Source organism: Mesorhizobium sp. RCC_202, assembly GCF_041355295.1.
In the GTDB taxonomy this organism is placed as follows: Bacteria; Pseudomonadota; Alphaproteobacteria; order Rhizobiales; family Rhizobiaceae; genus Mesorhizobium.
On record NZ_JBFUPO010000005.1, the window covers coordinates 230,563 to 287,305 of the forward strand.

Sequence of the window (56,743 nt, forward strand, 5' to 3'; positions counted from 1 at the left end):
AGTGGTTCACCGACCTGCCGCCACATCTCAACGACCAGCAGAACGAGATCGCGGTGCGCGTGCTCAAGGAAATCCGCGAGCGGCTGCGCTTCCTGAACGATGTCGGCCTCGACTATCTGACCTTGTCGCGCAATTCCGGCACTCTGTCGGGCGGCGAGAGCCAGCGCATCCGGCTGGCCTCGCAGATCGGTTCCGGCCTCACCGGCGTGCTCTATGTGCTGGACGAGCCGTCGATCGGCCTGCACCAGCGCGACAACGCCCGCCTGCTCGACACGCTGAAGCACCTGCGCGACATCGGCAACACGGTCATCGTCGTCGAGCATGACGAAGACGCCATCCTGCATGCCGACTATGTCGTCGATATCGGCCCCGCCGCTGGCATCCATGGCGGCCACGTCATCGCGCAAGGCACGCCGCAGCAGATCATGGCGACGCCCGCCTCCATCACCGGCAAATATCTGTCGGGCGAACTGGAAGTGGCCACACCCGGAGTGAGGCGCGAGGCCAAGAAGAACCGCCGCATCAAGGTCGTCGGCGCGCGCGGCAACAATCTGAAGAACGTCACAGCGGAAATCCCGCTCGGCACCTTCACCGCGGTCACCGGCGTCTCCGGCGGCGGCAAGTCGACCTTCCTGATCGAGACGCTGTTCAAGGCGGCCTCGCGCCGTATCATGGGCTCGCGCGAGCATCCGGCCGAGCATGATCGGATCGAGGGGCTGGAATTCCTCGACAAGGTCATCGACATCGACCAGTCGCCGATCGGCCGCACGCCGCGTTCCAACCCGGCCACCTATACCGGCGCCTTCACGCCGATCCGCGACTGGTTCGCGGGCCTGCCGGAAGCCAAGGCGCGCGGCTATCAGCCGGGCCGCTTCTCCTTCAACGTCAAGGGCGGCCGCTGCGAGGCCTGCCAGGGCGACGGCGTCATCAAGATCGAGATGCACTTCCTGCCCGACGTCTACGTCACCTGCGACGTCTGTCACGGCAAGCGCTACAACCGCGAGACGCTCGACGTTCTGTTCAAGGGCAAGTCGATCGCCGACGTTCTGGACATGACGGTCGAGGAAGGCGTCGACTTCTTCGCCGCCGTGCCTGGCGTGCGCGACAAGTTGGAGACGCTGAAGCAGGTCGGGCTCGGCTACATCCATATCGGCCAGCAGGCGACAACGCTGTCTGGCGGCGAGGCGCAGCGCATCAAACTTGCCAAGGAATTGTCGCGCAAGGCGACCGGCAAGACGCTCTACATTCTCGACGAGCCGACCACCGGCCTGCATTTCCACGACGTGGCCAAGTTGCTCGAAGTGCTGCACGAGTTGGTCGACCAGGGCAATACCGTGGTGGTCATCGAGCACAACCTCGAAGTCATCAAGACCGCCGACTGGGTGCTCGACCTCGGCCCTGAAGGCGGCGACGGCGGCGGCGAACTGGTTGCCCAGGGCACGCCGGAAGCGATCGTGCGCGAAAAGCGCAGCTATACCGGCCAGTTCCTGAAAGAGCTTCTGGAGCGGCGCCCAGGGGGTAAACGCGAAGCAGCCGAGTGATGGCGAATAACGGCCTCGTCTCCGTCGAAAGCCGTTTCAGCGTGGCCGAGACGATCGATCGGCTGGCTGAGATCGCAACTGCCGCCGGATTGCGCATTTTCGCCCGCATCGACCACGCCGCCGGCGCGCATGAGATCGGCGCTTCGCTACGACCGACCGAGCTGCTGATCTTCGGCCATCCAAAAGGCGGCACGCCGCTGATGCAGGACCAGCAACTCGCCGGTATCGACCTGCCTATCAAGGCGCTGGCCTGGGAGGATGGGCACGGCAAGGTCTGGCTGTCCTACAACGATGCCGACTGGCTGGCCGAGCGGCATGGCCTCGGCGACGCCAGCCGCGAGGCCGTTGCGGCGATTGCCGCAGGCATGCAGAAAGTTATTTCGGCAGCTGCCGGGGTGGGACAACCATGAGACCTGCCCGCCCCGACGACCTTGCCGTCATCGTTGCGCTGACTTCGGTCGCCTACGCGCCTTACATACCCCTCTTCGGCGGGCCGCCGATCCCGGTGACCGAGGACTATGCGCCGCGCATCGCGCGCGGCGAGGTCTGGCTGCTTGACGATGGTTCGGCATTGGCCGGACTGATCGTTCTCGAGCGGCACAAGGACCACGCCATGATCTTCAGCGTGGCCGTTTCGCCGGCTTTTCAGGGCAAGAAACTCGGCATCAAGCTGCTCGGCTTTGCCGACGAGCAAGCGCGGTCGTGGGGCCTGCCTGAGGTGCGGCTCTACACGAATGCGCTGATGGAGCGCAACATCGCGCTCTATTCGGCCTACGGCTATCGGGAAACGGGTCGCCGGCCCAACCCATACCGGCCAGGATGGATATTGGTCGATATGGTGAAGCCGGTCGCCAAGGCGGCCTGACCGCATTTGAAACACGGAGGAGGAAGACGATGAGCCAAGGAAAAATCCGCTCGGGCATGGGTGGCTGGACCTTCGAGCCCTGGGACACGTCCTTCTATCCGGACAAGCTCGCCAAGGCCAAGCAGCTCCACTACGCCAGCCGACAGGTGCCCAGCATCGAGGTCAACGGCACCTATTACTCGAGCTTCAAGGAGCCGACCTTCGTCAAATGGGCGGGCGATGCGCCGGCGGGCTTCGTCTTTTCGCTGAAGGGCAACCGCTTCGTCACCAACCGACGCGTGCTTAGCGAGGCTGGGGAATCCATGATGCGGTTCCTCGGCTCAGGCGTCGCCGCGCTCGGCGAAAAACTCGGCCCGATCCTGTGGCAGTTCGCGCCGACGAAGAAATTCGATCCGGATGATTTCGAAGCGTTTCTAAAACTGCTGCCGGAAAAGCAGGACGGCGTCGCGCTGCGCCACGCGCTCGAAGTGCGCAACGACAGTTTTATCGTGCCGGAATTCCCAGCGCTTGCGCGAAAATACAACGCCGCGATCGTCTATGCCGACCACGCGAAATATCCAGCGATTGCCGACGTCACCGGCGACTTCATCTACGCACGGTTGCAGACGGGCAGCGACGACAATCCCGACTGCTACACGCCGAAAGGCCTCGACGAATGGGCGGCGCGGGTCAAGACCTGGGCGCAAGGCAAGCAGCCCGCAGACCTGCCGCGCGCCGATGCCAAGATCGATGCGCCGGTCAAGCCGCGCGACGTGTTCGTCTATTTCATCACTGAGGGCAAGGTGCGCGCGCCCTTCGGCGCCATGGCGCTGATGAAACGGGTGACGGCCTAGCAAAGAGAGCAAGCGCACGGAGATCAATGCCAAGCGCTTGGCATCCTAAGTCGCCCTGGCATAAGCGGCAAAACCCTCGCATCTTCGCGGCTATCGTAACGTAATCGATACTTCCTTGCTGCACTAATGTACCTACGCCAGGTTGCAGAGACCCGGCGCCGGCAAGGACGCGTGCATGCTGCTCGACTACAACTCGCTGCTTCTGGCCGTCGGCTTCTCTGCCGCTTGCCTCAGCCTGACGTTGTTCGGAACCTGGCTGACCGCTCGTACCGACAAGTTCCTGCTGACATGGGCGATCAGCGTTATGGTGGTGGTTGGCGAGGTCTTCGTCTATGACGCCTATATCGCCAAGCCCGGACCGGCGCTTGGCGTGGCGACGCTCGCTTTGCTTCTGCTCGGCTTCTCCGTGATGCTCGGCGCCTCGCATCAGTTCAGGACCGGCCGCTCGCCATTGCCGCGCATCGTGCTCGGCGCCGGTATTTCCTTTGCCTTCACCTTGCCGCCCATGGCGCTCGGCTATGATGGGCTGGGCTTCATATCGGAGAATTTCTTCGCCGCGCTGCTTTTGTTCGGCACTGCCTATGAATATTGGCGGGGTCGGCGCGAAGCGCCTGTGCATCTTATCGGCGTGGCGCTGCTCTATTCGCTGACCGCCGCATCCTTCGTTTTGTGCTCGGCCATGCTGGTGTTGGGTGGCAAGCTTGTCCTCGGCCACGCGCCGAGCAACTGGGCGGAAGATCTGAACCTCGTCATTGTCATCGCCGCGATGACCGGCATCGGTGGGCTGTCGCTGGCGCTGAACCAGGGCCGGATCGCCCGCCATCACCAGCGCGAGGCGCAAACCGATGCGCTGACCGGACTGCTCAACCGCCGCGCGCTGTTCGACCTGCATGGCAAAACGCCTGTCGGCGCTTTCACGGCCGTCGTGGTTTTCGATCTCGACGGCTTCAAGGCGATCAACGACCAATACGGCCACGCCGCCGGCGACGAGGTGCTGAAGGTCTTTGCCGCGGAGCTGACGGCCAGCCTGCGCCCCAACGACATCGCCGCGCGCATGGGCGGCGAGGAATTCGCTCTCGTGCTGAAGCGCACCATGCCGGAGATGGTCGAGGCCACTGCCGAGCGGATCAGGGCAGCCTTGGCCGTGCGCACGATTGAAACGGAGACGGGCCAGATGAGATGCACGGTCAGCGCCGGCTTCGCTTTCGGCAGCAATGAAGGCGTAAGCTTCGACAAGGTGCTCAGCGCCGCCGACAAGGCGCTCTACGCCGCCAAGCGCGGCGGCCGCAACCGCGTGCTCGACTTCCGCCGCGCCGGCTAGTTCAAGCTAAGCTCAAGCCTTCAATGGCGTGATATCACGTCGTAGAAGGCATCGAGATCGACGTAGAAAACCTTGGTTATTTCATCCAGCAGATCATCCTCGTCAAAGCCCTGCGACATCAGGATGTTGATCGCCGTCATGATATCGACGCGCTCGGTGAGGCGCCGTTTCTGATAGTCCTCGACAAAACGCTCCATCGCCTTTTCCCCTGGCAAGATTCTTTTTGGACGCATTGACCGACAATCACTGCGGGGAAGCTAGGAGGACTGGCTTGCGTGAAACTTGCGGGCCGAGCCAGGCCTTCCCCGTTCATCTGCGACTGGTACGGAAAGCGGCCGACTCACCAAGGCCAAGAAAAGACTAGCATGCGCTATTGAGCGCGCCAGAGTTAGACAGGGTTGCGTGGAGGAAATAGTGGACTGACCGTCGTTTAGCGATCTAGGCGAAGTCGAGCGGCCGCTTTAGACTGTCAGAAACTTCCGAACATCGGCCCGGTCGAGGTCCTCGGCTGGCCCGGTATGGACGATCTGGCCGCGATCCATGATGTTGACCTCGTCGGCAAGCTCGCGGCAGAAGTCGAGATACTGCTCGACCAGGAGCACGGCGATCCCGGCCTGGTCGCGCAGATAGCGGATGGCGCGGCCGATATCCTTGATGATCGAAGGCTGGATGCCTTCGGTCGGCTCGTCGAGCACAAGCAGCTTCGGCCGCATCACCAGCGCCCTGCCGATGGCAAGCTGCTGCTGCTGGCCGCCGGAGAGATCGCCGCCGCGACGTCCAAGCATTTGCTTCAACACCGGAAACAGCTCGAAGACATGCGCCGGTATATTGCGGTCGGCGCGCTTGAGTGGTGAGAAACCGGATTCCAGGTTCTCGCGCACCGTCAGCAGCGGGAACACTTCCCTGCCCTGCGGCACGAATGCGATGCCCGACCGGGCGCGATCATACGCCGCGCTCCGGTCGAGCGCCTTCCCCTCGAAGGCAACGCTTCCGCTCGTCAGCCGGTGATGGCCGACGATCGATCTCATCAAACTGGTCTTGCCGACGCCGTTGCGGCCGAGCACGCAAGTGATCTTGCCGGCGCCGGCTTTAAGCGAAACGCCGCGCAGCGCCTGGGCGGCGCCATAGTGGAGCGTCGCGTTGGAAACTTCGAGCATGTCAGCGCCTTCTCCAGAACCGGAGAAACGACAGATCGAAGCTATGGAATTGCACGCGCCACACCATGCTCATCTCCCCAGATAGACTTCGACGACACGCTCGTCGGCCGAGACGAAATCGAGCGTGCCTTCCGACAGCACCGAACCCTCATGCAGGCAGGTGACCTTGACGCCGAGCTCGCGCACGAAATGCATGTCGTGCTCGACCACGATCACCGAATGGTCGCGCGCAATGTCCTTGAGCAGGCGCGCGGTCTCCTCGGTCTCGGCGTCGGTCATGCCGGCGACCGGCTCGTCGACGAGCAAAAGTTTTGGATCCTGGGCGAGCAGCATGCCGATCTCCAGCCATTGCTTCTGGCCATGGCTGAGATTGGCGGCGAGCTCGTCGCGCTTGTCGCCAAGCCGGATGATGCCGAGGATATCGTCGATCTGGCGCGTCTCCCCGGCGGAGCGGCGATGGAACAGCGCCGGAAAGATCGAACGCGGCCCCTTCAGCGCCAGCATCAGGTTTTCCTCGATCGTGTGGCTTTCGAAGACGGTCGGCTTCTGGAATTTGCGGCCGATGCCCATCATGGCGATCTCGGCCTCGTCATGGCGGGTCAGATCGATCTCGCCGTCGAAGAACACCTCGCCCTGGTCGGGCCGCGTCTTGCCGGTGACGATGTCCATCATCGTCGTTTTGCCGGCGCCGTTGGGGCCGATGATCGCCCGCATCTCGCCCTTGTCGAGCACCAGCGACAGATTGTTGATGGCGCGAAAACCGTCGAAGGAGACCGAGACGCCGTCGAGATAGAGGATGGTGTTCGTTTTGCTCATGGGGTCGCTCACTCCGCCGGCTGCGGTTCGGGGCCGGAGGCCGACCAGGTGCCTGGCGCGGTCGCGGCGGAGCGCACGATCTTCGGTTCTTCCGTGTCGATGCCGGCTTCGGCGGCGACCGAGGCCGCGCGCATCGCTCGGGCATTGCCGCGCCAGGAATCCCACATGCCGACGATACCCTTGGGCAGCAGCAAGGTGACGGCGACGAACAATCCGCCCAGCGCGAACAGCCAGTATTCCGGCAGCATACCGGTGAACCAGGACTTGCCGGCATTGACGAGCAGCGCGCCGATGATCGGCCCGACGATGGTGCCGCGCCCGCCGACGGCGGTCCAGATCACCACCTCGATCGAGTTGGCCGGATCGAACTCGCCGGGATTGATGATGCCGACCTGCGGCACGTAGAGCGCGCCGGCGATGCCGGCCATCACCGCCGAGACGGTGAAGGCGAACAGCTTGACGTTCTCCGCCCGCCAGCCAAGGAAGCGGGTGCGGCTCTCGGCGTCGCGCACCGCCATCAGCAGCTTGCCGTATTTGGAACCGACGATTGCCCAGGTGAGCAACACGGCGAGTGCGAGCGTCACCGCGCTCGCGGCGAAAAGCGCCGAGCGCGTCGCATCGGCCTGTACGTTGAAGCCCAGAATGTCCTTGAAATCGGTCAGGCCGTTGTTGCCGCCGAAACCCATGTCGTTGCGGAAGAAGGCGAGCAGCAGCGCATAGGTCATCGCCTGGGTGATGATCGAAAGATAGACGCCGGTGACGCGGCTGCGGAACGCGAACCAGCCAAAGATAAAGGCGAGAAGGCCGGGCACGGCCAGCACCATCAGCGCCGCGAACCAGAAATGGTCGAAACCGGTCCAGAACCAGGGCAACTCCTTGTAGTTCAGGAACACCATGAAATCGGGCAGGATCGGGTTGCCGTAGACGCCGCGCGAGCCGATCTGACGCATCAGATACATGCCCATCGCATAGCCGCCGAGCGCGAAGAAGGCGCCGTGGCCGAGCGAAAGGATGCCGCAATAGCCCCAGACAAGATCGAGCGCGAGCGCCAGCAGCGCGTAACTGAGATATTTGCCCGTCAGCGCCACCATGTAGGACGGGATGTAGAAGGCGCTGGCCGGCGACACGGCGAGATTGAGCACCGGCACGACGATGGCCGCCGCCAGCAGGATGAAGATGGTGATGGCGATGCGGCGCTCGGCGCCGAAGAAGCGCTGCGTGATCATGCTTCCACCGCCCTGCCCTTGAGCGCGAACAGGCCGCGCGGGCGTTTCTGGATGAACAGGATGATCAGCACCAGGACGACTATCTTGCCGAGCACGGCGCCGGCATAGGGTTCCAGGAACTTGTTGACGATGCCGAGCGAGAAGGCGCCGACAAGCGCGCCCCAGAGATTGCCGACACCGCCGAAGACGACGACCATGAAGCTGTCGATGATGTAGCCGCGACCGAGATTGGGCGAGACATTGTCGATCTGGCTGAGCGCCACGCCGGCAATGCCCGCAATGCCGGATCCAAGCGCGAAAGTCAGCGCATCGACCCACGGCGTCCTGATGCCCATGGAAGCAGCCATGCGGCGGTTGGCGGTGACAGCGCGCATCCGCAGCCCCCAGGACGTGCGCTTCATGACATAGAGCAGCACGCCGAACACCGAGAGCGCGAAGACCAGGATCCACAACCGGTTCCAGGTGACCGCCAGCTGGCCGACGTCGAACGAGCCCGACATCCAGGACGGATTGCCGACCTCCTGGTTGGTCGGCCCGAAGATGGTGCGCACCGCCTGCTGCAGGATCAGCGACACGCCCCAGGTGGCCAGCAATGTCTCCAGCGGACGGCCGTAGAGGAAGCGGATGATGCCGCGCTCGATGGCCAGGCCGACAAACGCCGCGACCAGGAAGGCAAGCGGCAGCGCAATGATCAGCGACCAGTCGAACAGGCCAGGAAACGAGGTTCGGATCACCTGCTGGACGACGAAGGTGGTGTAGGCCCCCAGCATCACCATCTCACCATGCGCCATGTTGATGACGCCCATGACGCCAAAGGTGATGGCGAGCCCGATCGCGGCCAGCAGCAGCACCGATCCGAGCGAAATCCCGTACCAGATGTTCTGGCCGGCATCCCAGAGCGCCAGGCTCGAATTGATGCCGGCGATTGCCGCCGTCGCCGCGTCTTTGACCGTTCCGGAGGCGTTGGCCTCGACGGAGGTGAGGATCGAAACCGCGCTGCGGTCGCCACGCGCGCCGATGAGGGCGATTGCGGCGAGCTTGTCCGCTTCGGGCTTGTCTGAAACCAGTATGGAAGCAGCACGCGCCTGCTCCAGCACGGCCTTGACGCTCGCCACGCTTTCACTGGCGATCGCTGCGTCGAGCGGCCCGATATTGGCGGCGTCCGGCGTCTTGAACATGGTGTCGGCGGCGGCGATGCGGACAGTCGGATCCTTGGAGCCAAGCGTCAACGTGCCCAATGCATCGCGGATGGCGCGGCGCAACGTGTTGTTGACGCTGACCTTGGTGATGTCGTCCTCGGAGGCCTCGCCCGCTGCCTCGCCGCTCAGCGGATCGAATAGCTGGACGTTTTCGTCGCCTTCCTTGCCGACAAACACCATCGAGTCGGCCGTGCGAATGTAAAGATTGCCGTCCGCCAAGGCAGCAAGCGGCCGTTCGACCGCTGGATCGCCCGTGGCTGTCAACTCCTGAACGACAGCTCCTGTCTCGGAAAAGTCGGTTACCGTAGCGAACTTGGCGATAATGGCACGCAGATCGGCTTCCGCGGCACCCGAAGCCGACAACGTCGTCAGCAGGAGCAAGAGCGTCAGGCCCATCGCATGGAAAATCTTCATCGGTTTTTGACGACCCTTGAAGGTTGAAGTGGGCGTCCGGACAGTGGAGGAAACCGTCCGGACGCGCGCGGTCTTGGACATGGACCCGGAGGTCCAGTCCGGGGAGGATCAGTTCGTGCCTTTGCCGCCGCACTTGCCGGTTTTGACGTTGAAGTTGCCGCAGCTGAGCGGCGCGCGCCAATCGGAAATCAGGTCCTTGGAGTCGGGCAGATAGTCTGACCATTCGTCGCCCATCACCAGGCCCGGCGTCTTCGAAACCGTTTCGAACTGGCCATTGGCCTGGATTTCGCCGATCAGCACCGGCTTGGTGATGTGGTGGTTCGGCATCATCGTCGAGTAGCCACCGGTCAGGTTCGGCACCGAAACGCCGACCATGGCGTCGATGACCTTGTCCGGGTCGGTGGTGCCGGCCTTTTCAACCGCCTTCACCCACATGTTGAAGCCGATGTAATGGGCTTCCATCGGGTCGTTGGTGGTGCGCTTGTTGTTCTTGATGAACTTGTGCCAGTCGGAGATGAACTTCTTGTTCTCGGGTGTGCTGACGCTCTCGAAATAGTTCCAGGCGGCGAGATGGCCGACCAGCGGCTTGGTGTCGAGACCGGCAAGCTCCTCCTCGCCAACGGAGAAAGCCATGACCGGGATGTCCTCGGCCTTGATGCCCTGGTTGCCGAGTTCCTTGTAGAACGGCACATTGGCGTCACCATTGACGGTCGAAACGACGGCGGTCTTCTTGCCGGCCGAACCGAACTTCTTGATCGCCGAAACTTCGGTCTGCCAGTCGGAGAAGCCGAACGGCGTGTAGTTGGTCATGATGTCTTCGGCCGCGACGCCCTTGGACTTCAGATAGGCTTCGAGGATCTTGTTGGTGGTGCGCGGATAGACGTAGTCGGTGCCTTCCAGCACCCAACGCTTCACCGAGCCGCCATCCTTGCTCATCAGATAGTCGACCGCCGGAATGGCCTGCTGGTTCGGAGCGGCACCTGTGTAGAACACGTTGCGCTCGCTTTCCTCGCCCTCATACTGGACCGGGTAGAACAGGATGTTGTCGAGCTCGGAGAACACCGGCAGCACCGATTTGCGCGACACCGAGGTCCAGCAGCCGAACACCGCCGCCACTTTGTCCTTCGAAATGAGCTCGCGCGCCTTTTCAGCGAACAGCGGCCAGTTGGAGGCCGGATCGACGACCACAGCCTCGAGCTTCTTGCCGAGCAGGCCGCCCTTGGCGTTCTGCTGCTCGATGAGCATCAGCATGGCATCCTTCAGCGTCGTCTCCGAAATCGCCATGGTCCCCGACAGCGAATGCAGGATGCCGACCTTGATCGTGTCTTCCGCGGCCTTTGCGGAAGCCGACGCCAGCAGGCCGGCCGCGACGACTCCTGCCGATACGATTTTTGTTATTTTCGCGAAATTACCCCTCATATGACACGCTCCCAAGCTGGTTGTTTGCACCGCACCATAGACTTGCAAGCGACGTGCCAGACGGAATGGCATCGCAGAATTTTATGAGATAATATAGTGTTTACAGCAGCTTATATTATATTCTTGAAATGTCTCAACCTGCTGCAGCGCGGAAAGATTGAGAAAAGTTTACGCACCGCTGCCTAGATTTTGCCCAATTGGCAAAACTGCTCTAAGTTTCATCATATGCGTGAAAATGGCCTGCGCAGCCCTGTTGCAGGGTCACGGCCAAATGAGGCAAGGTCGCCCTGCAAACGAGCGACGCCATGGCCTCCCGCTTTATTCTGAGCTTCCTGATTCTCATGTCTGCCGCCAGCGGCGCGCGCGCCGACTTCGCCGACGGCAAGCTGCCGGACGGGACCTATCACTGCGAAGTCTATCTGCTCGGCCTGTTCATCAACCTCGGCGACATCACCATCAAGGGCAACCTTTATAGCGGCCCGGTCACCTTCGGCAGCGCGCCGCAGGCCTACAACTATCAGATGGATGCCAATGGCGAGATCAGCTGGCTCGGTCCGCTCGGCGGCTACACCGCCGGCGGCAATTCGCTTTCGATGACGCAGGCGACGTTGGACGGCCAGAGCGCCCCTTCCTTCGATATCATCATGAAGCAGCCCGACGGTGCCTTCACCGCGTCGACCTGCACCAAGGGCTGACCTCATAAAAAAGGCGCGGAACCCTGTCGGGTCCCGCGCCAGCAGGCAGTCGGGGAGGTCTACGCAATTCCAGGAAAAGTGCTTCGCGGTTTTCCGTCCGAAATTGCGTCAAACGAAATAGCTGGAGCGGTCGGCGGCAACGCCGAACCGCTTCAGATGGTCTTCTCCGACATCTGGGCGGCGATGTATTCCGCCTGGCGGATCGCCAGCGACACGATGGTGAGCGTCGGATTTTCGGCCGCACCCGTCGTGAACTGGCTGCCGTCGGAGACGAACAGGTTCTTGATGTCGTGCGTCTGGCCATGCTGGTTGACGACGCCGTCTTCCGCCTTCGCGCTCATTCGGTTGGTGCCGAGATTGTGGGTCGAGGGATAAGGCGGCGTCGGGAACGAGCGCGTCGCGCCAACCGCGTCGTAAAGTGCGGCGGCCTGCTTGTAGGCATGGTTGCGCATCGCCTCGTCATTGGGATGATCGTCGAAATGCACGTCGGCGATCGGCATGCCGTGCTCGTCCTTTTCGTCCTTGTGCAGCGTGATGCGGTTTTCCTCGCGCGGCATATCCTCGCCGACGATCCAGAGGCCCGCCATGTGGTCGTAATGGTCGAGCGCGGTGGTGAAAGAGCGGCCCCAGCCGCCGGGGTTGAGGAAGGCAGCCATGAACGGCAGGCCGAGCGACAACGTCTCGAACTCGTAGCCGCCGACGAAGCCGCGCGATGGGTCATGCCGCGCCTCGTCGCGGATAATGCCGGCCATGGTCGTGCCGCGATACATGTGCACCGGCTTGTCGAAGATGGCGTAGACCGAGCCGGTGGTGTGGCGCATGTAGTTCTTGCCCACCTGCCCCGACGAATTGGCGAGCCCATGCGGGAACTTCGACGACTCTGAATTCAGGAGCAGGCGCGGGCTCTCGATCGAATTGCCGGCCACCGCCACGATGCGGGCCTTCTGCTCCTGCAGCTTGCCGTCCTTGTCGGCATAGACGACGCCGGTGACCTTGCCGGACGCGTCGTGGTTGATCTTGACCACCATGGAATTCGGCCGCACTTCGAGATGGCCGGTCGCCTCCCCCTTGGGGATCTCAGTATAGAGCGTCGACCATTTGGCGCCCCATTTGCAGCCCTGGAAGCAGAAGCCGGTCTGCTGGCAGGAATTGCGGTCGTCGCGCTCCACCGAATTGATGGCCATGTTGCCGGTGTGGCATTCCTTGTAGCCGAGCTTATCGGCGCCGGCCTTGAGTATCTTGAAATTGTTGTTGCCGGGCAGGCGCGGCCAGTCATTGGTGCCAGTCACGCCCATCTTGGCCTCGGCCTTGGCGTAATAGGGTTCCATTTCGGCCAGTGTCACCGGCCAGTCGAGAAGGTTGGCGCCCTTCACCTTGCCGTACGTCGTTGCCGTCTTGAACTCATGCTCCTGGAAGCGCAGCGAGGCGCCCGCCCAATGCGTGGTCGAGCCGCCGACCGATTTGACGATCCAGGCCGGCAGGTTTGGAAAATCCTTGGCCACGCGCCACTCGCCGGATGTGGTGCGCTTGTCCTTCCAGGCGAGTTGGGCAAACGAATCCCACTCGTCATTGATGAAGTCCTCATACTCGTGGCGGGCGCCGGCTTCGAGGATGACGACATCGATGCCTTTCTGCGCCAGTTCATTGCCGAGCGTGCCGCCGCCGGCGCCGGAGCCGATGATGACGACCACGCCGTCGTTCTTGAGATCAAATTGTGCTGCCATGGTTTCCTCCCATGAAATCGGTCAAAAAGCGGTGCCAAGACAGAGCGGCTCAGAGCCACTCGATGTCGTTGAAACCGCGCGCGATGTAGCCGCCCTTGGAGTAGGACTCGCCCTCGTAGCCGAAGATCGGCCACACCTCCTTCTGGTTGTAGAGGCTGACGACGAGGCCGCCGCGCACCGCCTGGAAGAAGGGCGTCTTCTCGATGTCGGTGAGCAGCGCCACACGCTGCTCTTCCCAGCCAAGCCCGCGATAGCCGCCCTTGCCGGCCTTCTTGTCGAGTTCGGCGATCCCCTTCTCGATCAGTTCCTTGTGGGCAGGATCCTTGGCGGCCGTCTCGTCATGGCCCTTGACGGCGATGGCGTAATATCTGTCCGGCACCTGGTCGTGCGGATAGATGTCGCGCGCCACCTGGATCAGCGTCGCCATCGTTTCCGGCTTCAAAGCCGAGGTTTCCAGACCCCAGGCATGTTCCGGGCTGATAACGGCGCTGCCGGAAATGACAAGCAACGCACCGACGCCACCGCGTTTGAGAAGCTCGCGCCGCGAAAGGCCCGGCTTCTTTTCGTAGACTGTAACCATGATTTCCTCCCTGCTTGCTGTTCGCACCCCTGAGAGTGCCGTTGCTGGCGCCGCGCCCCTGCGCGGCCATATCCCCTATTGGAAGCGCCCTCCTCGCTGCAGGACCTCGATCTTGTAGCCGTCGGGATCCTCGATGAAGAAGAAGCGGGCGATCAGCGCTCCGTCGTGGTTGAAGTCGACGATCTTCTTCGGATTGAAGCCGAGCGCGCCGATCCGGTCGTGCTCGCTGTCGAGGTCGGTGACCGAAACCGCGAGATGGCCATAGCCGTCGCCGAGCACATAAGGCTCGGTACGCCCCTTGTTCACGGTCAGCTCGACCTCGAAGCGCGAGTCCGAATTGCTGAGATAGACGAGCGTGAAGGTTTCGAAATCGAGCCGCTGCGCAACCTCGAGGCCAAAGGCTTTGTTGTAGAACTCGACCGACCGGGCCTCGTCGAGAACCCTGATCATGGAATGGATCGTCTTCGCCAAATCGGACTCCGCAGCTTCTGGTGCTTCGGAGAGGATTATGCGCGCCGGCGAAAAAAGGTGGTGGCAGCCGATTACCACGCATGCGGCTGGAAAACGGCTAGTGTCGCCGCGGTTTTCAAAGAGGTAGCAGGCCTAAGGACGAAAGTCTGATTGCCGTTGCCGGCTCTCAGGCCGAAGATTGCAGATGCAGGCAGTGTTCAAAAGGCGCCAACCATCCAATCGGCGCCCAAGATAAACAAAAACGGGAGGTTACCGATGTGCAGAGTCTTCGCCGGGCAGGACCCGGAAGGCTACCGGCAGATCAACCGGTCGATCCGCATCGACGGACATTCGACCAGCATCCAGCTCGAGGCGACGTTCTGGGGTCTCCTCGACGAGATCGCCGACAGCCAGGGACTGACGACGCCGAAATTCATTTCGAAGCTCTATGACGAGGCCATCGAGATCAATGGCCAGATCCCGAACTTCGCCTCCATGCTGCGCACCACTTGCGCGCTCTATTTGCGCGGGCATCGCCCGAGCATCGAGGAACAGTCTCAGATGAAGCAGGAAGCCGCCTGAGCGGCGGTACGGATAACTTTTCCTGGACAGGCGAAGGCAGCGGAACGATCCGCGCGCCCGTGAGTTGTTGCGGCGATCTCAAGCACAGGCACAACCGACCAGCGACGACAGGCCCAACTAACAATTTGTCAATGCGCTTGACGGACAGTCTATCTTTCCGCACGCTGTCAACAAATCGAGCTATGCGGCTTGAACTTTACGGCTTTTGTCACCTTTTAACTTGGGCGTGACTTCCCGAGCCATGCACCTTTATTTGCAGGGGCCCTAATATGAGCGAACGCTATCGGATGAACCGGCGCCTTTTCCTCTCCTCGGTCGCCATGCTCACCGTCACCGCCCCGGCGGTCAGCCTGGCGCGAACGATCTCGGGCGCCCTGCCCTGGGAGCCCATGGCGTCGGATCCGCCGACGCAGGTGACCGCCGGCGGATGGCAGTTCTTCACGCCGCAGGAGGCAGCTTTGGTCGAGGCCATTGTCGATCGCCTTGTCCCGCATGACGATCTCAGCATCGGCGGCAAGGAGGCGGGTTGCGCCGTCTATATCGACCGGCAGCTGACGGGCGCCTTTGGAAGCTCGAGCCGGCTTTACACGCAAGGGCCGTTCCTGCCCGGGCTGCCGACTCAGGGCTATCAGGGCGAAGCCAATCCGGCGCAGCGCTACCGCGCCGGTCTTGCCGCTATCGACGCCTTCCTCAAGCAGCGCGACGGCAAGACCTTCGTCGAGCTCAAGCCCGAGGATCAGGATGCGTTTTTGACCGCCATGGAGGCCGGCAAGGTCGAGCTTCCGAACAGCGTCAAGGCTGCGGGATTCTTCGCGTTGCTCTTGCAGAATACGATGGAAGGTTTCTTCGCCGATCCAGTCTATGGCGGCAACAAGGAGATGGTGTCCTGGCGCATGCTGGGCTTTCCCGGCGCGCGCTACGACTACCGCGACCATGTCGCCAAACACAATCAGCCCTACCCGCTGCCGTCCGTCTCGATCAGCGGGCGTCCGGAATGGCTGAGCAAGGGAGCTTGACCGATGACGAGGATATTGCCGCGCAAGGATGTCGTCATCGTCGGCCTCGGCTGGACCGGAGCCATCCTTGCCAATGAGCTGACCGACCAGGGCCTCGACGTGCTTGCCATTGAACGCGGGCCCTGGCGCGACACCGCCACCGATTTCAACATCGGCTACATGCAGGACGAGTTGCGCTACTCGGTCCGGCGCGATCTCTTCCTGCAGCCCACCGTCGAAACCATGACCATGCGCAACGACCCGTCGCAGACGGCGTTGCCCATGCGCGATTTCGGCTCCTTCCTGCCCGGCAACGGCGTCGGCGGCGCCGGCGTCCACTGGAACGGCCATACCTGGCGGTTCTGGGATTCTGACTTCAAGATCAAGTCCAATCTCACGAACAGGTATGGCGCCGCCCGCATCGCCGATCTCCAGCTCGAGGACTGGGGTGTGACCGGCGCCGAGATGGAGCCCTACTACGACCAGTTCGAATATCTGGCCGGCATCTCCGGCAAGGCCGGCAACATCAAGGGGCAATTGCAGCAAGGCGGCAATCCGTTCGAGGATCCGCGCTCGCGCGATTATCCCAACCCGCCCATGGATATGACCTATGCGCCGACGCTGTTTGCCGAGACCGGCCGGTCGATGGGGCTGCATCCCTTCCCGACGCCGTCCGCGAACATGTCGCGCGCTTACACCAATCCGCTTGGCGTGACACTTGGCCAGTGCACCTTCTGTGGCTTTTGCGAGCGCTTCGGCTGCGCCAACTATTCCAAGTCCAGCGCCCAGACGACTGTCCTGCCGGTGCTGATGAAGAAGGCGAATTTCGAGGTCCGCACCGACAGCGAGGTGCTGCATGTCGATCTTCACACCGGCGGCAAGTCCGCGCGTGGCGTCACCTATATCGACTCCTCCGGCGAGGAATTTTTCCAGCCGGCCGATCTGGTACTTCTGTGCGCCTACGGCCTGCACAATGTGCGGCTGATGATGCTGTCCGGCATCGGCAGGATCTACGATCCCGGCAGCGGCGAAGGCACGGTCGGCCGCAACTATTGCTACCAGACCAATGCCGGCACCCAGGTCTTCTTCGACGACAAGAACTTCAACCCCTTCATCGCCGCCGGCGCGCTCGGCCAGACCATCGACGACTATAATGGCGATGCCTTCGACCATGGGCCGCTGGATTTCGTCGGCGGCGCCGGCATCAACTGCATCCCGACCAACGGCCGCCCGATCGGTACCCGTCCGACGGTGCCCGGCACGCCGAAATGGGGCAGCGCCTGGAAGAAGGCGACAGTCCAGGGCTACAAGAGCACGCTTTCCTTCTCCTCGCAGGGAAGCAGCTATGCCACGCGTACCAACTATCTCGATCTCGATCCGACCTACAAGGACCGCTTCGGCCGGCCGCTGATGCGCATGACCTTCGATTTTCCGGACAATGATATTCGCATGTCGAACTATCTTTGCGATCGCATGGAGGAGATCGCCAAAAAGCTCGGCGGCAAACAATATGCGGTTGGCCGGCGCAAGAAAGGGTGGGACAGCGTACCCTATCAGAGCACGCACAACACCGGCGGCGCGATCATGGGCATCGACCCCAAGCGCAGCGCCGTCAACACCTATCTGCAGAGCTGGGACGTTCCAAACCTCTTCGTCATCGGCGCTTCCGCCTTCCCGCAGAATGCCGGCAAGAACCCGACGGGAACGGTCGGCGCGCTGGCCTTCCGTGCCGCCGATGCCATCCGCAACCATTATCTGCGCAATCCCGGCGCGCCATTGGTGCAAGCATGAAGACGCTCGCTCTCACCTTTGCCACGGGCCTTGCCACGTTGGCGCTTGGCCCCGCGACCGCCGCAGACCAGGCGGACCAGATTATTCGCGGCCAGTACCAGGCCGTGCTCGGCGACTGCGTCGGCTGCCATACCAGGCCCGGCGGCAAGTCGCTGGCCGGTGGGCCGCCGCTGGAAACGCCGTTCGGCGCGCTGGTCCCACCCAACATCACGCCCGACGCGGAGACCGGCATCGGCAATTGGAGCGAAGCCGACTTCCACAATATGATGAAGACCGGCATCGGCCATGATGGCGCGCGGCTTTATCCGGCGATGCCCTACCCGGCCTACACGAAGATGACCGACCCGGACCTTTCCGATCTGTGGGCCTATCTGACCACGGTCGAACCCGTCTCGAACAAGGTCGAAGCCAATCAGCTGCCCTTCCCGCTCAACATCCGCTTTTCGATGTGGGGCTGGAACCTGCTCAATTTCAGCGAGGGCGGCTTTGCGCCCGATCCGTCCAAGTCTGCGGAATGGAACCGCGGCGCTTACATCGTCCAGGGCGCCGGTCATTGCGGCACCTGCCACACGCCGAAATCCTTCCTCGGCGCCGACCAGGACAGCGTCTTCCTGCAAGGCGCGTCGCTGCAAGGCTGGTTCGCGCCCGACATCACCAACAGCGCCCGGTCCGGCCTCGGCAAATGGTCCGAGGATGACCTGGTCAAATACCTCAGGACCGGCGTCAACGCGCATTCGATCGCGTCCGGCCCGATGGCGGAGGCCGTTGAAAATTCAACGTCGAAGATGACCGATGCTGACCTGAAGGCGGTTGCCGTCTATTTGAAGAGCCTCGGCTCCGACACGGTCGTTGCCGCGCCGGCAAAGCCTGAGCAGGCGCGCATGGTGACGGGGGAAGCCGTCTACCGCGACAATTGCTCGGCCTGCCATGGCGGCGACGGCGCCGGCGCCGGCGCATTGTTCCCCGCACTCGCCGGCAATTCGATCGTTGCGCAAGGCAGCACCGAAACCCTGTCACGGCTGGTTCTGGCCGGCAGCCAGGCCGTGCACACGGCAAACGCACCGACGACGCCCGCGATGCCTTCGCTCGCCTGGCGGCTGAAGGACCAGGAGGTCGCCGACGTCCTGACTTATGTGCGCAACAGCTGGGGCAATGCCGCATCGGAGGTTTCGGCCAGCGAAGTCGCCGCCGTGCGCAAGGAGTTGACGCAATAGCAATTCCCGGAAAAATGTAAGCGGTTTTCCGTCTGGAATTGCGTTAAGACAAAGAGGCTTCAGCTCTCGTTTGCGACCTCGAGCGCCAACCGGGTCATATCGGAGAACAAGGCCTGACGCTCCGAATAATCGGTGAGTTCACCGGTGGTGATATGGTCGACGACGGTGAGCAGCGATAGCGCACGCGCACCGAAATGCGCCGCGATGCGATAAAGCGCGCTGGTCTCCATATCGACCGCCAGCGCGCCGCGCGCCATCGGCTCATCGAAGCGTGCCCTGCCGTCGGGATGATGGAACACATCGCTGCAGACTGTAAGGCCCGCATTGCAGACGATGCCAAGCTCGGCCGCCCGCCGCACCGCCAGCGCAAGCAGGGCCTGGTCCGGCCCGGCTGGCTTATAGAGCCCGAAGACTTGCCCGCTCATTGCGCCCTCGGCGCGAACGGCGCTGGAAATGACGACGCCGCGCAACGGCACATCTCGCGACAGGCCGCCGCAGGTGCCGGTGCGGATCAACGTTTTGACGCGGTGAAAATACAACAGCTCATGGGCATAGATCAGCAAGGACGGCACGCCGATGCCGGTTGCCTGGATGCTGACCGGCTTGCCGCGGTAAAGACCGGTGAAGCCAAGCGCGCCGCGGCGACGGTTCACGCAGCGCGACGCCTCCAGAAAATTTTCCGCCATCCATCGGGCACGCTCGGGATCTCCCGGCAGCAACACCGTTTCGGCATAGTCTCCCCGGGCCGCCTCGATATGCGGCGTCACGCTACCTTACCACTCATGCATCTCTACCCCCGCCACCATCATGGCAGGGTCAATGCAATGTGCAAGCTGGCTTATTAGGATTCCAGAACGTCCTTGACGATCGTCGCCAGCTGCTTGAGCGAGAACGGTTTTGGCAGGAAGCCGAAATGCGCGTCGGCCGGCAGGTTTTTGGCAAAGGCGTCCTCGGCATAGCCTGAGACGAAGACGAACTTGATGTCCGGCTGACGCTTGCGCAATTCGCCAAGCAGCGTCGGTCCATCCATCTCCGGCATCACCACGTCGGACACGACGATGTCGACCTTGCCGCCGAGCGCCTCGAAGACCTCCAGCGCCTCGACGCCGGACGATGCCTCGTGAACGGTATAGCCGCGCGACGTCAGCGCCCGCATACCGCCCATGCGCACGGCGTCCTCGTCCTCGACCAACAGCACCGTCGCCGAACCGGACAAGTCTTTTGCGGCATCGCTCGCCTTGGCGGGAGCCGACGCCGCGCTGGCCGGCGCATCGGCGGCCTCGCCCTGCTTCTTCACCTCGGCGATATGCCGCGGCAGGAAGATGCGGAACACCGTGCCCTTGCCGACTTCGGAATCGCAGAAGATGAAACCACCGGTCTGCTTGATGATGCCGTAGACCATCGACAGACCAAGGCCGGTGCCCTTGCCGACTTCCTTGGTGGTGAAGAACGGCTCGAAGATCTTCTTCAGCACGTCCGGCGCGATGCCGCTGCCGGTGTCCTCGACCTCGACCAGCACGTAGTCGGCCGGCGCCAGCTCGCGATAGGCGAAGGACTTGCACTCCTCGTTCGAAACATTGCGGGTTCGCACCGTCAGATCGCCGCCGGCGGGCATGGCGTCGCGGGCATTGACGGCGAGATTGACCACCACCTGCTCGAACTGGCCGATATCTACCTTGACCGGCCAAAGGTCGCGGCCATGGTCGATCTTCAGCTTGATGTCGTTGCCAACCAGCCGGGCAAGCAGCATCCTGAGATCGGCCAGGACATCGGTCAGATTGAGCACTTCCGGCCGCAGCGTCTGCTTGCGCGAGAAGGCGAGCAGCTGCCGCACCAGCGAAGCGGCGCGGTTGGCGTTCTGCTTGATGTTCATGATATCGGGGAACGACGGATCCGACGGCCGGTGGTTGGTCAACAGAAGATCCGACGCCATGATGATGGCGGTCAGCACATTGTTGAAGTCATGCGCGATGCCGCCGGCAAGCTGGCCGACGGCTTGCATCTTCTGGCTCTGCGCCATCTGGCCTTCGAGCGCTTTCTGCTCGGTGGTTTCGACCGCATAGACGATCGCCGCTTCCTCCACGCCATCACCGGCAGCCCCGTCGGCGACGGCGTTGACGTAAAAGCGGATGTGGCGTTCCTCGTTGCCGGGCAGCACGGAGTCGATCGCCTCGATATTCGCCTGCCGCTGCCGCGCCTTCTCGAAGGCGCCGGCGAAAGCCGGTCTGTCCCTGTCATGCACGATGGTCTCGAACCGCACCCGGCGGTCGACGGCGTCGCGGTCGACGACGGACGAGAACAGCTGCAGGAACGGCGCGTTGGTGCGCAGTATGCGCCCGCTCGCATCGACGCCGGCGATCGCCATCGGCGTCGAATTGAAGAAACGGGTGAAGCGCACCTCCGAGGCCCTGAGTTCGGCGGAAGCGTCCTCGCCCTGGGTGCGGTTGAGCACGATGGTGCGGGTCGGACCGTTGACGCCCTCGCGGCTCGCCGAAACGCGATGCATGAAGCGGACGGGCAGCGCCTGTCCGCCCATCGTCGTGAGATCGAGGTCGATGACGGCATTGCGCGTCGTGCCGGGGTCGGCCTTCACCGACCGCACCAGCGCCATACCGTCGCCGGCGATGATTTCAGGCAGTGAGATGGCGCCCGGCGTGAAGGAGGCAAGGTCGATACCGAGCCATTCGGCAAGCGTGGCGTTGATATAGGTGACGCGACCTTCCTGGTCGGCTGAAAAGAAGCCGGCCGGCGCGTGATCGAGATGGTCGATGGCTTTCTGCAGGTCGAGGAAGAAACGCTCCTGCTCGGCGCGTTCCTGCGAGATATCGGCGAGCTGCCAGGCCAGCATCGGCAGCCTTTGCCCCGGCATGCTGAAGGCGCGGGCCCGCGCCCGATACCAGCGCGCGCCGGGTTCGGCGCCCGGCTTGATCGACTGCGCCAGTCGGAACTCACCGTCGCCGGCCTGGCCGTCGCGCAAGCCCGAGGCCAGCCGATAGATCGTCATCGAGGCTTCGGGAACATCCGACAACAACCCCTCGACCGTCTTGAGATCGGCAGCCGACTCCGCGCCTGTCATGTCGGCATAGGCCCGGTTGGCATAGACGACACGGCCTTTGGTGTCGGTGACCAGCAGGCCTTGCGACATCGAGTCGACAAAGGCCTTCGACAACTCGTCGCCCGTCGAACGCGGCGCGATCTGCACGAAGCCGATGGCGGTGGCGAACAGGAAGCCGACGCCGATCATGGCGAGCACGCCGAGCATGCCGAGCAGGAAAGGGTCGCCCAGCCGCTCGCGGAACAGCCCGAAGACGATCGCGGCGCCGGTCAGGACGACGATGAAGACGATGAGCCTGGTGACGGCGCCCGGACGCGTGTTCTGGTCGACGATCGGTACCGGATAGAAATCGCCGCGCGCTTCCTTGGCCATGTTCCCCCTGCGTGTGATTCCGGTGTCCGACGGGTGCGGACGGCCGGTTGAATCACATTCTCCTGTAGCGGAAAAGGCCTTGGCGGCAAATGTCCGATAAAATCAACGATTCATGTTTCAAACTGTTCACGATGGGTGAAGCGAACTTGCGGCGGGCTGCCACCACGGTCTAGTGTCGCGTCACTTCAAAAAGGTGACGGGTGCACACCGATGCTGCAGTGGCTGGATAGCGTGGCGGGTCCGGGTTATGTCGCCGCAATCCTGTGGACCTTCGCGGCCCTCATTTTGCTGGTCGTCGTGCTGCTCGTCATCAAGGTCGTCCGCAACCTGACTTTCGGGACCTTCGTTGCCGGCGGCAGGAACCGCAAGACGCGGCTCGCCGTCATGGACGCCACCGCCGTCGACAGCCATCGCCGGCTTGTCCTGGTGCGTCGCGACGACATCGAGCATCTGATCCTGATCGGCGGACCGACCGATGTCGTCGTCGAGCGCGACATCAGGCTGGCGACGCTACGTCGCCCGGCATTGACAGGCGACGGCGGCCAACAACAGCAACAGGCGGCCGCGCCACGCCCGCGGGCGCCGCAACCGGCCCCCGCCCCGGCGCCAGCCAGACAACAGCCGCAGCCGGCCGCCCAGCCGGCGACCGCCGCGCGGCCACGGCCAGCCCCCGCGCCGGCGCCCAGGCCGGCAGCGCCGAGCCAGCCGACCGCGAAGGTCATGCCGTTGCCCACCTATGGCGTAACCAACGGCAGCGCGCGCTACACGCCGCCACCCGCCAACGAATCCATCGACGACACATTGATGCACGAGCTCGAGGCCTCGCTCGACGAAGACACCACACCTGCCAAGCCGGTGGCCAGGCCCTCGCTTGACGACGAGATGACCAAGCTTCTCGGTGAACTGGGCAGCCACAAACGCTGACCGAACGGCCAAGGGCCGAAGAAAACGGCCAGACGCGGGACAGCGTCATGTTCGTTGACGTCCGCAGAGGCTCGCATCAACCCGATTTTGGCAGCAACGACATCGAGCTGCTTTCCCAGCTGGCGGCGCATTTCGAAAAGGGCCGGCCAGCGCATATGGGCAATCCGGAAAGGTTTGACCGGTATGTTCGATCGATCTTCAGCCTGACCCAATCGGAAGCGCCTCAAAGCCGCAAGCTTCGCGCGCAAACAAAAAATGGCCGGGATTCCCGGCCATTTTTCAAACAATCCTGCTGTCGGCAGCCCGTTCAATCGTCGCGATAAACCTTCTCGCGACGTTCATGGCGCTCCTGCGCCTCGATCGACAGCGTCGCGATCGGACGCGCATCGAGCCGCTTCAGCGCGATCGGCTCGCCGGTTTCCTCGCAGTAGCCGTAGGTGCCTTCGTCGATGCGCTGCAGCGCGGAGTCTATTTTCGAGATGAGCTTGCGTTGGCGATCGCGGGCGCGCAATTCGATGGCGCGGTCGGTTTCGGACGAGGCACGATCGGCTAGGTCGGGGTGGTTGGCGTTTTCTTGCTGAAGGATTTCGAGGGTTTCACGCGCTTCACGAAGTATGTCATTCTTCCAGGTGATAAGCTTTTGACGGAAGTATGATTTCTGCCGTTCGTTCATGAACGGCTCGTCTTCGGAGGGTACGTAATCGGCGGTAACGATATCGTTCATACGACTCACCCAACAACCCCAAATTTGGCGCCTATATATTCGCGGACAAGGGGCTGCACAAGCGCAATCGGCAACAGTTTCACGCAATTGTTAGTCACCGTTGGAAGGCCCGGCGAGCGCTTTGTTTCAGCGGCGGCAATCCAACCGGCCGTGATTCGTCACGGTTGTTGAAAGCCCGCCATTGTGCACGATGCGGTTCTGATGACTAATCGTTGTTTGCCAGCAAAGGCGGCACCATGGGGGGTGGTTTGAGCAGACTTTATCTGTTGCGGCATGCCAAGGCCGGATGGGCGCTGCCAGGTGTGCGCGACTTCGACCGTCCGCTGGACGAATCGGGCATCGCCGACGCCGAGGCTATGGGCGAGGCCATGCGTGCGCTCGATTACGTGCCCGACATCACCCTTTGCTCCAACGCCAAACGGGCGCGGCAGACGCTGGAAGGGCTTGCCGGGCGCACCGACACCGGTCGGGTTCTGTTTTTCGACACGCTCTACAGCGAGGATGCCGCCGGTTATCTCGACATCATCCGAAAAAACGGCGTCGCCGCCTCGCTGCTGGTGATCGGCCACAATCCGATGACGGAAGACCTCGCCATGGCCGTGTCGGGCGATGGCGACGAGACCGCGCGCGGCCTGCTCAACCATGGCTTTCCCACCTCCGGCCTCGCCGTGGTGCGCTTTCCAGGCGACCTTGCCGAAGCCGCGCAAGGCAATGGCTATCTCGAAGCCTTTCTCACCCCCGCCGACCTCTGACACCATTTCAAACGGGTGCACCAGGGCCTATATCGGGTCCTGAACTGTGACCCAGAGACATGATTTGGCATCATCGCTGACCACTTTCACCGACGAAGCGAGGATTGCGCTCGACACGCTGTCGGGCCGGGCCGCCGGGCTCTTCTCTCCGTCCTTGCGCCTGGGCGTCACCGGTCTTTCCCGGGCCGGCAAGACGGTTTTCATCTCCGCCCTCGTCCACAATTTGATCCATGGCGGGCGCCTGCCGCTGTTCGAGGCGCAGAAATCCGGCCGCGTCGCCCGCGCTTTTCTCGAGGAGCAACCGGACGACGCCGTGCCCCGCTTCCAATACGAGGATCACGTCGCCGCCCTGGTCAACGATCGCGTCTGGCCGGAATCGACGCGCGCCATCTCGGAACTGCGGCTGACCATCGAATACGAATCCGCTTCCGGCTGGAATCGCCTGTTCTCCGCCGGAAAGCTCTCGCTCGACATTGTCGACTATCCCGGCGAATGGCTGCTCGACCTGCCGCTGCTCGGCAAGTCCTTCGCCGATTTTTCACGCGAGGCGGTGGAACTGGCCGCCCTGCCCGTCCGATCGGACCTGTCGCGGGCCTGGCGCGAGCTGGCATCCGCCGTCGACCCCGATGCCGACGCCGACGAGATGACGGCGCGCCGGCTGGCCGAAAGCTTCGCCGCCTATCTCAAGGCCTGCAAGCTCGACGAACGTGCGCTTTCGACGCTGCCGCCCGGACGTTTCCTGATGCCGGGCGACCTTGAGGGCTCGCCGGCGCTCACCTTCGCGCCGTTGATGACGCGATCGGAGCGGCGGCCGCGTTCCGGCTCGCTCCAGGCGATGATGGAGCGCCGCTACGAGGCCTATAAGACGCATGTCGTAAAACCGTTCTTTCGCGAGCACATCACCCGCCTCGACCGCCAGATCGTGCTGATCGACGCCATGCAGGCGTTGAATGCCGGCCCCGCCGCCATGGCCGATCTGGAGCGCGCCGTCACCGAGATCCTGTCCTGCTTCCGGCCGGGCCGGGGCAATTTCCTGACCGACTTCTTCTCGCGCCGCATCGACCGCATCCTGGTGGCGGCGACCAAGGCCGACCATCTGCACCATGAAAGCCATGATCGGCTGCAAGCGATCGTGCGCCGGCTGACCGACCGGGCGCTGGCGCGAGCGAATTTCAGCGGTGCGGATGTCGATGTCGTCGCCATGGCGGCCGTACGCTCGACCCGCGAAGGCACCGTCAAACAAGGCCGCGAGACATTGCCGGTGATTATCGGAACGCCGCTGAAGGGCGAAAGGATCAACGGTGAGACGTTCGACGGAAAAACCGAAACCGCCATATTTCCCGGTGACTTACCGGAAAAAGCCGATGCGGTGTTCGATCTTTCCGAGCCGGAGAATAACGAGCCGGCGATCCGTTTCGTACGCTTTCGCCCGCCGAAGCTCGAGCGCACGGCTGAAGGCGTCACGCTGTCCTTGCCGCATATCCGGCTCGACCGCGCGCTGCAGTTCCTGATCGGAGATCATCTGGCATGACCGCGCCCCGCAAACCCGCGGCCTTCCGCATCGAGCCCGAACTAGAGTTCACCCCGCAACCGCCAAGAAGCCGACGCCCGGAAGAACAACCAGCGCGCAGGCTGCGCGCGACGAAAGCCGACGTGGCGGTGGTGGTCCCTTCGGAAATCGACGTCTTCGACGAGCCGGACCTCGAAGCAGTGGCTCCACCGCCGGCGACCGCGCCAAGGAAGCGGTCGCTGCTTGCCCGGTTGTTTTTCGGCGCGGTCGGCGCGCTCGTCTCGCTCGCGGTCGGCCTGTGGACGGACCAGCTCATCCGCAATCTGTTCGCCCGCGCCGACTGGCTGGGCTGGCTGGCGGTCGGCATGGCCGCGATCGCGGTTCTGTCGCTGTTCGTCATCCTGATCCGCGAGTTCCTCGCCATTGCCCGCCTCGCCGAAGTCGAGAAAATGCAGAAGCGAGCCCTGGACGCGGTGGCGCGGGACGATCCCAAGGCCGCCCGCGCTTTGGTCGACGAACTGTCGGCGTTTGTCGCGGCAAAACCCGAGACCGCGGCCGGCCGGCGCTCGCTTGCCGCGCTGCGTGGCGAGATCATCGATGGCGCCAATCTGGTGCGGCTCGCCGAGGTCGAAATCCTGTCGCCGCTCGACGCTCGCGCCAAAATCATGATTCTCGAAGCCGCCAAGCGTGTCTCGCTGGTAACGGCGGTCAGTCCCCGCGCGCTCGTCGATATCGCCTATGTCGTGTTCGAGGCCGGCCGGCTGATCCGGCGGCTGTCCGAACTCTATGGCGGCCGCCCCGGCACGCTCGGCTTCTTCCGGCTGGCGCGCGGCGTGCTCGCTCATCTCGCGGTGACCGGCTCGATCGCCTTTGGCGACAGTTTCGTGCAGCAGATCGTCGGCCACGGCCTTGCCGCGAAACTGTCGGCAAAGCTCGGCGAAGGCGTCGTCAACGGCATGATGACCGCGCGCATCGGCATCGCCGCGATGGAAACCGCCCGGCCCTTGCCGTTCATCGCCGTCAAGCGGCCGGGCCTCGGCGATTTCCTGTCGGCGCTGACCTCTTTCGCGTCACGCAAGGACGGTCAGAACGACAGTTAAGGTAAACACCCAAGCCGGCGCCGGTGACGAAGCATTAACCAATCTTGGTCATGGTCATTCAGGTTCCAACCGCAGACTCTGCCGTGCCGGGTGTCGTCCATGAGAAGCGTAATCTTGTCCTGCGTCCTGTCTTCGGCAGTTGCCATCGCCGCACCTTTGGGCCTCGTTGCAAAGGCCTTCGCAGCAGAACCCGACAAGCAGTTCTTCCATTCCATCGAAGGCACATGGGCCGGTCCCGGTGAGATTATCGCCGGCAAATACAAGAACACCAAGTTCACCTGCAATTTCGTCGGCTCTACGCCTGACGGCAGGGTTGGGATGACACTCGACGGCGGTTGCCGGGTCGGCATGTTCACGCAGAAGATGTCGGCCACCGTTGAGCGCAAAGGCCGCGACGGTTACCGCGGCAGCTTCATGGGCGGTTCGACCGGCGACGGCATGGATATCGTCGGCGGCAATGTCGTCGATCCCCAGAAGGTCGTCTTCACCATCAATCGCAAGCAGTTGAACGGCGTCATGCAGGCGCGTGTCCCCGACGACAATTCGATGACCGTGACGATCGCCGTGCGCGTCAACAATCAGCTGGTGCCGGTCGTCGGCATGAGCCTGAAGCGCATCGATTCGCTCGAAGTCGGCGCCATCGCCAAAAACTGATCTACGCTACCGAAGCGGCAGTCAGACCAACGTTGGGAAGTGGCAGGCCACTTTGCGGCCGCTGCGATGTTCCTTCAGCTCGGGGCGTTCCGAACGGCATCGATCCGCCGCGATCGGGCATCGCGGGTGGAACCGGCATCCCGATGGCGGCTTGAGCGGGCTTGGCACGTCACCGGTCAGGATGATTCGCTTGCGCGTCCCACTGGGCGTCGTCTCCACGACCGGAACCGCCGAGATCAGCGCCTGGCTGTAGGGGTGAGACGGGGTTGCGAACACCTCTTCGGCCGGCCCCTCTTCGACGATCGAGCCGAGATACATGACCGCGATACGGGTCGAGACCTGACGCACCACGGAGAGGTCGTGCGCGATGAAGATGTAGGTGAGCTTCAGCTTTTCCTGCAGATCGGCGAGCAGGTTGACGATCTGCGCCTGCACCGAGACGTCGAGCGCCGAGACAGGCTCGTCCAGCACGACCAGATCCGGGTTCAGCGCGATCGCCCGCGCGATGCCGACGCGCTGACGCTGGCCGCCGGAAAACTCGTGCGGGAAACGCATGACATGGTCCGGCAGCAGCCCGACCAGGTCGAACAGCTCGGCGACGCGTTTCTTGATCTCGGCGGATGAAAGCTTGGTGTGAATGCGCAGCGGCTCGCCGACCAGGTCGCCGACGCGCCGGCGCGGATTGAGTGAGGCCGACGGGTCCTGGAAGACCATCTGCAGGCGGCGCCTGAGCGGCCTGAGCTCGGACAGCGACTTCGAGGTGATGTCGTCGCCTTCGAACAGCAGCTTGCCATCCGATATGTCGTAGAGCCGCACCAGGCAACGCGCCAGGGTGGACTTGCCGCAGCCGGATTCGCCGACCAGCCCGACCGTTTCGCCGTGCCGCACCGTCAGCGAGACATTGTCGACCGCGTGCACCGTCCGCCTGCCCTCGGCCGAAAAGCGGCTGCCGATCGAAAACCGCTTTGCCAGCGAGCGCGTTTCGAGGATAGGGGTTTCTGTCATCGGCTCGCTCATGCCTGCGTCACCCGAAAGCATGCGGCGGCATGCGCGCCGGCGCCGAGACCTGGCTTGTCGGCGGCGCAGGGTTCGTAGCGAACCGGGCAGCGCGGACCGAAGGCGCAGCCTTGCGGCAGCCGCAGCAGCGACGGCGGCGAGCCGGGAATGGCCGGCAAACGGCGCGGTTTTGCGCCGGTCAGCGGCGGGATCGAGCCAAGCAGCGCGCGCGTATAAGGGTGTCGCGGATCGGAAAACAACTCACTGCGCGTGCCGCGCTCCACCACGCGGCCGGCATACATGACCATGACGCGGTCGGCGAGTTCGGAAACCACGCCCATGTCGTGCGTGATGAAAACGACAGCCGATTTGTGTGTCGCGCGCAATTTGCGCACAAGGTCGAGAATGCCGGCCTGCACCGTCACATCGAGCGCCGTGGTCGGCTCGTCGGCCACCAGCAGCGCCGGATTGCAGGACAGCGCCATGGCAATCACGGCACGCTGGCGCATGCCGCCGGAGAGCTGGTGCGGATAGCGCGACATCGCCTCGTGCGGGTTTGGAAAGTTCACTTCGGCAAGCAGCTCTTCGACGCGCTCCATCGCCTTGGATTTGCTGATGTTGCGATGCGCGCGGATTTGTTCGGCGATCTGCCAGCCGATCGTGTAGACCGGCGTCAGCGCCGTCATCGGATCCTGGAAGATCATGGCGATCTCGTTGCCGCGCAAACGGCGAAGTTCGCGCGCCGGCAGACCGACGAGCTCGCGGCCCTTGTAGCGGATCGAGCCTTCGATCCTGGCATTGGGATCGGTGATGAGGCCCATCACCGCCAGCAGCGACACCGTCTTGCCCGAACCGGATTCGCCGACGACGCCGAGAATCTCGCTTTCCTCGAGGTCGAAGGAAACGCCATCGATCGCCCGCACCAGGCCCTCATTGGTGCGGAAGGATACTTTGAGGTCGCGCACCGACAGGATCATGATGCCCTCAGGCGCGGATCGAGAAGGATGTAGACGAAATCGACCACCGCATTGGCGATCACCACGAACATCGAGGCATACATCACCGTCGCCATGATCATCGGCAGGTCGAGGTTCTGCAGCGCGTCATAGGTGAGCTTGCCGATGCCGTGCAGGCCGAACACCACCTCCGTCAGCAGCGCCGAACCGCCGACCAGGGCACCGAAATCCAGGCCGAACAGGGTGACGAAGGCGATCAGCGACGTGCGCAAGGCGTGACGCAGCAGGATGCGGGTTTCCGACAGGCCCTTGGCGCGGGCGGTGCGGATAAAATCTTCCTGCATGGATTCGATGATGGCCGCGCGCAAAACGCGCCCGTAGATGCCGATATAGAGGATCGCCAGCGTGATCCATGGAATGACCAGGGTCAGGAACCACCCCTTCGGATCGTCGGAGAAATTCTTGTAGCCGAGCGGCGGCACCCAGGAGAACACCCAGCTGTCATGGTAGCGGCTCTGGGTGATCAGGTTCATCACCTCGCCCAGCCAATAGACCGGCATCGAAATGCCAAGCAGCCCCAGCGCCATCAGAAGCTTGTCCAGCCAGCTGTCGCGGGTGGCGGCGGCAACAACGCCGATGATGATCGAGACAACCACCCACAGGATCGCAGCCCCGAACACCAGCGAGAGCGTGACGGGGATCGAATCCATGACCGCCGGCACAACCTTCCAGCCACGGTTGACGAAGGAGGTCAGATCGCCGGTGACGAAGATCTTCTCCATCATACGCACATACTGCACGTAAAGCGGCTGGTCGAAGCCGAAGCTGCGGCGCACCGCTTCCAGCACCTCCGGCGAGGCATTACGGCCGGCGATGCGCGCGGCCGGGTCGGCGCCCGGCGTCGCGAAGAAGATCAGGAAGACGATGACCGAGATGCCGAACATCACGAACAGCATTTGGCCGAAGCGGCGAAGAATGGCGTAAAACATCAGTCGCGCCCCAGCCGAACCTTGGAGCGCGGGTCGAGCGCATCGCGCAGACCGTCGCCGAAGACATTGAGCGCCATCACCGAGACGGCGATCGCCAGGCCAGGCACCAGCGCCACCAGCGGCCGCGTGTAAAGCAGCGCCTGCCCGTCCTGGATGATCGTGCCCCAGCTCGCGGCCGGCGGCTGCACGCCGATCGACAGGAAGGACAGCGCCGATTCCGTCAGCATGTTCAGCGCCATCATCAGCGGCACGAAGACGATCAGCGTGGTGGTGATGTTGGGCAGGATATCGCGCCAAAGGATGCGCCATCCCGGCACGCCCAAATTGATCGCGGCGAGCACGAACTCGCTGTGGCGCAGCGCCAGCACCTGGCCGCGTATCGGGCGCGCCACGTAAGGAATATAGACGATGCCGATGATGATGATCGGCAGCCACAGACTGCCGGATTCGATATCGATCGGCCCGATCCTGATGCCTTGCGCGATGGTGACGATGGAAAGCGAAATCGCCAAGAGATAGATCGGGAACGCCCACAATATGTCGAGCAGGCGCGACAGCACCGTATCGGTGATGCCGCCGAAATAGCCGGCGATCAATCCGGCCAGCGTGCCGACGATCAGCGTGAAGATGGTGGCCGCTCCCGCGATCAGCAGCGAGCTCAGCCCGCCATAAAGCATACGGGCCATGACATCGCGGCCTTGGCTGTCGGCGCCGAGGAAATAGTTGCCGAGCTGCCAGGTCGGGCCGATCGGCGTATAGCCGAGGCCGAGCCCCTCGGTCGACTGTTCCATCACCGGAACGTCGGCGCCGTCGATCTGGATGACGGCATCGAGCGTCGAGGCGAAGGGGTCAGTGCCCGCCCATTTCGCATAGAGCGGCGCGCTGAAGCAGGCGATGACGATCAGCAGGAATACGGCCAGGGACGCCATGGCGGCCCTGTCCGTTGCCAGCTTCGCAAACGCGACGGCCCAGGGCCCTCGCGTCTTGCGCGGCATGGCTGCGACTTGGTTGGACACGGTGTATGTGCCTTGCGCGGTTCGTTACTGCACCCAGGCCCGTTACTGCACCCAGGATTGGGTGACAATCCAGTTGAACTGCGGGTTGAACTTGAAATTGCCGATGCGCTTGCTGACGAAATCAAGCCGCTTCGGCGTGAACAGGCCGACAGCCGGCGCCTTGTCCGTGACCTGCCTGTCGACTTCCGCCCACAGCTTGTCGGCCGCCTTCTGGTCGGTCACGCCGAGATCCAGCGCCTTCTGCATCTGGGCGTCGATATCCTTGTCGCAGAAGCCGGAGATGTTGATCGAAGCGTCCGAGCCTTCACGATAGGAGGCGCAGGAGAACAGGATGTTCAGGAAGTCCGAGGCCGCCGGGTAATCCTTGTACCACTGGGTGACGGACATCTGCACCTTGTTGTTGGTGTTCTGGATGTAGGTGAACTGCAGGTTGGACGAGATCGGCTTGACGTCGGCGACAAAGCCGATGCTGGTCAACACGCTCTGCAGATAGACGCCGATCGACCGCGAAATCGCCGTGTCCTCGACGATGATGGTGACCTTCTGGCCCTTGGTGCCCGATTCCTCGACGAGCTGCTTGGCCTTGTCGAGATCCGGCGCCGACCATTTGGCGCCGGGGTTCTTGGTGAAGGGGCAATAGTCTTCATGGCCGGGGAAATCCGGCGGCAGTACCTGGCAGACCGGCGAGGCGAGCACCTTGCCGCCGAACAACTTGACCAGCGTGTTGCGGTCGACCGCATAGGCAACAGCCTGGCGCGCCTTCTCGTTGTCGAACGGAGCCAGCCGAGTGTTCAGCGGTGCGTACCACCATGCCGAAAGCGGCGAGATGTGTAGCTGGTCCATGGACTTGCTGCCGAGTTCGCCGAGGCGATCGCTGGGCAGCGCGTCGAACATCCAGTCCGCCTCGCCATTCTGGATCGCCGTGACCGCCGCTTCCTCGGACAGGCCGAAATCATATTGTACGACATCCGGATAACCGTCCGGCTGTGCTTCCTCGCTCCACTGCTTGAAATTGGGGTTGCGCGAAACCGTCATGCCCTTGTTCGGGTCGAAGGCGGAGATCATGTACGGGCCGGTGCTTGGGATCGGCTTGGAGCCCATGTCTTCCGTGGGCGTGTCCGCCGGCAGCACCACGGCATGCGGCAAGGCCAGCTTGTAGAGAATCTCGGCATCCGGCTTGGTGAGATTGAGGGTGATGGTGCCTGCAGTCTCGTCAGCGACGACGCCGCCTTCCAGCGTGCAGCTCTTGGTGTCGGCCAGGCACTTGTCGGCGCCGACGATGCCTGCATAGAAGGTGCCGGAGGTCGGCCCGGAAATCTTGAAGATGCGCTGGAAGGAGGCGACGACGTCCTTCACGCCAACATCCTGGCCGTTGGAGAACTTGATGCCCTTGCGCAGCTTGAAGGTGAAGGTCTTGCCGTCATTGCTGACCGCGGGCAACGCCTCGGCCAGGTCGGCGACGACGGAAAAGCCATCCTTGCCCTCGGCTTTGCGGAAGGTGACCAGGCCGTCATAGATCGGCTGGTACATCTGCCAGCCCTGGTCGGTGTAATTGATGTGCGGATCGAGCGTGCCGGCCGCCGAGCGGGCGAGCAGGCGAATGGTGCCGCCACGGTGTTCCTTGAGGTACTCGGCCTGCGCCGGGGCCAGCCATGCGCCGGCCAGCAATGCCGCGGCTGACGCCGCCAAAAGCAGTTTCTTCATGTCGTTTATTCCCCTTTTTGTCAGTTGTCGTTGTCGTCCAGGAAGTCTCCCACCACCCGCATGCATGCCTCTTGCTCCTCGACATGCGGCATGTGGCTGGAATGCTCGAATATCTCCCAGTGTGATCCTTTGATGCCGTCCTTGAAGGGCTGGACGGTGGCCGGTGTGGCTTCGTCGTATCGGCCGGAGATGATCAGCGTCGGAACATCGATGGCCGACAAACGGTCAACGATGCTCCAGCTCTTCAGCGTCCCGATGACGTGGAATTCGTTCGGCCCGTTCATCACAGTGTAGACGGTCGGATTGCGCACGATCTGGGCGAAGGTCTCGGTCACCTCGGGCGGGAACGGCACGACCCGGCAGACATGCCGTTCGTAGAACCGCATCGTCGCCTCCTGGTAAGCCGGATCATCGGTCGTGCCGGCCTGTTCGTGCCGGGTCAGCGTCTCCTGCACGTCCACAGGAAGGTCGGCGCGCAGCCGGTTGGCCTCCTCGACCCACAGCTTCATCGAAGCCGGCGAATTGGCAATGGTCAGCGACTTCAGGCCCTGCGGCCGGGTCACCCCATATTCGGCGCCGAGCATGCCGCCCCAGCTTTGACCGAGCACGTGGAAGCCGCCGCGGATACCGAGGTGGTCGACCAGGTTTTCAAGTTCGTCGATGAAGAGTTTTGGCGTCCAGAAGTCGGCCCCTTTTTGCGGCAGCAAGGTGGAATTGCCGCAGCCCAGTTGATCGTAATGGATGACGGCGCGGCCCTGTCGGGCGAGAAGCTTGTAGGCGTCGACATAATTGTGGGCGGCGCCCGGCCCGCCATGCAGGATGACGATCGGAGCCTTGCCGGCGTCGAGGTCGCCGCTGATCCGGTACCAGGTTTCGTAGCCGGCGAAGGCTGCCCGGCCCTCTTTGCTTGCGATCTCAGACGACATTTCGGTACCTCGCGTGGCTGAAGACATCCTGTCGCCTAGTTGGTTGCGCGCGTGGAGCGCACCCACTCTTCCAGCATCTGCACACCGAACGCCGTGGCGCCTTCGCGGCCGAGCGGCCGATCCGCGTCGGCCATTTCCTTGCCGGCGATGTCGAGATGCACCCAGGGCCGATCCTCGGTGAAATGGCGCAGGAACGCCGCCGCGTAAGGCGCGTCGCCGTCTTCCATGTCCTTGGCGTGGTGCCGGATATCGGCGAAGGGCGATTGCAGGCCCTCGTCATAGGCTTTGTCGAGCGGCAACTGCCAGAACCGCTCGCCGACCGTTTCGCCTGCAGCGATCATCTGTGAGGCGATGGCATCGTCGGTGCTGAAAAGACCGGCGAAGACCGATCCGAGACCCCGCATCACCGAATAGGTCAGCGTCGCCAGATCGACGATCACGGAGGGGTTGAAGCGCGAGGCGGCGTAATAGAGGCAGTCGGCCAGGATGAGGCGCCCTTCCGCATCCGTGTCGAACACCTCGACCGTCTGTCCCGACGCCGTGGTGATGATGTCGCGCGGCTTGAGCGCGGTGCCGGACGGCATGTTCTCGGCAATGCCGAGCACGCCGACGGCATGCACCGGGCTGCCTTGCCGGGCCAACGCGATCAGCAGGCCGACGACGGCGGCAGCACCACCCATATCGGCCTTCATGTCGAACATCTGCTCGCCGCGCTTGATGCACAGGCCGCCGGAATCGAAGCAGACGCCCTTGCCGACGAAAGCCATTGGTTGGGCGGGAGATCCCTTGCCGCGATAGCGCAGCACCGCCACGCGCGGCGGCCGCACCGAGCCCGAGCCGACGGCCAGGATGGCGTTCATGCCGAGTTCCTTCAGCCGCGCCGGATCGAGGATCTCGACATCGATGCCGGCTTCGCGCAGCGGCTCCAGATGCTCGTGGAAACTGTCGGGATGGAGATGGTTCGGCGGCAAATTGACCAGGGTGCGCGCATATTCGACGCCATCCGCAATGGCATTGATCCGCGCCAGCGCCGGAGCGAGGTCCGCACCGCTCGCGCCGACCAGTTGCACCCGCAATGTGCGGTCCGAGCCGGCTCCCTGGCGTTGGTTGCGCATGTCGAAACGATAGCGCCGCAGCCGCATGCCGAGCGCGACGCGCGACAGGATTTCGGCGGCAGGCAGGTCGACGCCGGCGATCGGGTCGAGAACCAGGGTGGCCGCGCACTCGCCCTTGCCTTCCAGATGCGCGGCAAGCAAGCCGCCGGCGCGCGCCAAGGACAGCGTGGTGACGGCATCCGCCTCACCAAGGGCGAGCACCACAACGCGCCGGGTAGGAGCGATGACGTCGATGCAGGTGCCGCACTCGGCCAAGGCGGCCCGGTCGGAGCAGGCACGGGAAAGAATCCCGTTCATGTCGGTGTCCAGTGCCGCCGCCCGGGGACCGAAGCCGGCCCGGGCAGCCTGCAGGATCACGACGACGGAGGCTTCCGTCGAAATCTCGTCCGCCGTTTCAAAGACCGGCACTGGCGATTGCGGCATAGACGCTCGTTCTCCCATTTGCGGGCGCTCTTGCCGAGGTTCTGCTTGCGCGATGCGCAAAGCTTCGCCTGCCACCGGCAAAATCCGGTCATACCGGTTTGCGCCGCTGGGGAAATGGCATCGGAGTGCCCAAATAGTCGTTTTTGGACGGCGACTTAGTCGCTCTTGCCAATTTGGTATCCCCGAACCGGCGGGGTGATCAAACGCCAATTTTGACCAAGTCGATTGACAAAAACTCAACTGACAATTCATGATCGACTGATGGCGCTACCCTCACTCAACGGCATGCGCGCTTTCGAGGCCGCCGCGCGCCTGGGCAGCATCAAGGATGCAGCGGAAGAATTGCACCTGACGCCCTCGGCCGTTAGCCGTCACATCCGGGCGCTTGAGAGAAATCTCGGCCAGGACCTGTTCGAGCGCGGCTTTCGCCAGATCACGCCGACGATCAGAGGCTCCTACTATGCGCGCAGCCTCTCCGAGGCCTTCGAGGCCATCTGGCGCGCCACCGACGATGTCAGCTTCGTCGACGGCCCGGCGCATGGCAGACCCCAGCGGGTCCGGGTTTTATGCGTGCCGGTTGTTCTGAACCTTTGGCTGGCGGATCGGTTGCCACATTTTCGTAAGCTGCATCCGACCGTGGATCTGGAGATTTCGACTTCAGGCAAGCGGACCGACTTCGATTTGGCCATCATCGACGAGTTCGTCTACAAGGCCGGCCCGGCTTTGACGCTGCTGATCCCGCTGATCCTGACGCCTGTCTGCGCGCCCTCGCTGCTCGAAGGGCCAGTGCCGCTGCGAACGCCGGCCGATCTCGTCAATCACCACCTGATCCACGAATGCGAGAGCATGCGCTGGAAGCGATGGCTGGAGCAGGAAGGTGTTATGGACACCACGCCGAAATCGAGCACGACGCTTGATGACTGCACCTTGATCATGCGCGAGACGATCAATGGCGCGGGCATAGCGTTGGCCGATACGATGATGGCGCAGGATCTCCTGCAGCAAGGCAAGCTTGTCGCGCCCTTTCGCGCCCGCCACACTTATCCGGCCGGCATCTACCTGCATCAACGCAGGAGCATCGGCAACAAGCCGGGCACCGGCCTGTTCCAGGATTGGCTGCTCGCAGAGATCGCCGACCACAAACGGACGATGGCGATCGCCTAGGCAATTCCAGGAAAGTTTGACGCGGTCTTCCGTCAGGAATTGCGTCGAACAAAGAGAAGCTTCCACCAACGAAAAAGGCGGCAGCCAATGGCCACCGCCTTCCGTGTCCCGAAGGGCTGCTTAGCTTTTGATCGCCGCAGTCAGTTCGTCATAGGCCTTGCAGGCCTCGTCCAGTGTCGTCGCGCCCTGATACTTGGTCGTCACGGCCTGCACCTTGGCGGTGAGGTCGGCAGCCTTGGACGGATCCTTGGTGATCGCTGCCTGAAGTGCTGCAGCCATATCCTGCGCCTTCTTGGCGGCCATTTCCTGCGTGCATTCCGGCCCCTTGGAACAGGCGGAGCCGGCGAGTGCCGCAACACCAACGGCAACGAGCAAAAACTTCTTCATGTCAGTCATCTCCTCAAAAAAGGCAGCCGCCCATCGCTGCTGCCTTTCCAAATGGCCAAAGCCTGATGGCTCCAGCCAGGCGTGCCTTAACCGCTGATTGTGGCGGGATGCAACGACCGGAGTGCATAAACTTGTGTAACCAGCCTGCAATGACGGGCGGCCCGAATTCGGGCCGCCTACGTCCGCTGCAGCAAAGTTCAGTCGCCGCGAGGCTGCAGCAGCGCCAGCGCCACCATCGCCAGGGCAAGGATGGCGGTAAGGGTCAAGGGTCCCGTCGCGCCATAGGTGTCCACGACATAGCCACCGACAACCGCTCCAGTGGTGATGGCAATCTGGAAAGAGACGACCATCAGGCTGCCCGCGGCTTCCAGCGCATCGGGTGCCGCACGCGACAGATTGGTCGGCAGCACCACCGGCCCCATGCCGAAGGCCAGGCCCCAAAGCGTGACGAAGCCGAAAGCAACGCCGATGTGCACGCCCCAAAACACCAATGCCAGCGCCGCAATCGCCATCAACGCGGCGGTTACTACGAGAGCAAAGCGGATATTGGCGTCGGCCAGCCGGCCGCCGGCAATATTGCCGATCACTGCGGCGACGCCAAATCCCAGCAGAGCCAGCGCAATCGGCCCGGTTGCAAGCAGCGTCACCTGTTCGAGGAAGGGCCGCACATAGACCGAGCCGGCAAAATGCCCCGTCATCAGCAAGAGAATGGCAAGCATGCCGAGTTGAATGCCGCGCCGCCCTGTCAGCCGGAACACATCCGCAAGACTGTTGCTGGCTGTTGCAGGCAAGGTCGGCAGGCTAAGCAACTGCAGCAGCATGGCAACCACGGCGAGCCCGGCCGTCATGGCCATGGCGCTGCGCCAGCCCAGCCAGTCGCTGATCAACGCCCCCATCGAGGGTGCTGCGATGGTGGCAAGCGAGACGCCGAGGGTGACGATACCCATGCCTCGACCTGTCGCGTTGGCGCCGACCAGCCTCGCCACGACCGCGACCGAAAGGGCCCAGAAAGCGCTGATAGCGATTCCGAGCCCTGCCCGGCCCAGCAGCAACAGCCAGAAATTGGGCGCCAGTGCTGCAAGAATATTGGAACCGATCGCCAAGGCCATGAGGCCAACCAGCACCGTCTTGCGGTTCAACCGGCCGATAAGAACATTGCTCAACATCGCCGTCACGGCGCCCACCGAGGCGGTGGCCGTGACGACCTGTCCAGCCGTTCCTTCGCTGATGCCGAGATCGCGCGCCATCGGCGTCAACAGACCAGCCGGCAGGAATTCGGCCGACACCAGGGCAAAGCTGGTGGCCGCCAATGAAATGACCGCGAACCAGGTGGCTGCGCTCCACGCCGCCGGTGCTTCGGCATCGAGGTCTAACGGCCCGTCTTCAAGCTGTAATGTCGTGTCAGTCATCAGAATATCTCCAAAGGTTGGGGATATTCATAGACGAGTCCTTCCGGATGATATGTGGCCTAAAATCCGAAATTCATGTCCGTTCGTCCGGGAATTGTGCGACGCACAACGCCCGGCGAGACATTCGTGATGCGCTTGAACGCGCGCGCGAAGGATGCCTCGGAATCATAGCCCAAACGGGTCGCGACCTCGGCAACCGACAAGCCGTTCTGCCCCAGCAAATCGCGGGCAAGCTGCATGCGCAGGCGGGCGAGATAGCGTGCGGCACCCTCGCCCAATACTGCGCTGAAGCGCTCGGCGAAAATCGAGCGCGATTGGCCTGCAAGGGCGGCGAGGCTTTCGAGCGTCCAGTTATGGCCGGGGTCGCGGTGCATGGCTGCCAGAGCGCGGCCGATATGCGGGTCGCGGATGGCGGCGAGCCAACCGGTGGTCGAGGCCCCCGTGCAATTAACCCAGCAGCGGATAAGCCGGGCCGTCAGCAAGTCGGCCATGCGCGACAGAATCGTGGCGCTGCCCATCTGCGGTTGCGCGGCCTCCGCTGTCATGGCCGCCAGCAAGGGGCGGACGACCGGGTCATTGCCGGCCACGTCGCACCCCTTGATGATAGGCGGCATCAACATGATCAATGGGTTAAGCGCACAAGCGCCCAAAGTCATGGAGCCGCAGAAAAGCGTGCTTGTCGCGCCCGTTCCCTGCCTTACCACCTCGCAGACATTACCGCCCAGCTTGGTCACCTGGCAACCTTCGAGCGAGTCGCCTGCAACGTCCGTCGCACTGGCCAGCCGGTGCGCGACGCCTTGCGGCAGCAGCACCAGATCGCCATCGCGCAGCTCCTGCCAGCCCTCCGCCTCGGTATGAATCCAGCACGGACCCTGGCCGACAAAGTGAAAACGAAGCAGCTTTTGTTGCGGGAAGGCGATGCTCCATGGATGCCGCAGCTCGCAGCGGCCATAGTTGACGCCACTCAGGCGAAAGTCCTGCAGGACTTCGCTGAGCGCATCCATCGGGATATGCGGCGCCGAAGACGCTCGGGACGAATAGTCAGACATTTCGCAATTATAGATGCCGAACGTCCGGCAGGCAAGCGGAGACCGTTTCAACGGCACCCTACCCTTACTGGCAGGCCCGCTGCCCTTGCCTCTCCCTCCCAGTGCATGCAAGGAAGTTCTCGGGAACAACAGGATAACAGGCATGGCGGTTGAAGCTTCGAGCAGCGATCTGGTGCAGGTGGTGGCGCTGCTTGCCGCCGGTGTCGTCGCCGTGCCGATCTTCAAGCGCCTGGGGCTGGGCTCGATCCTGGGCTATCTCGCCGCCGGCGTGATCATCGGCCCGTTCGGCCTTCGTGTCTTTTCCGAATCGGAAGCCATCCTTCACGTCGCCGAGCTTGGCGTCGTCATGTTCCTGTTCATCATCGGGCTCGAAATGCAGCCGTCGCGGCTCTGGGGCCTGCGCCGCGAGATCTTCGGGCTCGGCGCGCTCCAGGTCGGCTTCTGCGCCGTATTGTTGACGCTCGTCGGGCTGGCCGGCGGCTTTCCCATCGCGCAGTCCTTCGTCGCCGGCGCCGGCTTCGTGCTGACCTCGACGGCGATCGTCATGCAATTGCTGGAGGAGCGCGGCGAAATGGCCGCGCCCAAGGGCCAGCGCATCGTCTCCATCCTGCTGCTCGAAGACCTGATGATCGTGCCGCTTTTGGCTTTGGTCGCCTTTCTGGCGCCCGGCGGCGCCGAGACAAGCCTGTCGGAGCGGCTGACTGAAATCGGCATCGGCATCGCGGCCATTGTCGGCCTGGTCGTGGCTGGACGCTATTTGCTCAATCCGCTGTTTCGCATCCTGGCCGACGCCCGCGCCCGCGAGGTGATGACCGCCGCCGCCTTGCTGGTCGTGCTGGGGTCGGCGCTTGCCATGCAGCTATCCGGCCTGTCGATGGCGATGGGCGCTTTCCTCGCCGGTGTGCTTCTGTCGGAATCGACCTTCCGCCATCAGCTCGAAGCGGATATCGAGCCGTTCCGCGGCATCCTGCTCGGCCTGTTCTTCCTCGCCGTCGGCATGTCGCTCGACCTTGGCGTCGTCGCCCGGAACTGGCGGCTCGTTGCCATCTATGTCGTCGCCTACATGATCATGAAGGCGCTCGGCATCTATATCGTCGCGCGCTTGCTGAAGACCGGCCATCGTGAGGCGCTGGAACGCGCCGTCGTCATGGCGCAGGGCGGCGAATTCGCCTTCGTGCTGTATTCCGCGGCCAACGCGGTCGGCATTATCGACGGCCCGGCCAATGCGACGCTGACCGCCATCATCATCATCTCCATGGTGCTGACGCCCCTGGCCATCATAGCGCTGCGTTACTTCACGCCGCGCGACGAGCAATCGCTTGAGGGCGTCGACGTCGCCGACGGCCTGACCGGAAGCGTTTTGATCATCGGCTTCGGCCGCTTCGGCCAGATCGCCAGCCAGCCGCTGCTGTTGCGCGGCATCGATGTCTCGATCATCGACAATGATGTCGAAATGATCCAGGCGGCCGCCGATTTCGGCTTCAAGGTCTATTACGGCGACGGCACCCGGTTGGACATTCTGCGCGCCGCCGGCGCCGGGCGCGCGCGCGCCGTGCTGATCTGCGTCGACAAGGCCGACGCCGCGGTCCGCATGGCCGAACTGATCAAGTCGGAGTTCCCGCTGCTGACGATCCTGGCGCGCGCCTTCGACCGTGGCACCGCGCTGCAGCTTATTCGCGCCGGCGTCGACTACCAGCTGCGCGAAACCTTCGAATCGGCGCTCGTCTTCGGCGGATCGGCACTCGAGGCGATGGGCGTCGATCCGGAGGAGGTCGCCGACGTCATCGACGATGTGCGCCGGCGCGACGCCGCCCGCTTCGAGACGCAGCTGGCCGAAGGCATCCGCGCCGGCCAGCGCTTCCTCAGGGGCAATATCGGTACGCCGATCCCGACGCCGCTCGCACAGCCGCGCCGCGCCGGCCAGGCGCTGAACCAGGAGACCGCCGTCGTCCTGAACAAGGATATGAACAAGGCCGAAACGAAGAGCTGATGGGGGACGGAATGGCAGGACTCGACGCGCGAGCGCTTTCGGTGACGAAATTCTGGCGCGATGCCGGCGAGGATGCATGGTTCGAGAAGAACGATGCCTTCGACACCGATTTCCGCAACCGGTTTCTGGAATTGCACTACGCCGCCGCGCGGCGCGAATGCGACGACTGGAACGCGCATGCCGAAGGCTCGCTGGCGCTGATGATCCTGCTCGACCAGTTTCCGCGCAACTGCTTTCGCGGCACCGGGCACATGTGCGCGACCGATCCCTTAGCCAGGTATTTTGCCGACAAAGCAATTGTCGCGGGCCAGGATCTCGAACTGGAAGAGCTGGTCCGCGTCTTCCTCTATCTGCCCTTCGAGCATTCCGAACTGCTCGCGGACCAGCAACGGTCAGTGGCGCTTACAACCGCGAACGCGGCGGAATACGTGAAATACGCCCACGAGCACCTGGAGATCATCCAGCGTTTCGGCCGCTTCCCGCACCGCAACCGCTTTCTCGGCCGCGAGACGACGGCCGAGGAAAAAGCCTTTCTGGATGGCGGCGGGTTCTCAGGCTGAGTCTCGGCAATTCGAGGAGAGTGGCGACCGGTCAGGCTTTGCGTCTCCGCCGCAGCCTGCCGTCCGGAATTGCGAAACGAAAAGTCAGCTCAGCCACCACTCCCGGCCGGATGACAGCCGCTCGATGCCTGAAATATCGACGGCGCCCAGCCGCTCGGACACGCTCCTGCCGCTGACGGAAAGCTCTGGCGCGATCTCGGCCAGCGGCGCCAGCACGAAAGCGCGCTCCAGCATGCGCGGATGCGGCACTTCGAGGCCCGTCTCGTGGATGACGCGGTCGCCGAACACCAATATGTCGATGTCGATCAGGCGCGGTCCCCAGCGCTCCTCGCGCACGCGCTTCAAGCGCCGTTCGGCATCGAGGCAAAGATCGAGCAGCGCGCGCGGCGACAGTTGTGTCTCGATCGCGGCGGCGGCGTTGAGGAAATCCGGCTGGTCGAGCTTGCCCCAGGGCGGCGTGCGATAGAGCGACGACACGGCGGTAACGCGCGTCTGGTCGTCGCCGTCGAGCATGCGCAGCGCAGCGCCCATGGATTTCGCCGGGTCGCCGAGATTGCCGCCGAGACTGAGATAGACGGTGCTACTCTGGCCAGACAATGGTCACCTCGACATGATCGAGCACGCCGGGCACCGGCGCATTGGGCTTGCGCACCGTGATCGCCGCCTTCCTGATCTGCGGAAAGCGCGACGTCAGCGCCTTCGCCACTTCGAGCGCCAGGGCCTCGATGAGGAAACGGCGATGCCCGGTGACGATCTTTTCGATGACTGTGAAAGCGACGCCGTAATTGACCGTATCCTCGATGGAGTCTTCCTCCAACGGACGGCCGGGCTCGACCGTCAATTCGGCATCGACATAGAAACGCTGGCCAAGCGCCTCCTCCTCGTCCAGCACGCCGTGGCGGGCAAAGAAGGCGCAGTTCTGCATGCGGATGACGTACATGTTCAGTGTCCGGAAGGAGGGTCGGTCTCGCGCGCCAGCATAGCATCGGTCACCGCCAGCGCGTCCACGTTGATTGCGACATCGTGGACGCGAAACAGGTCGGCTCCCTTCAAGCGCAGGATGACGCTGGTGGCCGCCGTTCCGGCGGCGCGCTCGGCTGGAACGCGGCCGGTAACGTTGCCGATGAAGCGTTTGCGCGACGTGCCCGCCATCAGCGGGTAGCCGAGCGCGCGCAGCTCGGCGAACCGCGCAATCAGATCGAGGTTTTCCTCGGCCGTTTCCTTGGCGAAACCGAAACCCGCATCGAGCACGATCTGACCGTCGGTGACGCCGGCTCCATGCGCAATCTCCAGCGATTTGCGCAGGAACACGAACTGGTCCTCGATCACGTCCGCAAGCTTTTGCCTTTCGCGCCCGGTGTGCATGATGACGAGACCGGCGCCGGTTTGCGCGGCGATGCGCGCAATGCCCGGTTCGCGTTGCAGCCCCCAGACATCGTTGACGATATGCGCGCCGGCGGCGACGGCGCGTCGCGCGGTGTCTTCGCGATAGGTGTCGATCGAGATCAGCGCTTCGCCGGAAGCGGCGAGCGCCGCGATGACCGGCAGCACGCGCGCCTGCTCCTGCTCGGCGGTGACGGGCGAAAACCCGGGCCTGGTCGACTCGCCGCCGACGTCGACGATGGCCGCGCCTTCCGCCACCATGCGGCGCGCCTGTTCCACCCCTTTTTCAGCCGCGATGAACAGGCCGCCATCTGAAAAGGAGTCCGGCGTCACATTGAGGATGCCGACGACGACGGCCCTGGGCCCGAGGTCGAGATGGCGCCCATGCGCCAGCTGCCATCGCCGTGTCGTCATTGTCCATCAACCATGTGTGATCCGCCCGAAATCAATTTCGTTGCGCCGGCAACGGCCCTAAAGCAAGCTGCGTGAAGAGGCAACATGATGAACCGGTCCCTGCTCTGCGCCCTGATGCTCGCCATGACCGCACCCACGGCGAGCGCAGCCAATCTGGTGAAAACCTACAGCTATTTCAGCGTCGGCGGCCGCACGCTGGACGAGATCCAGAACCAGCTGTCGAAAAACGGGCCGCAAGTGAAAAGCACCGGATCGCGGCATCCTGGCGCCACGCAGATGGCCTTCACCAGCCGCATCAGCTACGCGCAGAGCGCCAGCTCCTGCCGCATCGCCGACGCGGTCGTGACCTTGAAGGTCAAGGTGATCCTTCCCGAGTGGCGGCGGCCGCGCAAATCCGATCCCGATGTCAGGCTGTTCTGGGATACGCTGTCGGCGGACATCAAGCGCCATGAGGAGCGCCATGTCGAGATCGCCAGGAACCATGCCAAGGCGCTTGAGGACGCGCTGAAGGCCAGCTATCCGCAAAAGACCTGCGAGGCGGCAAAGGCCAAGGCCGCCCAGATCACCGCGACCGAGCTCGCCAGGCACGACCAGGATCAGGTGCGCTTCGACCGCGTCGAAGGCGCCAATTTCGAAAGCCGTATCCTTCGCCTCATGCGCTACCGGATGCAGCGCGTGGAAAATGGCCAGATGCCGCCGCCATAGGGCAATTCCAGGAAAAGTGTGAAGCGGTTTTCCGTCCGAATTGAAACGCTCCAATGCGAAGCAGGTCACATTCAGGGCCAATCACGTCCAAGCATGGTGCCAGAACGCAAAAACTTTCGAGCGAGGGTCGAAATCGGCCTATATCGCCCGACATAAAGCGGGTTTGAAAGACGCGAGCCTCGAAACAGCAAAGCAACAGGCGCCCGATGCAACGGACCGCCTATAGCCGTCCGCTTCACGGTGGATCGAGCATCAGCCTTTGAAAGAATGAAGCATGGACCAGACCGTCGACAACAACACGATGGCGACAAAACCCTCGCCGGTGTTGAGCGAGAGCGAGAAGAACGCCATCATCGGCGGCGTGCTGTTGTCGATGCTTTTGGCAGCCCTTGATCAGACCATCGTCGCCCCTGCCCTGCCGACCATCGCGCGCGCACTCGGCCATGCCGAATACCTGCCCTGGATCGTCACCGGCTATCTTTTGACGGCGACCGCCGTTGCGCCGCTTTACGGCAAGATTTCCGATGTCTATGGCCGTCGTCCGGTCATCTATGCCGCCATCCTCATCTTCCTCATCGGATCGCTGGTCAGCGCGCTGGCGCCCAACATGCTGGTGCTGGTCATCGGCCGCGCCATCCAGGGCGCCGGCGGCGGCGGCCTGTTCGCGCTGGCGCAAACCGTGATCGGCGACCTTGTGCCGCCGCGCGAGCGCGCCCGCTATGCGGCCTGGATCTCCGGCACCTGGGCGGTCGCCAGCATCGCCGGTCCGCTGCTCGGCGGCGTCTTTGCCGAGCATCTGCACTGGTCGCTGATCTTCTGGATCAACCTGCCGATCGGCTTTCTGGCGATGGCCATCATCAACAACCCGCTGAAGAAATTGCCGATCGTCGCCAAGAACCACCGCATCGACGGGCTTGGCGCCGTGCTTTTGGTGATTGCCACGGCGCTGCTGCTTCTGGCGCTCAACTGGGGTGGCAGCACCTATCCCTGGTTCTCCCGCGAAATCCTCGGCCTGGTGGCCTGCTCAGCCGTGTTCTGGGCTTTCTTCGCTCTGAGGCTACTCAAAGCCGCCGAGCCGCTGATCTCGCTCGAGGTGCTGAGCAATCCGATCGTGCTCGCCGGCACGCTGTCGATGTTCCTGCTGCAGGCGGCCAACATCGGCGCCTCGGTCTATTTGCCGGTCTATCTGCAATCGGTCGTCGGGCTTTCGGTCAGCGAATCCGGCACGGCCATGCTCGGCCTGCTGCTCGGCACGGTTGCCGGCGCCACCTTCTCCGGCCGCATGATCCCCCGCTTCGCGCACTACAAACGTATCGCCATGGTCGGCGTCAGCCTGGCCATCGTCTGCATCGGTGTGCTCAGTGCCATTGCGGGACAAGCTTCGCTGCTCGACGTCCTGATCCTGACCACGCTGACTGGCCTTGGCAGTGGAACCACCTTCCCGGTCGCCACCGTCTCGGTCCAGAACGCCGTGGATCGGACCCATCTTGGCGTCGCGACCGGCGTGTTGACCTTCCTGCGCACGCTGGGCGGCGCGCTGGGCGTCGCCATGCTCGGCGCCGTGGCGCTCGGCTATGGTCTGCCGCTATCCTCCGAAGGTTCCGCGACGCATATCGAAGTGACCTCGGCACTGCCGTTCGTGATGATTTTCCTCACCACCGGGATCACGCTGGTCCTGGCGCTGATCGTGCTGGCGCTGATGCCGGAAAAGGAACTGCGCGGCCGCGACGAGCACGCCGCGCCCGTGCTTGCGGAGTAAACCTCTCCGAGTGTGTTGAGATTCAGGTCAGGCCGAGCTGACGTTCGCAGGCCGGCATCACCTGAATATCAACACATCTTAATCGTGCACGCCGAGCTTCTTTTGCAGGCTGGTGGACGAGGTCGTGTACTGGAAGACGATACGTTCGCCCGGGCTGACGATGCGCTTGGCCGCCTGCGCCATCAGCGCCACCTCGTGGAAGCCCGACAGGATCAGCTTCAGCTTGCCGGGATACCAGTTGATGTCGCCGACGGCGAAAATGCCGGGCACCGATGTCTGGAACTTCTCGGTGTCGACCGGGATGAGGTTCTCATGCAGGTTGAGGCCCCATTCGGCGATCGGCCCGAGCTTCATGGTAAGGCCGAAGAAGGGCAGCATGCGCGTGCACGGCACCGCGACATCGCCGTCCGGACCGCCTTTGATCGTCGCGGCGGAAAGCTGGCCGTCCGCGCCGGCCAGAGCGCTTACCTGACCGACCAGGAATTCCAGCTGCTTCATCTCCTGCATGGCATACATTTTGTTGACGCTGTCGGGCGCGGCGCGGAACTCCGGTCGCCGATGGACCAGCGTCACGCTTTTGGCGATCGGCTGCAGGTTGAGCGTCCAGTCGAGCGCGGAATCGCCGCCACCGACGATGACCAGATCGTGGCCGCGGAATTCCTCCATGCGCCGGACCGAATAGAAGACGCTCTTGCCTTCATAGGCCTCAATGCCCGGTATCGGCGGGCGCTTGGGCTGGAACGAGCCACCGCCAGCGGCGATCACCAACACCTTGGCCTCGAACAATTCGCCCTCGTCGGTGGTGACGCGGAAAGTTCCATCCTCGAGCTTTTCCAGGCTCGACACCATGCGGTTGAAGGTGAAGTCCGGCTTGAAAGGGTGGATCTGCTCCATGAGCTTGTCGACCAGGCCCTGGGCCGAGATCGTGGGCCATCCGGGAATGTCGTAGATCGGCTTTTCCGGATAGAGTTCGGCGCACTGGCCGCCGGAACGGTCGAGAATGTCGATGAGATGGCACTTCATGTCGAGGAGGCCAAGCTCGAACACGGCAAACAGGCCGACCGGCCCTGCCCCGACAATGAGGACGTCCGTCTTGATGGTCTCGGTCATGCGCTGTGCCCCCTTTTGGGAATGGGGCGAGACTGCATGAGCAGCGGGCTGCTGCCAAGCAGCCAGCGTAAAAGAATATTGTAAGCCGCTTAAGGCGCCGAGATTCAGGTCAGGCCGAGTCGGAGACGAAGACGGGCGCGAAGCGACCAAACTGGGTGGCTTCCGGGAACCGGAGCGGAGCGTACTTTACGCACGTGAGCACCGGAAGCGCAGGAGGCCGCCATTTGCAGGCCGGCCCCACCTGAAATCGACGCGCCTCATCCCTGGCGCTCGGGAACCCGAACGACCAGGCCGTCGAGCGCGTCGCGGACCTTGATCTGGCAGGACAGGCGCGAATTCGGCCGGACGTCATAGGCGAAGTCCAGCATGTCCTCCTCCATCGCTTCCGGCTCGCCGACCTCGGCCGTCCATGCCTCGTCGACATAGACATGGCAGGTCGCGCAGGCACAGGCGCCGCCGCACTCGGCTTCTATACCGGGAACCGCGTTGCGGATCGCGTTTTCCATGACGGTCGAGCCGTTTTCGGCATCGACGTCGAACTGGGTCCCGTCATGGGCGATGTAAGTCAGTTTTGTCATTAGTCACCTGAGGAGTCGCAGCGGAGATAATCACTCCACCGGACAAGTCAACTGCGGCGCGAAAGCGCCACGAAATGACGTTTTTACGGGAAACGAAGGCCAATGCATGTCGCGCAAAAGTGTGCAGCGGTTTTGCGGCAACGACATGCATGAAAACAATGAGCTAAAGCGCGACGCGCTTTAGCGATTGATGCCGGCGATGAAGTCGCGCACTTCCTCGATCAGCGTGCTGAGCTTCTTGAGCGCGCGGGTGTCGTCCGGCTGACTTTCGATGACCGCCGCGCAGTCGGCGACCGCAAAGGCGCCGATGCCGCGCGCCGATCCCTTCAAGCCATGCGCGAGAAGCACCCTCTGCCTGGCGTCGGCATCGACGATCTGATCGCGGACCGAAAGCGACTGATGCACGAACATCGCCAGCACCTCCCTTTCGAGTTCGCGGTCGCCCATCGTCTGGCGTGCCAGATGGGCAAGATCGACCGGCCGAGCCCCGACCGTCCCGGATGTATCGCCACCGGGCATGGAAAACGCAACACCAACTTCGCCACGCATACGCACTAGAAACTCCATCAAGCGGGCAGACAGCCCAAGAAAATAGGCGATTCCGGTCGCCATCGGGTTAACGATTGGCGCGGAAAAATGTTGTCACGGAGGCAAGCGCATCACGCTTGCGTTAACCTTATATTTAAAGTTTTACGTATCGGCCCGAATGCATGTTTTCTTTACCCCTGTGTGTCATTACGATACGAAGGTCCATTTTTCAGCCTCCTGCGCGGGATAGACAAGCCAGAATCGGGCCAGAATCAGGCCAAAATCATAAGTCCCGCGGCAGCTAGTACAGGGTAGCGAAGGCATGGCTAAGAAACCAACGACGACGAAATCTCTCGAGAACGACGTAGCCGCGGAGCTGGAAAAGGCGCTCGACCTTGACCTCAACGGCGACGACGGCGGCCTCGACATGGCGGCGTCGATGGAAGATCTCGAGGCTCAGATTTCGGCGGCGGCGGACGAACTGGCGCGCGAAGGCCGCAGCCAGAAGGCAGAGCCGGCGGCGCAGCCCCAGCCTCCTAAGGCGCCCGCGGCCAAGCCGGCCGAACTGCGTCCGGTCGAGTCGCGCAATGCCCAGACGACCAGCTTCGCGCCACCGGCCGGCTTTGCGCCCGCCAATGACGACCGCCAGAAGGATTATAAGACGCTGCTGCACAGCCTCAACCGCCGTGCATCGAGCACCATCTACTGGGTGATCGCGTTTGTTTCGCTGGCCTGGATCGCCGGCGCCGGCGGCCTGGCCAACCTCTTGTTCGGCCCCGGCATCTGGAAGATCCGCACTTTCGACCAGTTCTTCGCCCGCCCCGAGCTCATCGGGCTTGCGGTCGCCGCAATCGTTCCGGTCATCCTGTTCTGGGCCTTTGCCGCCATGATCCGGCGCGCGCAGGAAATGCGCCTCGCCGCGCAATCGATGACCGAGGTCGCCTTCCGCTTGGCAGAGCCGGAGAACCTTGCCCAGGACCGCGTCATGATGATCGGCCAGGCCGTTCGCCGCGAAGTGGCGGCCATGGGCGAAGGCATCGAGCGCACTTTGGCGCGCGCGGTCGAGCTCGAAACGCTTGTCCACAGCGAAGTCAGCCAGATCGAACGCTCCTATTCGGAAAACGAATCCCGCATCCGCTCGCTGGTCGACGGTCTGGGCAGCGAACGTGAAGCGGTCGTCAGCCATGCCGAGCGCGTGCGCGCCTCGATCTCCAGCGCTCACGAGACGTTGCGCGACGAGATCGGCGCGGCCAGCGACATCATCCGCGATTCGATCCTCAACGCCTCGACCAAGCTGTCGATGACGATCAACAATTCCGGCGACACGCTGATCGATCGCATCAACGAAAGCTCGACGTCGATCTTCGATTCCGTGGAATCGCGCCTCGACAACATCACCGATCGGCTTTCGACCTCCGGCGAGGCCTTCGCCAGCCTGCTCGACACCCGCATCGCCAAGCTCACCGACACCACGGACGGCCTCACCCGCTCGCTGACCGATCTACTCGACGATCGCACCCACGGCATGGTTTCGCTGCTCGGCGGCGCGGCGCGGACGTTGAATTCCGAGTTCGAAGCAAGCCTCAACGGCATCGAGCGCACGCTGGCCGAGCGCGGCCAGGCGCTGATCAGCGAGTTCCAGACCCGCGCCGAGGCGCTGGACACCGGCACCCAGAAGCTGAATGCCGCGCTGGAAGCCCGCGCCCGCCAGATCAATGAGACGCTGGTCGAACGTGCCCGCGAGATCGCTCACACCTTCGCCGAGAGCAAGGACCATCTGTCGTCGATGATCGACCAGGGCAAGACGCAGATCGGCGCCGATATGGCCGACATCATCTCGTCGACCTCGTCCATGCTCGAAGCCCGCGCCACCGATTTCGCCGGCCGCATGGAAGCGGCCCGGCACGTCGTGTCGCGCTCCTTCGATACCGACATCCAGCGGCTCGCCAATGCCCGCGTCGGCATCGAGGAAGCCGTCGAAAACCACAGCCGCAAGCTTTCCGAGAGCCGCGAACGCATGGCCACCGCCATGCAGACGGACCTGGCGAAATTCGCCGAGGGCCGCGCCGCGATCGATGCGGCGGTCACCAACCAGGTGCAGAAGCTGGCCGAAGGTCGCGGCCTGATCTCGCGCGCGCTGGAAGAAGATTTGCGCAAGGTCAACGAGTCGCGCGCCGCCATCGACGCGTCGCTGGGCGGCCATCTCGAACAGCTGGAGGAAGGCCGCAACCGCCTCGCCCAGGCTTTGAACGAAGACTCCAGCAGGCTTGTCCAAGCTCGTACGATCATTGACGAAATGGTCGCTGGTCACGTCGGCAAACTGGCCGAAGGCCGCAACATCCTTGCCCGCGCCTTGGAAGCCGATCTCGGCAAGCTCGCCGACAGCCGCGCCTCGATCGACGGCCTTGTCGCCGACCAGGTCGAGAAGATCGCCGAGGGCCGCGCCGTGCTCGCCAAGGCGCTCGAAACCGACATTATCGGCATCAGGGGCCTGGTCGACACCCATTCGGCCAAGATCGCCGAGGACCGCGGCGAACTGAGCCGCGCGCTGGAACATGATCTGAGCGGCATCCGCGGCTTGATCGAGAGCCATTCCAACAAGCTCGCCGACGATCGCAGCGTGCTGTCGCAGACGCTCGAGGCCGACCTCGCGAAACTGGCCGAGGGCCGCGCCTCGATCGACGGCCTGGTCGCCGGCCAGGTCGAGAAGCTCGCCGAAGGCCGCGATATCCTCAAGCGCGCGCTGGAAGCCGACCTCAACAATATCAAGGGTGCCATTGCGGGACACTCCAACAAGGTGCTGGAGGATCGCGCCCAATTGTCGAAGGCTCTGGAAGCCGACCTGCAGTCGGTCAGCGGCGCCATCAACGAGCATCAGAACAAGCTCGTCGAGAATCGCTCCGCCTTGTCCAATGCCCTGCAGGACGATTTGCGCCATGTAAGCAGCGCAGTTGCCGACCATCAGGATCGCCTGGTTCAGGAACGCTCCGTGCTGTCGAAGTCGCTTGAAGACGATCTGGCGAAACTGGCCGAAAGCCGCTCCTCGATCGACGGTCTGGTTGCCGGTCAGGTCGAGAAGCTCGCCGAAGGCCGCAACATTCTCAAGCGTGCGCTCGAGGCCGACCTCAACACGATCCAGGGCGCGATCGTCGACCATTCGCAGAAGATCACCGATCACCGCGCCGAGCTTTCGCGCGCCCTTGAAGGCGATTTGACGAGCGCCAGCGGCCTCATGCAGACGCATGCCGATCAGCTCTCGCAAAATCGCTCGGCACTGTCGAAGGCCCTGGAGGACGATCTGGCGAAACTGGCCGAAAGCCGGGCCAGCATCGACGGCCTCGTCTCGGGCCAGGTCGAGAAGCTTGCCGAAGGCCGCGATATCCTCAAGCGCGCGCTCGAGGCGGATCTTGCCAAGCTGGCCGAGAGCCGTGCCGGCATCGACGGTTTGGTCACCGGTCAGGTCGAAAAGCTTGCCGAAGGCCGTGACATCCTGACACGCGCCCTGGAAGCCGATCTCGCCAAGCTTGCCGAAAGCCGCGCCGGCATCGACGGCCTGGTCGCTGGCCAGGTCGAAAAGCTCGCCGAAGGCCGTGACGTGCTGACACGCGCCATGGAAGCCGACCTCCAGAAGCTGGCTGAAAGCCGCTCGGATATCGACGACATCATCGCCGGCCATGTCGGCAAACTGTCCGAGGGCCGCAACATGCTGGCCCGGGCGCTCGAGGACGATCTCGTCAAGCTCACCGACGCGCGCAAGGAGGTCGACCGTTCGGTCGCCGGCCATATCGACCAGATCGCCGCCAGAAGCGGTGACATCTCGGCCGCGATCGCAGCCGATGTCGAAAAGATCGAACAGGCCTTCAGCCGCCAGACCGGCATCATCGAGGAACGCGCCGGCACCATGGAACGCGCGCTTTCGACCGGCGTCGACAATGTCCGCGGCGTCCTGGAAAAGACCGCCGTCTTCGTGGCGGGCGCCCTGCGCGACAAGGTGATGGAAGTCACCAGCACCTTGCACGAGCAGGCAGGCGCGGCCTTCAGCGACGCCGACCGCAAGATCGCCGAACGTGCCGAGCAGACTTCCGCCGCGCTGCTTGCCAGGGCCGAGGACATCGCCCAGGCCTTCGAGCAGGCGGACCGCCGCCTGCACGAGCGTGCCCAGGATACCTCCAACATGCTCATGGCCCGTGCCGACGATGCGTCGAGCGCTCTCATGGCCCGCGCCGAGGAAACCGCCGACAAGCTGGCCAGCCGCGCCGGCGAGATCGCCAACACCTTCGACGCCGCCGACCAGAAGCTCGTTGCCCGCGCGGTCGAAACCGCGCAGTCGCTGGCCGCCCGCGCCGGCGATATCCTGCGCAACTTCGAAGGCGCCGACGAGCGGCTCTCGATGCGCATCGGCGAATCGGCCGAAGCCTTGGCCGCCCGCGCCTCCGATCTCGGCCGCATCTTCGACAGCGCCGACCAGCAATTGATGGCGCGCATCGCGGAAGGTTCGGAAGCGCTTTCGGCCCGCGCCGGCGAAATCGGCCGGATCTTCGACGACGCCGACAACCGGCTGGTTGCGCGCATCGCCTCGAGCAGCTCGGCCATCGGCGAGCATGCCGACACCATCATCGGGGCCTTCGCCTCAACCGAGCAGCGCGTCGCCGACCGCGCGCGCCAGACCGGCCAGGAGCTGGCTGTGCACGCCCGCGAGATCGAGCAGGTGCTGGCCGGCGCCGACGAGCGGCTGTCGGCGAGCGCCGCCGCTACCGCCGCCCGTGTCGAGGATCAGGTGGCCAATGTCGAGAACCGCCTCGCCTACACTGCCGAGACGATGGGCCAGAAGCTCAACGAGCAGGTCTCCAGCGCCGAAGCGCAGCTGATCTCGCGTGCCAACGTCATTGCCGAGACCTTCACCGCGGTCGGCCAGCATATCGGCCAGAGCACCAACGAGGCGGCGAGGACCATCGGTTCCAACACGCGCGAGCTCAACACCATGCTTGCAGCGCGCTCGGCCGAAATGGCGAAAATCCTCGACGAGACGGCGAGACCCTTGGTCGATCGCTTCACCCAGGGTGGATCCGAGCTGCAGCGCAGCATGGAAGAGGTCACCGAGCGGGCGACCGAGAAGCTGCGCAGCGAAAACGCAAGCCTCGTCAACGCGCTCGCCAGCCGCACTGCCGAGACGCTTTCGGCCGTCGAAGGCGCACGCTCCTCGCTTTCCGACAGCGTGGCCGACCTCATCGGCCGCATGTCGACCTCCAGCGCCCAGCTCGGCCAGCTGATCGATCAGGCTGCGGTCAACCTCGGCCAGGTCGAGGAACGGCTTGCCGGCTCGACGCAGAGCTTCGCCACGACCACGGAGAAGGCCGCGCAGACCTTCGCCTCCTCGGCCCGCCTCGTCGATTCGAACACGACACGGCTCACCGACCTGTCGTCGTCGACGCTGCGCGAGGTTGCCTCGATCGCGACCAAGTTCGACGAGCACAGCCGCCTCTTGTCCAGCGCCTCGAATTTGCTCAGCTCCGCGCAGAGCAATCTCGAGCACACGCTGGAGCGTCAGTCCTCGCTGGAAGACCTCGCCGTCGGCCTGGTCAAGAAGTCGGAAGACCTCGAGCGGGTGATGCGTTCCTTCGAGAACCTCGTCGGCCAGACGATGCAGAACGCGGAAGGCCGCACGATGGAATCGGCGGAGAAGATTCGCACGGCCATCACGGAGGTCGTCGAATCGGCCACCCGCCGCTTCGCCGATGCGACCGAGGAGATGCGCCGCACCGCCGGCTCCATCAAGAGTGAGCTCGACCTCACCCGGGCTGAGCTCAAGAAGGGCGTCATCGAGATGCCGGAAGAGGCCAAGGAATCGACCTCGGCCATCCGCCGTGCCGTCGCCGAGCAGATCAATGCGCTGAAGGAACTGTCGGACATCGTTGCGAAATCCGGCCGCAGCGGTTCCAGCGAAGCCGGCGAGCCGCGCGGTCTGCGCCCGGCTCCGCAGGCGCCGGCCCGTGCGGCTGAACCGCCGCTGCGTCGTCCGCCGGCGCCGCAGCCGCAGCAACAGCCGCAACCTGTGCCTCGCGCACCGCAGGCGCCGGTCGCCGAGACGGCGCTGCGCGGCACGCTCGATCTCGAACGTCCCGCCGAGACGCCGCGCCGCGATCCCAATGCCAAGACGCCACAAGGCGGCTGGGTGCGCGATCTGTTGACCAACGCCTCGCGCGAGGAAGAACTTAGGCCGGCAACGCCCGCCGAAGCACCGCGCGCAACGCCTGCCCAGCGCTCGCCGCTGCATGTCATGGAATCGCTCAACTCGCTCTCCGTCGACATCGCGCGCGCCATCGACCACGACGCCTCGATAGAATTGTGGAACCGTTATAGGGGCGGCGAGCGCGACGTGTTCACGCGCCGCCTCTACACGCTGAAGGGCCAGCAGACCTTCGACGAAATCCGTCGCAAGTATCAAGCCGAGACGGAATTCCGCGCCGCGGTCGACCGCTACTGCGAGGATTTCGAGAAGCTGCTCAAGGATGTCTCGCGCAACGACCGCGACAACATCATGGCGCAGACCTACCTGACGTCGGACACCGGCAAGGTCTACACCATGCTGGCTCACGCCAGCGGCCGGTTGCACTGAGCTGATTGGGAAAGCAAAAGGCGGGCTTCGGCCCGCCTTTTTTGTTGCCCCTCAACGGGCTTTGTCTCGTAAAGCGCACTGATGACATCAGTCGGCGCTGCCCCTCATCCGCCTGCCGGCACCTTCTCCCCGTAAACGGGGAGAAGAGAAATGGCCGCAACCTTGGCGCCCGTTCTGCAACGTTGGCATTTGGCGAAATCATACGCGAAAAGCGTCTTTCTCCCCGTCACTATACGGGGAGAAATGCCCGGCAGGGCAATGAGGGGCAGCGCTAACGTCAGATAACGGAATCCGTCCAACGCACGATATCTTTCGCCGCCTGGCCAAACGCATTGTCCAGCGCACCAACATAGGCTGCGTTGCCGCTGCCCGACACCGGCGCGCTCGCCGTGAAGCTCTTTGAGGCGCGCACCTCGCCGTTGCGGTCATTGAGGATGCGCACGAACAGGTCGACATCGGCATGCTCGCCGCCATTGACGCGTACCTCGAAGGAACGCACCTCGACAATGACCTGGTAATCTATCGCCAGTCCCTCGCCCGGCTTGCCGACGCCGGCAAAGCTGCCCGAGCGCTGGAAGGTTTCGGCAAGCCTGGCCTGGACGATGAGCGGCAGGCGATCCGCCCATTGGGCGCCCTTGAGGAACTGAATCGAGCGGTCGGACGGCCTGATGACGATGTTCTGGCTGTCCAGCGCCTTCAGCGCCGAAGGCTGGGCGATCAGGATCTGGCGGCGGCTATGCGCGCGTATGTCGACCGATGGCGCGGACAGTTCGAACGTATCGAGCGGCGCCGGCTTGCCGCCAAGCACCGCACAACCGGCAAGCGCTAGCACAAGCAATGCCGCTGCCGGCTTCAACTTTCGCACCCTACCCAAAGCCACGCGCGATCCCCGTTGTCCACGGACCCTAAAGCAATTCCAGGAAAAGTGTGTAGCGGTTTTCCGTCTGGAATTGCGAAAAACAAAGAGATGGAACGGTTCGCCGCTCCTGTGAAATGGTGAACCGCTCTAAGATCAATCCGATCTCGCCGTCTATTTTCCTGGCGGTCGCGACA

Annotated in this window: 51 protein-coding genes (1 of these 51 cut by a window edge); 22 read left to right on the top strand and 29 right to left on the bottom strand. The window is 63.4% G+C overall.

The window, feature by feature from the left end; all coding sequences use genetic code 11:
* The 5 genes from uvrA to AB6802_RS13990 all read left to right on the top strand — a co-directional run.
* Positions 1-1,541, top strand: partial view of an excinuclease ABC subunit UvrA gene (gene uvrA / locus AB6802_RS13970; RefSeq protein ID WP_371010695.1) — the 3' portion only. Its footprint begins 1,381 nt before the window's first position; the window shows 1,541 of its 2,922 coding nt (coding positions 1,382-2,922); the start codon falls outside the window, past its left edge; it ends in the stop codon at positions 1,539-1,541.
* On the top strand, positions 1,541-1,951 hold the full coding sequence (locus AB6802_RS13975; protein ID WP_371010696.1) for a DUF302 domain-containing protein: 411 nt from the start codon (positions 1,541-1,543) through the stop codon (positions 1,949-1,951). Before uvrA ends, AB6802_RS13975 begins: the two co-directional genes overlap by 1 nt.
* Positions 1,948-2,406, top strand: a complete 459-nt coding sequence (locus AB6802_RS13980; protein WP_371010697.1) for a GNAT family N-acetyltransferase — start codon at positions 1,948-1,950, stop codon at positions 2,404-2,406. Before AB6802_RS13975 ends, AB6802_RS13980 begins: the two co-directional genes overlap by 4 nt.
* 29 nt (positions 2,407-2,435) lie before the next feature.
* Positions 2,436-3,239 carry a DUF72 domain-containing protein gene (locus AB6802_RS13985; RefSeq protein ID WP_371010698.1) on the top strand — a complete coding sequence of 268 codons (804 nt, stop codon included), beginning with the start codon at positions 2,436-2,438 and terminating at the stop codon, positions 3,237-3,239.
* A gap of 175 nt (positions 3,240-3,414) precedes the next feature.
* The gene (locus AB6802_RS13990) at positions 3,415-4,560 is read left to right on the top strand and encodes a diguanylate cyclase (RefSeq protein ID WP_371010699.1); all 1,146 of its coding nucleotides are present in this window, start codon (positions 3,415-3,417) and stop codon (positions 4,558-4,560) included.
* Positions 4,561-4,580: 20 nt separating this feature from the next.
* Here the strand turns inward: AB6802_RS13990 and AB6802_RS13995 are convergent, their stop codons facing one another.
* The 6 genes from AB6802_RS13995 to urtA all read right to left on the bottom strand — a co-directional run bounded on the left by AB6802_RS13995 (position 4,581) and on the right by urtA (position 10,791).
* Positions 4,581-4,757: a hypothetical protein gene (locus tag AB6802_RS13995; protein ID WP_371010700.1), complete on the bottom strand. Its 177-nt coding sequence runs from the start codon at positions 4,755-4,757 to the stop codon at positions 4,581-4,583.
* A gap of 264 nt (positions 4,758-5,021) precedes the next feature.
* On the bottom strand, positions 5,022-5,717 hold the full coding sequence (gene urtE / locus AB6802_RS14000; protein WP_371010701.1) for an urea ABC transporter ATP-binding subunit UrtE: 696 nt from the start codon (positions 5,715-5,717) through the stop codon (positions 5,022-5,024).
* A gap of 69 nt (positions 5,718-5,786) precedes the next feature.
* A complete protein-coding gene (gene urtD / locus AB6802_RS14005) occupies positions 5,787-6,533 on the bottom strand; it encodes an urea ABC transporter ATP-binding protein UrtD (protein WP_371010702.1) in 747 nt (248 codons plus the stop codon).
* 8 nt (positions 6,534-6,541) lie between these two features.
* Positions 6,542-7,759: an urea ABC transporter permease subunit UrtC gene (gene urtC / locus AB6802_RS14010; RefSeq protein ID WP_371010703.1), complete on the bottom strand. Its 1,218-nt coding sequence runs from the start codon at positions 7,757-7,759 to the stop codon at positions 6,542-6,544.
* The gene (gene urtB, locus AB6802_RS14015) at positions 7,756-9,372 is read right to left on the bottom strand and encodes an urea ABC transporter permease subunit UrtB (protein WP_371010704.1); all 1,617 of its coding nucleotides are present in this window, start codon (positions 9,370-9,372) and stop codon (positions 7,756-7,758) included. The genes urtC and urtB overlap by 4 nt, the downstream gene beginning before the upstream one ends.
* Positions 9,373-9,480: 108 nt before the next feature.
* Positions 9,481-10,791 (bottom strand): urea ABC transporter substrate-binding protein, encoded by a 1,311-nt coding sequence (gene urtA, locus AB6802_RS14020; protein WP_371010705.1) that lies wholly within the window; start codon positions 10,789-10,791, stop codon positions 9,481-9,483.
* Positions 10,792-11,096: 305 nt separating this feature from the next.
* Between urtA and AB6802_RS14025 the strand changes: the two genes are divergently transcribed.
* Entirely contained in the window at positions 11,097-11,486 is a 390-nt protein-coding gene (locus AB6802_RS14025) for a hypothetical protein (RefSeq protein WP_371010706.1), read from the top strand.
* Positions 11,487-11,638: 152 nt separating this feature from the next.
* On the opposite strand, the gene AB6802_RS14030 is transcribed toward AB6802_RS14025, so the two are convergent.
* The 3 genes from AB6802_RS14030 to AB6802_RS14040 form a co-directional block, all read right to left on the bottom strand.
* Positions 11,639-13,210 carry a GMC family oxidoreductase gene (locus AB6802_RS14030; RefSeq protein WP_371010707.1) on the bottom strand — a complete coding sequence of 524 codons (1,572 nt, stop codon included), beginning with the start codon at positions 13,208-13,210 and terminating at the stop codon, positions 11,639-11,641.
* Between the two features lie 49 nt (positions 13,211-13,259).
* Entirely contained in the window at positions 13,260-13,790 is a 531-nt protein-coding gene (locus tag AB6802_RS14035) for a gluconate 2-dehydrogenase subunit 3 family protein (RefSeq protein ID WP_371010708.1), read from the bottom strand.
* Between the two features lie 75 nt (positions 13,791-13,865).
* Positions 13,866-14,261 carry a VOC family protein gene (locus tag AB6802_RS14040; RefSeq protein WP_371010709.1) on the bottom strand — a complete coding sequence of 132 codons (396 nt, stop codon included), beginning with the start codon at positions 14,259-14,261 and terminating at the stop codon, positions 13,866-13,868.
* Positions 14,262-14,516: 255 nt separating this feature from the next.
* Between AB6802_RS14040 and AB6802_RS14045 the strand changes: the two genes are divergently transcribed.
* The 4 genes from AB6802_RS14045 to AB6802_RS14060 all read left to right on the top strand — a co-directional run bounded on the left by AB6802_RS14045 (position 14,517) and on the right by AB6802_RS14060 (position 18,822).
* A complete protein-coding gene (locus tag AB6802_RS14045; RefSeq protein ID WP_371010710.1) occupies positions 14,517-14,822 on the top strand; it encodes a ribbon-helix-helix domain-containing protein in 306 nt (101 codons plus the stop codon).
* Between the two features lie 269 nt (positions 14,823-15,091).
* Entirely contained in the window at positions 15,092-15,838 is a 747-nt protein-coding gene (locus tag AB6802_RS14050) for a gluconate 2-dehydrogenase subunit 3 family protein (protein ID WP_371010711.1), read from the top strand.
* 3 nt (positions 15,839-15,841) lie between these two features.
* Positions 15,842-17,608, top strand: a complete 1,767-nt coding sequence (locus AB6802_RS14055; RefSeq protein ID WP_371010712.1) for a GMC family oxidoreductase — start codon at positions 15,842-15,844, stop codon at positions 17,606-17,608.
* A complete protein-coding gene (locus AB6802_RS14060; RefSeq protein ID WP_371010713.1) occupies positions 17,605-18,822 on the top strand; it encodes a cytochrome c in 1,218 nt (405 codons plus the stop codon). The genes AB6802_RS14055 and AB6802_RS14060 overlap by 4 nt, the downstream gene beginning before the upstream one ends.
* Before the next feature lie 59 nt (positions 18,823-18,881).
* Here the strand turns inward: AB6802_RS14060 and AB6802_RS14065 are convergent, their stop codons facing one another.
* Both AB6802_RS14065 and cckA read right to left on the bottom strand, forming a co-directional pair.
* Entirely contained in the window at positions 18,882-19,589 is a 708-nt protein-coding gene (locus AB6802_RS14065) for a DeoD-type purine-nucleoside phosphorylase (RefSeq protein WP_371010714.1), read from the bottom strand.
* 74 nt (positions 19,590-19,663) lie between these two features.
* Positions 19,664-22,249 carry a cell cycle histidine kinase CckA gene (cckA, locus tag AB6802_RS14070; RefSeq protein WP_371010715.1) on the bottom strand — a complete coding sequence of 862 codons (2,586 nt, stop codon included), beginning with the start codon at positions 22,247-22,249 and terminating at the stop codon, positions 19,664-19,666.
* Positions 22,250-22,459: 210 nt separating this feature from the next.
* Here cckA and AB6802_RS14075 point away from each other — a divergent pair, with 210 nt between their 5' ends.
* Positions 22,460-23,173, top strand: coding sequence for a hypothetical protein (locus AB6802_RS14075; RefSeq protein WP_371010716.1), 714 nt, complete (start codon positions 22,460-22,462; stop codon positions 23,171-23,173).
* A 47-nt stretch (positions 23,174-23,220) separates the two neighbouring features.
* On the top strand, positions 23,221-23,496 hold the full coding sequence (locus AB6802_RS14080; RefSeq protein WP_371010718.1) for a hypothetical protein: 276 nt from the start codon (positions 23,221-23,223) through the stop codon (positions 23,494-23,496).
* Here AB6802_RS14080 and dksA read toward each other — a convergent pair.
* The gene (gene dksA / locus AB6802_RS14085) at positions 23,481-23,897 is read right to left on the bottom strand and encodes an RNA polymerase-binding protein DksA (RefSeq protein ID WP_040972254.1); all 417 of its coding nucleotides are present in this window, start codon (positions 23,895-23,897) and stop codon (positions 23,481-23,483) included. The genes AB6802_RS14080 and dksA overlap by 16 nt on opposite strands.
* A 248-nt stretch (positions 23,898-24,145) precedes the next feature.
* Here dksA and AB6802_RS14090 point away from each other — a divergent pair, with 248 nt between their 5' ends.
* From AB6802_RS14090 to AB6802_RS14105, 4 genes are all read left to right on the top strand, one after another.
* Positions 24,146-24,649 carry a histidine phosphatase family protein gene (locus tag AB6802_RS14090; RefSeq protein WP_371010719.1) on the top strand — a complete coding sequence of 168 codons (504 nt, stop codon included), beginning with the start codon at positions 24,146-24,148 and terminating at the stop codon, positions 24,647-24,649.
* Positions 24,650-24,713: 64 nt separating this feature from the next.
* On the top strand, positions 24,714-26,180 hold the full coding sequence (locus tag AB6802_RS14095) for a YcjX family protein (protein WP_371010720.1): 1,467 nt from the start codon (positions 24,714-24,716) through the stop codon (positions 26,178-26,180).
* Positions 26,177-27,259, top strand: coding sequence for a YcjF family protein (locus AB6802_RS14100; protein WP_371010721.1), 1,083 nt, complete (start codon positions 26,177-26,179; stop codon positions 27,257-27,259). The genes AB6802_RS14095 and AB6802_RS14100 overlap by 4 nt, the downstream gene beginning before the upstream one ends.
* A 99-nt stretch (positions 27,260-27,358) precedes the next feature.
* Positions 27,359-27,913: a hypothetical protein gene (locus AB6802_RS14105; protein WP_371010722.1), complete on the top strand. Its 555-nt coding sequence runs from the start codon at positions 27,359-27,361 to the stop codon at positions 27,911-27,913.
* A gap of 21 nt (positions 27,914-27,934) precedes the next feature.
* Here the strand turns inward: AB6802_RS14105 and AB6802_RS14110 are convergent, their stop codons facing one another.
* Genes AB6802_RS14110 through AB6802_RS14140 form a run of 7 tightly spaced genes read right to left on the bottom strand, consistent with a single transcriptional unit; the run spans position 27,935 to position 36,038 of the window.
* Positions 27,935-28,918, bottom strand: coding sequence for an ABC transporter ATP-binding protein (locus AB6802_RS14110; RefSeq protein WP_371010723.1), 984 nt, complete (start codon positions 28,916-28,918; stop codon positions 27,935-27,937).
* An 8-nt stretch (positions 28,919-28,926) separates the two neighbouring features.
* On the bottom strand, positions 28,927-29,886 hold the full coding sequence (locus AB6802_RS14115; RefSeq protein WP_371010724.1) for an ABC transporter ATP-binding protein: 960 nt from the start codon (positions 29,884-29,886) through the stop codon (positions 28,927-28,929).
* Complete coding sequence (locus AB6802_RS14120; protein WP_371010725.1) at positions 29,883-30,854, bottom strand: ABC transporter permease; 972 nt, start codon at positions 30,852-30,854, stop codon at positions 29,883-29,885. Before AB6802_RS14120 ends, AB6802_RS14115 begins: the two co-directional genes overlap by 4 nt.
* On the bottom strand, positions 30,854-31,870 hold the full coding sequence (locus tag AB6802_RS14125; protein WP_371010726.1) for an ABC transporter permease: 1,017 nt from the start codon (positions 31,868-31,870) through the stop codon (positions 30,854-30,856). Before AB6802_RS14125 ends, AB6802_RS14120 begins: the two co-directional genes overlap by 1 nt.
* 42 nt (positions 31,871-31,912) lie before the next feature.
* On the bottom strand, positions 31,913-33,574 hold the full coding sequence (locus AB6802_RS14130) for an ABC transporter substrate-binding protein (protein WP_371010727.1): 1,662 nt from the start codon (positions 33,572-33,574) through the stop codon (positions 31,913-31,915).
* A gap of 20 nt (positions 33,575-33,594) precedes the next feature.
* The gene (locus AB6802_RS14135) at positions 33,595-34,500 is read right to left on the bottom strand and encodes a proline iminopeptidase-family hydrolase (protein ID WP_371010728.1); all 906 of its coding nucleotides are present in this window, start codon (positions 34,498-34,500) and stop codon (positions 33,595-33,597) included.
* 35 nt (positions 34,501-34,535) lie between these two features.
* A complete protein-coding gene (locus AB6802_RS14140) occupies positions 34,536-36,038 on the bottom strand; it encodes a leucyl aminopeptidase (protein WP_371010729.1) in 1,503 nt (500 codons plus the stop codon).
* A 261-nt stretch (positions 36,039-36,299) separates the two neighbouring features.
* On the opposite strand from AB6802_RS14140, the gene AB6802_RS14145 reads away from it, so the two are divergent.
* Positions 36,300-37,202 carry a LysR family transcriptional regulator gene (locus AB6802_RS14145; protein ID WP_371010730.1) on the top strand — a complete coding sequence of 301 codons (903 nt, stop codon included), beginning with the start codon at positions 36,300-36,302 and terminating at the stop codon, positions 37,200-37,202.
* A 120-nt stretch (positions 37,203-37,322) separates the two neighbouring features.
* On the opposite strand, the gene AB6802_RS14150 is transcribed toward AB6802_RS14145, so the two are convergent.
* From AB6802_RS14150 to AB6802_RS14160, 3 genes are all read right to left on the bottom strand, one after another.
* A complete protein-coding gene (locus AB6802_RS14150; RefSeq protein ID WP_371010731.1) occupies positions 37,323-37,589 on the bottom strand; it encodes a hypothetical protein in 267 nt (88 codons plus the stop codon).
* A gap of 197 nt (positions 37,590-37,786) precedes the next feature.
* Positions 37,787-38,998 (bottom strand): MFS transporter, encoded by a 1,212-nt coding sequence (locus AB6802_RS14155; protein WP_371010732.1) that lies wholly within the window; start codon positions 38,996-38,998, stop codon positions 37,787-37,789.
* Between the two features lie 59 nt (positions 38,999-39,057).
* Positions 39,058-40,047 carry an AraC family transcriptional regulator gene (locus tag AB6802_RS14160; protein ID WP_371010733.1) on the bottom strand — a complete coding sequence of 330 codons (990 nt, stop codon included), beginning with the start codon at positions 40,045-40,047 and terminating at the stop codon, positions 39,058-39,060.
* 142 nt (positions 40,048-40,189) lie between these two features.
* On the opposite strand from AB6802_RS14160, the gene AB6802_RS14165 reads away from it, so the two are divergent.
* Both AB6802_RS14165 and AB6802_RS14170 read left to right on the top strand, forming a co-directional pair.
* A complete protein-coding gene (locus tag AB6802_RS14165) occupies positions 40,190-42,037 on the top strand; it encodes a monovalent cation:proton antiporter-2 (CPA2) family protein (RefSeq protein WP_371010734.1) in 1,848 nt (615 codons plus the stop codon).
* An 11-nt stretch (positions 42,038-42,048) separates the two neighbouring features.
* Positions 42,049-42,597 (top strand): DUF924 family protein, encoded by a 549-nt coding sequence (locus AB6802_RS14170; RefSeq protein ID WP_371010735.1) that lies wholly within the window; start codon positions 42,049-42,051, stop codon positions 42,595-42,597.
* A gap of 84 nt (positions 42,598-42,681) precedes the next feature.
* Here AB6802_RS14170 and folK read toward each other — a convergent pair whose 3' ends face one another.
* From folK to folP, 3 genes are read right to left on the bottom strand one after another with little or no spacing between them, the layout of a single operon-like run.
* A complete protein-coding gene (gene folK, locus AB6802_RS14175) occupies positions 42,682-43,194 on the bottom strand; it encodes a 2-amino-4-hydroxy-6-hydroxymethyldihydropteridine diphosphokinase (protein ID WP_371010736.1) in 513 nt (170 codons plus the stop codon).
* Complete coding sequence (gene folB, locus AB6802_RS14180) at positions 43,178-43,537, bottom strand: dihydroneopterin aldolase (RefSeq protein ID WP_371010737.1); 360 nt, start codon at positions 43,535-43,537, stop codon at positions 43,178-43,180. Before folB ends, folK begins: the two co-directional genes overlap by 17 nt.
* A 2-nt stretch (positions 43,538-43,539) precedes the next feature.
* On the bottom strand, positions 43,540-44,394 hold the full coding sequence (gene folP / locus AB6802_RS14185) for a dihydropteroate synthase (RefSeq protein ID WP_371010738.1): 855 nt from the start codon (positions 44,392-44,394) through the stop codon (positions 43,540-43,542).
* Positions 44,395-44,478: 84 nt separating this feature from the next.
* Between folP and AB6802_RS14190 the strand changes: the two genes are divergently transcribed.
* Positions 44,479-45,099 carry a DUF922 domain-containing Zn-dependent protease gene (locus AB6802_RS14190; protein ID WP_371010739.1) on the top strand — a complete coding sequence of 207 codons (621 nt, stop codon included), beginning with the start codon at positions 44,479-44,481 and terminating at the stop codon, positions 45,097-45,099.
* 274 nt (positions 45,100-45,373) lie between these two features.
* The gene (locus AB6802_RS14195) at positions 45,374-46,858 is read left to right on the top strand and encodes an MDR family MFS transporter (protein WP_371010740.1); all 1,485 of its coding nucleotides are present in this window, start codon (positions 45,374-45,376) and stop codon (positions 46,856-46,858) included.
* A gap of 78 nt (positions 46,859-46,936) precedes the next feature.
* Here the strand turns inward: AB6802_RS14195 and AB6802_RS14200 are convergent, their stop codons facing one another.
* The 3 genes from AB6802_RS14200 to AB6802_RS14210 form a co-directional block, all read right to left on the bottom strand.
* Positions 46,937-47,968: an NAD(P)/FAD-dependent oxidoreductase gene (locus AB6802_RS14200; RefSeq protein ID WP_371010741.1), complete on the bottom strand. Its 1,032-nt coding sequence runs from the start codon at positions 47,966-47,968 to the stop codon at positions 46,937-46,939.
* 257 nt (positions 47,969-48,225) lie between these two features.
* Positions 48,226-48,546, bottom strand: coding sequence for a 2Fe-2S iron-sulfur cluster-binding protein (locus tag AB6802_RS14205; protein WP_040995186.1), 321 nt, complete (start codon positions 48,544-48,546; stop codon positions 48,226-48,228).
* 180 nt (positions 48,547-48,726) lie between these two features.
* Positions 48,727-49,095 carry an Hpt domain-containing protein gene (locus AB6802_RS14210; protein WP_371010742.1) on the bottom strand — a complete coding sequence of 123 codons (369 nt, stop codon included), beginning with the start codon at positions 49,093-49,095 and terminating at the stop codon, positions 48,727-48,729.
* Between the two features lie 301 nt (positions 49,096-49,396).
* On the opposite strand from AB6802_RS14210, the gene AB6802_RS14215 reads away from it, so the two are divergent.
* Entirely contained in the window at positions 49,397-55,690 is a 6,294-nt protein-coding gene (locus tag AB6802_RS14215) for a kinesin (RefSeq protein ID WP_371010743.1), read from the top strand.
* A 277-nt stretch (positions 55,691-55,967) separates the two neighbouring features.
* On the opposite strand, the gene AB6802_RS14220 is transcribed toward AB6802_RS14215, so the two are convergent.
* Positions 55,968-56,570: an ABC-type transport auxiliary lipoprotein family protein gene (locus AB6802_RS14220; RefSeq protein WP_371010744.1), complete on the bottom strand. Its 603-nt coding sequence runs from the start codon at positions 56,568-56,570 to the stop codon at positions 55,968-55,970.
* Between the last annotated feature and the right edge of the window lie 173 nt (positions 56,571-56,743).

Coding starts and splice junctions, on each gene's coding strand:
- AB6802_RS14130 (WP_371010727.1), bottom strand. CDS start 33,574: ATGAAGAAACTGCTTTTGGCGGCGTCAGCCGCGGCATTGCTGGCCGGC.
- AB6802_RS13995 (WP_371010700.1), bottom strand. CDS start 4,757: ATGGAGCGTTTTGTCGAGGACTATCAGAAACGGCGCCTCACCGAGCGC.
- AB6802_RS14110 (WP_371010723.1), bottom strand. CDS start 28,918: ATGACAGAAACCCCTATCCTCGAAACGCGCTCGCTGGCAAAGCGGTTT.
- AB6802_RS14100 (WP_371010721.1), top strand. CDS start 26,177: ATGACCGCGCCCCGCAAACCCGCGGCCTTCCGCATCGAGCCCGAACTA.
- AB6802_RS14160 (WP_371010733.1), bottom strand. CDS start 40,047: ATGTCTGACTATTCGTCCCGAGCGTCTTCGGCGCCGCATATCCCGATG.
- AB6802_RS14045 (WP_371010710.1), top strand. CDS start 14,517: ATGTGCAGAGTCTTCGCCGGGCAGGACCCGGAAGGCTACCGGCAGATC.
- AB6802_RS14150 (WP_371010731.1), bottom strand. CDS start 37,589: ATGAAGAAGTTTTTGCTCGTTGCCGTTGGTGTTGCGGCACTCGCCGGC.
- AB6802_RS14205 (WP_040995186.1), bottom strand. CDS start 48,546: ATGACAAAACTGACTTACATCGCCCATGACGGGACCCAGTTCGACGTC.
- urtC (WP_371010703.1), bottom strand. CDS start 7,759: ATGATCACGCAGCGCTTCTTCGGCGCCGAGCGCCGCATCGCCATCACC.
- cckA (WP_371010715.1), bottom strand. CDS start 22,249: ATGGCCAAGGAAGCGCGCGGCGATTTCTATCCGGTACCGATCGTCGAC.
- AB6802_RS14025 (WP_371010706.1), top strand. CDS start 11,097: ATGGCCTCCCGCTTTATTCTGAGCTTCCTGATTCTCATGTCTGCCGCC.
- urtB (WP_371010704.1), bottom strand. CDS start 9,372: ATGAAGATTTTCCATGCGATGGGCCTGACGCTCTTGCTCCTGCTGACG.
- AB6802_RS13990 (WP_371010699.1), top strand. CDS start 3,415: ATGCTGCTCGACTACAACTCGCTGCTTCTGGCCGTCGGCTTCTCTGCC.
- AB6802_RS14050 (WP_371010711.1), top strand. CDS start 15,092: ATGAGCGAACGCTATCGGATGAACCGGCGCCTTTTCCTCTCCTCGGTC.
- AB6802_RS13985 (WP_371010698.1), top strand. CDS start 2,436: ATGAGCCAAGGAAAAATCCGCTCGGGCATGGGTGGCTGGACCTTCGAG.
- folP (WP_371010738.1), bottom strand. CDS start 44,394: ATGACGACACGGCGATGGCAGCTGGCGCATGGGCGCCATCTCGACCTC.
- AB6802_RS14215 (WP_371010743.1), top strand. CDS start 49,397: ATGGCTAAGAAACCAACGACGACGAAATCTCTCGAGAACGACGTAGCC.
- AB6802_RS14210 (WP_371010742.1), bottom strand. CDS start 49,095: ATGCGTGGCGAAGTTGGTGTTGCGTTTTCCATGCCCGGTGGCGATACA.
- AB6802_RS14145 (WP_371010730.1), top strand. CDS start 36,300: ATGGCGCTACCCTCACTCAACGGCATGCGCGCTTTCGAGGCCGCCGCG.
- AB6802_RS14135 (WP_371010728.1), bottom strand. CDS start 34,500: ATGTCGTCTGAGATCGCAAGCAAAGAGGGCCGGGCAGCCTTCGCCGGC.
- AB6802_RS14080 (WP_371010718.1), top strand. CDS start 23,221: ATGTTCGTTGACGTCCGCAGAGGCTCGCATCAACCCGATTTTGGCAGC.
- AB6802_RS14155 (WP_371010732.1), bottom strand. CDS start 38,998: ATGACTGACACGACATTACAGCTTGAAGACGGGCCGTTAGACCTCGAT.
- AB6802_RS14165 (WP_371010734.1), top strand. CDS start 40,190: ATGGCGGTTGAAGCTTCGAGCAGCGATCTGGTGCAGGTGGTGGCGCTG.
- AB6802_RS14105 (WP_371010722.1), top strand. CDS start 27,359: ATGAGAAGCGTAATCTTGTCCTGCGTCCTGTCTTCGGCAGTTGCCATC.
- AB6802_RS14200 (WP_371010741.1), bottom strand. CDS start 47,968: ATGACCGAGACCATCAAGACGGACGTCCTCATTGTCGGGGCAGGGCCG.
- AB6802_RS14075 (WP_371010716.1), top strand. CDS start 22,460: ATGCTGCAGTGGCTGGATAGCGTGGCGGGTCCGGGTTATGTCGCCGCA.
- urtE (WP_371010701.1), bottom strand. CDS start 5,717: ATGCTCGAAGTTTCCAACGCGACGCTCCACTATGGCGCCGCCCAGGCG.
- folB (WP_371010737.1), bottom strand. CDS start 43,537: ATGTACGTCATCCGCATGCAGAACTGCGCCTTCTTTGCCCGCCACGGC.
- urtD (WP_371010702.1), bottom strand. CDS start 6,533: ATGAGCAAAACGAACACCATCCTCTATCTCGACGGCGTCTCGGTCTCC.
- AB6802_RS14195 (WP_371010740.1), top strand. CDS start 45,374: ATGGACCAGACCGTCGACAACAACACGATGGCGACAAAACCCTCGCCG.
- AB6802_RS13980 (WP_371010697.1), top strand. CDS start 1,948: ATGAGACCTGCCCGCCCCGACGACCTTGCCGTCATCGTTGCGCTGACT.
- dksA (WP_040972254.1), bottom strand. CDS start 23,897: ATGAACGATATCGTTACCGCCGATTACGTACCCTCCGAAGACGAGCCG.
- AB6802_RS14140 (WP_371010729.1), bottom strand. CDS start 36,038: ATGCCGCAATCGCCAGTGCCGGTCTTTGAAACGGCGGACGAGATTTCG.
- AB6802_RS14120 (WP_371010725.1), bottom strand. CDS start 30,854: ATGTTTTACGCCATTCTTCGCCGCTTCGGCCAAATGCTGTTCGTGATG.
- AB6802_RS14035 (WP_371010708.1), bottom strand. CDS start 13,790: ATGGTTACAGTCTACGAAAAGAAGCCGGGCCTTTCGCGGCGCGAGCTT.
- AB6802_RS14055 (WP_371010712.1), top strand. CDS start 15,842: ATGACGAGGATATTGCCGCGCAAGGATGTCGTCATCGTCGGCCTCGGC.
- AB6802_RS14190 (WP_371010739.1), top strand. CDS start 44,479: ATGATGAACCGGTCCCTGCTCTGCGCCCTGATGCTCGCCATGACCGCA.
- urtA (WP_371010705.1), bottom strand. CDS start 10,791: ATGAGGGGTAATTTCGCGAAAATAACAAAAATCGTATCGGCAGGAGTC.
- AB6802_RS14115 (WP_371010724.1), bottom strand. CDS start 29,886: ATGATCCTGTCGGTGCGCGACCTCAAAGTATCCTTCCGCACCAATGAG.
- AB6802_RS14170 (WP_371010735.1), top strand. CDS start 42,049: ATGGCAGGACTCGACGCGCGAGCGCTTTCGGTGACGAAATTCTGGCGC.
- AB6802_RS14060 (WP_371010713.1), top strand. CDS start 17,605: ATGAAGACGCTCGCTCTCACCTTTGCCACGGGCCTTGCCACGTTGGCG.
- AB6802_RS14030 (WP_371010707.1), bottom strand. CDS start 13,210: ATGGCAGCACAATTTGATCTCAAGAACGACGGCGTGGTCGTCATCATC.
- AB6802_RS13975 (WP_371010696.1), top strand. CDS start 1,541: ATGGCGAATAACGGCCTCGTCTCCGTCGAAAGCCGTTTCAGCGTGGCC.